Source organism: Paraburkholderia sp. Tr-20389 (genome assembly GCF_017104565.1).
In the GTDB taxonomy this organism is placed as follows: Bacteria; Pseudomonadota; Gammaproteobacteria; order Burkholderiales; family Burkholderiaceae; genus Paraburkholderia.
The window spans coordinates 1-56633 of sequence record NZ_JAAGPD010000007.1 but is presented as its reverse complement, the minus strand read 5'-3'; the positions used below and the strand labels follow the sequence as shown (position 1 = coordinate 56633).

General features: G+C 63.6%; 54 protein-coding genes (1 of these 54 running past the window's edge). 12 read left to right on the top strand and 42 right to left on the bottom strand.

The window, feature by feature from the left end:
* The 9 genes from hfq to ndk form a co-directional block, all read right to left on the bottom strand.
* Positions 1-56: the 5' end (the start) of an RNA chaperone Hfq gene (hfq, locus tag G3N95_RS10545; protein ID WP_007580427.1), read on the bottom strand. 181 nt of this gene lie to the left of the window's left edge; 56 of the gene's 237 nt are visible here — the first part of the coding sequence; the start codon lies at positions 54-56; the stop codon falls past the left edge of the window.
* A gap of 190 nt (positions 57-246) precedes the next feature.
* Positions 247-1587 carry a ribosome biogenesis GTPase Der gene (gene der / locus G3N95_RS10540; RefSeq protein ID WP_012400811.1) on the bottom strand — a complete coding sequence of 447 codons (1341 nt, stop codon included), beginning with the start codon at positions 1585-1587 and terminating at the stop codon, positions 247-249.
* Positions 1588-1987: 400 nt separating this feature from the next.
* A complete protein-coding gene (gene bamB, locus G3N95_RS10535) occupies positions 1988-3133 on the bottom strand; it encodes an outer membrane protein assembly factor BamB (protein WP_205969941.1) in 1146 nt (381 codons plus the stop codon).
* 68 nt (positions 3134-3201) lie between these two features.
* Positions 3202-3828 carry a tetratricopeptide repeat protein gene (locus tag G3N95_RS10530; RefSeq protein ID WP_205969940.1) on the bottom strand — a complete coding sequence of 209 codons (627 nt, stop codon included), beginning with the start codon at positions 3826-3828 and terminating at the stop codon, positions 3202-3204.
* A gap of 86 nt (positions 3829-3914) precedes the next feature.
* Positions 3915-5255: a histidine--tRNA ligase gene (hisS, locus tag G3N95_RS10525; RefSeq protein ID WP_205969939.1), complete on the bottom strand. Its 1341-nt coding sequence runs from the start codon at positions 5253-5255 to the stop codon at positions 3915-3917.
* 33 nt (positions 5256-5288) lie between these two features.
* A complete protein-coding gene (gene ispG, locus G3N95_RS10520; protein WP_205969938.1) occupies positions 5289-6602 on the bottom strand; it encodes a flavodoxin-dependent (E)-4-hydroxy-3-methylbut-2-enyl-diphosphate synthase in 1314 nt (437 codons plus the stop codon).
* Between the two features lie 123 nt (positions 6603-6725).
* Positions 6726-7850 (bottom strand): RodZ domain-containing protein, encoded by a 1125-nt coding sequence (locus G3N95_RS10515; RefSeq protein WP_205969937.1) that lies wholly within the window; start codon positions 7848-7850, stop codon positions 6726-6728.
* 208 nt (positions 7851-8058) lie between these two features.
* On the bottom strand, positions 8059-9207 hold the full coding sequence (gene rlmN / locus G3N95_RS10510; protein WP_205969936.1) for a 23S rRNA (adenine(2503)-C(2))-methyltransferase RlmN: 1149 nt from the start codon (positions 9205-9207) through the stop codon (positions 8059-8061).
* Between the two features lie 108 nt (positions 9208-9315).
* Positions 9316-9741, bottom strand: coding sequence for a nucleoside-diphosphate kinase (gene ndk, locus G3N95_RS10505; RefSeq protein ID WP_205969935.1), 426 nt, complete (start codon positions 9739-9741; stop codon positions 9316-9318).
* Positions 9742-10066: 325 nt separating this feature from the next.
* Between ndk and G3N95_RS10500 the strand changes: the two genes are divergently transcribed.
* On the top strand, positions 10067-10765 hold the full coding sequence (locus tag G3N95_RS10500; protein ID WP_205969934.1) for a Bax inhibitor-1/YccA family protein: 699 nt from the start codon (positions 10067-10069) through the stop codon (positions 10763-10765).
* 104 nt (positions 10766-10869) lie between these two features.
* On the opposite strand, the gene G3N95_RS10495 is transcribed toward G3N95_RS10500, so the two are convergent.
* The 10 genes from G3N95_RS10495 to G3N95_RS10450 all read right to left on the bottom strand — a co-directional run bounded on the left by G3N95_RS10495 (position 10870) and on the right by G3N95_RS10450 (position 19866).
* Positions 10870-11643, bottom strand: a complete 774-nt coding sequence (locus G3N95_RS10495; protein WP_205969933.1) for an MBL fold metallo-hydrolase — start codon at positions 11641-11643, stop codon at positions 10870-10872.
* Positions 11644-11651: 8 nt separating this feature from the next.
* A complete protein-coding gene (gene bamC, locus G3N95_RS10490; protein ID WP_205969932.1) occupies positions 11652-12800 on the bottom strand; it encodes an outer membrane protein assembly factor BamC in 1149 nt (382 codons plus the stop codon).
* Positions 12801-12906: 106 nt separating this feature from the next.
* Positions 12907-13815 carry a 4-hydroxy-tetrahydrodipicolinate synthase gene (gene dapA, locus G3N95_RS10485; RefSeq protein WP_205969931.1) on the bottom strand — a complete coding sequence of 303 codons (909 nt, stop codon included), beginning with the start codon at positions 13813-13815 and terminating at the stop codon, positions 12907-12909.
* A gap of 42 nt (positions 13816-13857) precedes the next feature.
* The gene (locus G3N95_RS10480; protein WP_205969930.1) at positions 13858-14475 is read right to left on the bottom strand and encodes a class I SAM-dependent methyltransferase; all 618 of its coding nucleotides are present in this window, start codon (positions 14473-14475) and stop codon (positions 13858-13860) included.
* Positions 14475-15677 carry a tryptophan--tRNA ligase gene (locus tag G3N95_RS10475; protein WP_205969929.1) on the bottom strand — a complete coding sequence of 401 codons (1203 nt, stop codon included), beginning with the start codon at positions 15675-15677 and terminating at the stop codon, positions 14475-14477. Before G3N95_RS10475 ends, G3N95_RS10480 begins: the two co-directional genes overlap by 1 nt.
* Positions 15678-15686: 9 nt before the next feature.
* On the bottom strand, positions 15687-16349 hold the full coding sequence (locus tag G3N95_RS10470; RefSeq protein ID WP_205969928.1) for a site-2 protease family protein: 663 nt from the start codon (positions 16347-16349) through the stop codon (positions 15687-15689).
* A 58-nt stretch (positions 16350-16407) separates the two neighbouring features.
* The gene (locus tag G3N95_RS10465) at positions 16408-17043 is read right to left on the bottom strand and encodes an L-threonylcarbamoyladenylate synthase (protein WP_205969927.1); all 636 of its coding nucleotides are present in this window, start codon (positions 17041-17043) and stop codon (positions 16408-16410) included.
* Positions 17044-17118: 75 nt separating this feature from the next.
* Positions 17119-17949: a 3',5'-nucleoside bisphosphate phosphatase gene (locus G3N95_RS10460; RefSeq protein ID WP_205970106.1), complete on the bottom strand. Its 831-nt coding sequence runs from the start codon at positions 17947-17949 to the stop codon at positions 17119-17121.
* Between the two features lie 87 nt (positions 17950-18036).
* Entirely contained in the window at positions 18037-18933 is an 897-nt protein-coding gene (locus tag G3N95_RS10455) for an alpha/beta hydrolase (protein WP_205969926.1), read from the bottom strand.
* Positions 18934-19011: 78 nt separating this feature from the next.
* Complete coding sequence (locus G3N95_RS10450; protein WP_205969925.1) at positions 19012-19866, bottom strand: ferritin-like domain-containing protein; 855 nt, start codon at positions 19864-19866, stop codon at positions 19012-19014.
* 201 nt (positions 19867-20067) lie between these two features.
* On the opposite strand from G3N95_RS10450, the gene G3N95_RS10445 reads away from it, so the two are divergent.
* From G3N95_RS10445 to G3N95_RS10435, 3 genes are all read left to right on the top strand, one after another.
* On the top strand, positions 20068-20592 hold the full coding sequence (locus G3N95_RS10445) for a gamma carbonic anhydrase family protein (RefSeq protein WP_012400830.1): 525 nt from the start codon (positions 20068-20070) through the stop codon (positions 20590-20592).
* Between the two features lie 63 nt (positions 20593-20655).
* Positions 20656-21606 (top strand): Hsp33 family molecular chaperone HslO, encoded by a 951-nt coding sequence (gene hslO, locus G3N95_RS10440; RefSeq protein WP_205969924.1) that lies wholly within the window; start codon positions 20656-20658, stop codon positions 21604-21606.
* A gap of 121 nt (positions 21607-21727) precedes the next feature.
* On the top strand, positions 21728-22108 hold the full coding sequence (locus G3N95_RS10435; RefSeq protein ID WP_205969923.1) for a hypothetical protein: 381 nt from the start codon (positions 21728-21730) through the stop codon (positions 22106-22108).
* A gap of 110 nt (positions 22109-22218) precedes the next feature.
* On the opposite strand, the gene ftsB is transcribed toward G3N95_RS10435, so the two are convergent.
* The 9 genes from ftsB to G3N95_RS10390 all read right to left on the bottom strand — a co-directional run bounded on the left by ftsB (position 22219) and on the right by G3N95_RS10390 (position 33193).
* Positions 22219-22647 carry a cell division protein FtsB gene (ftsB, locus tag G3N95_RS10430; protein ID WP_205969922.1) on the bottom strand — a complete coding sequence of 143 codons (429 nt, stop codon included), beginning with the start codon at positions 22645-22647 and terminating at the stop codon, positions 22219-22221.
* Between the two features lie 165 nt (positions 22648-22812).
* Positions 22813-24096, bottom strand: a complete 1284-nt coding sequence (gene eno / locus G3N95_RS10425) for a phosphopyruvate hydratase (protein WP_205969921.1) — start codon at positions 24094-24096, stop codon at positions 22813-22815.
* 139 nt (positions 24097-24235) lie between these two features.
* Complete coding sequence (kdsA, locus tag G3N95_RS10420; protein WP_205969920.1) at positions 24236-25090, bottom strand: 3-deoxy-8-phosphooctulonate synthase; 855 nt, start codon at positions 25088-25090, stop codon at positions 24236-24238.
* On the bottom strand, positions 25087-26748 hold the full coding sequence (locus tag G3N95_RS10415; RefSeq protein ID WP_205969919.1) for a CTP synthase: 1662 nt from the start codon (positions 26746-26748) through the stop codon (positions 25087-25089). The genes kdsA and G3N95_RS10415 overlap by 4 nt, the downstream gene beginning before the upstream one ends.
* A 160-nt stretch (positions 26749-26908) precedes the next feature.
* On the bottom strand, positions 26909-27703 hold the full coding sequence (locus G3N95_RS10410) for an alpha/beta hydrolase (RefSeq protein WP_205969918.1): 795 nt from the start codon (positions 27701-27703) through the stop codon (positions 26909-26911).
* Positions 27704-27754: 51 nt separating this feature from the next.
* Positions 27755-30280 (bottom strand): DNA internalization-related competence protein ComEC/Rec2, encoded by a 2526-nt coding sequence (locus G3N95_RS10405; protein ID WP_205969917.1) that lies wholly within the window; start codon positions 30278-30280, stop codon positions 27755-27757.
* Positions 30281-30378: 98 nt separating this feature from the next.
* A complete protein-coding gene (locus G3N95_RS10400; RefSeq protein WP_205969916.1) occupies positions 30379-31167 on the bottom strand; it encodes a TatD family hydrolase in 789 nt (262 codons plus the stop codon).
* Positions 31168-31203: 36 nt separating this feature from the next.
* Complete coding sequence (gene lolD, locus G3N95_RS10395; RefSeq protein WP_205969915.1) at positions 31204-31947, bottom strand: lipoprotein-releasing ABC transporter ATP-binding protein LolD; 744 nt, start codon at positions 31945-31947, stop codon at positions 31204-31206.
* Positions 31940-33193 carry a lipoprotein-releasing ABC transporter permease subunit gene (locus G3N95_RS10390; RefSeq protein WP_205969914.1) on the bottom strand — a complete coding sequence of 418 codons (1254 nt, stop codon included), beginning with the start codon at positions 33191-33193 and terminating at the stop codon, positions 31940-31942. Before G3N95_RS10390 ends, lolD begins: the two co-directional genes overlap by 8 nt.
* A gap of 305 nt (positions 33194-33498) precedes the next feature.
* Between G3N95_RS10390 and G3N95_RS10385 the strand changes: the two genes are divergently transcribed.
* The 5 genes from G3N95_RS10385 to G3N95_RS10365 all read left to right on the top strand — a co-directional run bounded on the left by G3N95_RS10385 (position 33499) and on the right by G3N95_RS10365 (position 41031).
* Positions 33499-34593 carry a regulator gene (locus tag G3N95_RS10385; RefSeq protein WP_205969913.1) on the top strand — a complete coding sequence of 365 codons (1095 nt, stop codon included), beginning with the start codon at positions 33499-33501 and terminating at the stop codon, positions 34591-34593.
* A 28-nt stretch (positions 34594-34621) separates the two neighbouring features.
* Positions 34622-36328, top strand: a complete 1707-nt coding sequence (gene recJ / locus G3N95_RS10380) for a single-stranded-DNA-specific exonuclease RecJ (RefSeq protein ID WP_205969912.1) — start codon at positions 34622-34624, stop codon at positions 36326-36328.
* An 841-nt stretch (positions 36329-37169) separates the two neighbouring features.
* Positions 37170-38274 (top strand): peptide chain release factor 2 gene (gene prfB, locus G3N95_RS10375; protein WP_205969911.1). Its coding sequence is split into 2 segments (ribosomal slippage): positions 37170-37250 and positions 37252-38274, totalling 1104 coding nucleotides; the frame shifts between segments, so codons are not numbered across the junction.
* Between the two features lie 102 nt (positions 38275-38376).
* Entirely contained in the window at positions 38377-39915 is a 1539-nt protein-coding gene (gene lysS, locus G3N95_RS10370; RefSeq protein WP_205969910.1) for a lysine--tRNA ligase, read from the top strand.
* Between the two features lie 360 nt (positions 39916-40275).
* Positions 40276-41031 (top strand): glycine zipper 2TM domain-containing protein, encoded by a 756-nt coding sequence (locus tag G3N95_RS10365; protein ID WP_205969909.1) that lies wholly within the window; start codon positions 40276-40278, stop codon positions 41029-41031.
* 79 nt (positions 41032-41110) lie between these two features.
* On the opposite strand, the gene iscX is transcribed toward G3N95_RS10365, so the two are convergent.
* From iscX to G3N95_RS10315, 10 genes are all read right to left on the bottom strand, one after another.
* Positions 41111-41308: a Fe-S cluster assembly protein IscX gene (gene iscX / locus G3N95_RS10360; protein ID WP_205969908.1), complete on the bottom strand. Its 198-nt coding sequence runs from the start codon at positions 41306-41308 to the stop codon at positions 41111-41113.
* Positions 41309-41323: 15 nt separating this feature from the next.
* The gene (fdx, locus tag G3N95_RS10355; RefSeq protein ID WP_205969907.1) at positions 41324-41665 is read right to left on the bottom strand and encodes an ISC system 2Fe-2S type ferredoxin; all 342 of its coding nucleotides are present in this window, start codon (positions 41663-41665) and stop codon (positions 41324-41326) included.
* Positions 41666-41762: 97 nt separating this feature from the next.
* Positions 41763-43634, bottom strand: a complete 1872-nt coding sequence (gene hscA, locus G3N95_RS10350; RefSeq protein WP_205969906.1) for a Fe-S protein assembly chaperone HscA — start codon at positions 43632-43634, stop codon at positions 41763-41765.
* A gap of 91 nt (positions 43635-43725) precedes the next feature.
* Positions 43726-44253, bottom strand: a complete 528-nt coding sequence (gene hscB / locus G3N95_RS10345; protein WP_205969905.1) for a Fe-S protein assembly co-chaperone HscB — start codon at positions 44251-44253, stop codon at positions 43726-43728.
* 118 nt (positions 44254-44371) lie between these two features.
* A complete protein-coding gene (iscA, locus tag G3N95_RS10340) occupies positions 44372-44695 on the bottom strand; it encodes an iron-sulfur cluster assembly protein IscA (RefSeq protein WP_205969904.1) in 324 nt (107 codons plus the stop codon).
* Between the two features lie 147 nt (positions 44696-44842).
* The gene (gene iscU / locus G3N95_RS10335; protein WP_205969903.1) at positions 44843-45250 is read right to left on the bottom strand and encodes a Fe-S cluster assembly scaffold IscU; all 408 of its coding nucleotides are present in this window, start codon (positions 45248-45250) and stop codon (positions 44843-44845) included.
* 59 nt (positions 45251-45309) lie between these two features.
* Positions 45310-46533 (bottom strand): IscS subfamily cysteine desulfurase, encoded by a 1224-nt coding sequence (locus G3N95_RS10330; protein ID WP_205969902.1) that lies wholly within the window; start codon positions 46531-46533, stop codon positions 45310-45312.
* Between the two features lie 69 nt (positions 46534-46602).
* Positions 46603-47127 (bottom strand): Fe-S cluster assembly transcriptional regulator IscR, encoded by a 525-nt coding sequence (gene iscR / locus G3N95_RS10325; RefSeq protein ID WP_012400853.1) that lies wholly within the window; start codon positions 47125-47127, stop codon positions 46603-46605.
* A gap of 111 nt (positions 47128-47238) precedes the next feature.
* Positions 47239-47766: a low molecular weight protein-tyrosine-phosphatase gene (locus G3N95_RS10320; RefSeq protein WP_205969901.1), complete on the bottom strand. Its 528-nt coding sequence runs from the start codon at positions 47764-47766 to the stop codon at positions 47239-47241.
* 111 nt (positions 47767-47877) lie between these two features.
* Complete coding sequence (locus tag G3N95_RS10315) at positions 47878-48114, bottom strand: hypothetical protein (RefSeq protein WP_205969900.1); 237 nt, start codon at positions 48112-48114, stop codon at positions 47878-47880.
* Positions 48115-48387: 273 nt separating this feature from the next.
* Here G3N95_RS10315 and G3N95_RS10310 point away from each other — a divergent pair, with 273 nt between their 5' ends.
* The gene (locus G3N95_RS10310; RefSeq protein WP_205969899.1) at positions 48388-48879 is read left to right on the top strand and encodes a hypothetical protein; all 492 of its coding nucleotides are present in this window, start codon (positions 48388-48390) and stop codon (positions 48877-48879) included.
* Between the two features lie 120 nt (positions 48880-48999).
* On the opposite strand, the gene G3N95_RS10305 is transcribed toward G3N95_RS10310, so the two are convergent.
* Together G3N95_RS10305 and G3N95_RS10300 are read right to left on the bottom strand one after the other, a co-directional pair.
* Entirely contained in the window at positions 49000-50412 is a 1413-nt protein-coding gene (locus G3N95_RS10305; protein WP_205969898.1) for a lactate utilization protein B, read from the bottom strand.
* Positions 50413-50469: 57 nt separating this feature from the next.
* The gene (locus tag G3N95_RS10300) at positions 50470-51192 is read right to left on the bottom strand and encodes a (Fe-S)-binding protein (protein WP_205969897.1); all 723 of its coding nucleotides are present in this window, start codon (positions 51190-51192) and stop codon (positions 50470-50472) included.
* 189 nt (positions 51193-51381) lie between these two features.
* On the opposite strand from G3N95_RS10300, the gene G3N95_RS10295 reads away from it, so the two are divergent.
* The gene (locus tag G3N95_RS10295) at positions 51382-52188 is read left to right on the top strand and encodes an IclR family transcriptional regulator (RefSeq protein ID WP_205969896.1); all 807 of its coding nucleotides are present in this window, start codon (positions 51382-51384) and stop codon (positions 52186-52188) included.
* 79 nt (positions 52189-52267) lie between these two features.
* Here G3N95_RS10295 and pbpG read toward each other — a convergent pair whose 3' ends face one another.
* Positions 52268-53431: a D-alanyl-D-alanine endopeptidase gene (pbpG, locus tag G3N95_RS10290; RefSeq protein ID WP_205969895.1), complete on the bottom strand. Its 1164-nt coding sequence runs from the start codon at positions 53429-53431 to the stop codon at positions 52268-52270.
* Between the two features lie 773 nt (positions 53432-54204).
* Here pbpG and G3N95_RS10285 point away from each other — a divergent pair.
* A complete protein-coding gene (locus tag G3N95_RS10285; RefSeq protein WP_012400861.1) occupies positions 54205-54789 on the top strand; it encodes a phasin family protein in 585 nt (194 codons plus the stop codon).
* Between the two features lie 362 nt (positions 54790-55151).
* Here G3N95_RS10285 and lpdA read toward each other — a convergent pair.
* Positions 55152-56633 (bottom strand): dihydrolipoyl dehydrogenase (lpdA, locus tag G3N95_RS10280; protein ID WP_205969894.1); only part of this gene is annotated, 1482 nt, incomplete at its 5' end.

Below are 56633 nucleotides of genomic sequence, written 5' to 3'. Positions count from 1 at the left end.
TCTTTACGCAGTGCGTTCAAAAACGGGTCTTGTAACAATTGCCCTTTGTTGCTCATAGCAAACTCCGTGTTTTTTTGCAGGTTGACTTTATTGCCGGCGAAGAAAAAGAAATCCGCCGTCAATCGCTACACTATAGCCGATTTTTATTGACCAGCGCTGTGCCTGGCCGTTCGGCCAGGACCCAATGTACATGCGGGTTTCAGCCCGGATTTCAAGCCGGGAATCAGCCTGCGTGACCGCCCTCTGTCAGTCCTTGTCCGCGTAAGGATTCGTCGAAGACCGGAACTCTATCCGCAATGGAGTGCCCGTCAGCGCGAAAGTTTCCCGGAAGCGGTTTTCGAGGTAACGCTTGTACGTATCGGTGACGGCATCGAGCGCATTGCCGTGAATCACGATGATCGGCGGATTCTGCCCCCCTTGGTGCGCGTAGCGCAGCTTCGGACGCACGGGGCCCCGGCGGCGCGGCTGCTGGAACTCGACGGCTTCGATCAGCGCGCGCGTGAGCTTCGGCGTCGGCAGCTTGGACATCGCGGCCTTGTAGGCGTCGTCGACGGAGCGCATCAGCGGGCCGATCCCCGTCTTTTCCGCTGCGGAAATGAAGTGGAATTTCGCGAATTCGAGGAATTTTAGCTTGCGCTGAAGATCCGATTTGGTGCGCTCACGCACATGCGGATCGAGCCCGTCCCATTTGTTTACGCCGACCACCAGCGCCCGGCCCTGCTCGACCACGAAGCCCGCGATGTGCGCGTCCTGCTCCGAAATGTCCTGGCGCGCGTCCAGCAGCAGGATCACGACATTGGCGTCGGAAATCGACTGCAGTGTCTTCACCACCGAGAACTTCTCGATCGCCTCGAACACCTTGCCGCGCTTGCGCAGACCGGCCGTGTCGATCAACGTGTATTTTTTGCCTTGCCGCTCGAAGTCGACGTAGATCGAGTCGCGCGTCGTGCCGGGCATATCGAACGCGATGACGCGGTCTTCGCCGATCAGCGTATTGACCAGCGTGGATTTGCCGACGTTCGGCCGTCCGACGATGGCGATCTTGATGCCGTGCTGCGCCTTTTCTTCGTCGCTTTCTTCCGGCTGGCCGGCGTACGCGACGTCGAGCGCCTCGTTGATCATCTCCGTCACACCGTCGCCGTGCGCCGCGGAAATCGCGCGCGGGTCGCCGAGGCCCAGTTCGTAGAAGTCGGCGGCGACGTTCGTGTACTTCATCCCCTCGGCCTTGTTGACGACGAGGAAAATCGGCCGGCCCGTCTTGCGCAGATAGTCGGCGATCGACTTGTCTTGCGGCGCGAGACCGTTGCGGCCGTCGACGATGAACACGATGACATCGGATTCCTCGACGGCCTGGCGCGTCTGACGCGCCATCTCGAACAGGATGCCGTCCTTCGCGACGGGCTCGAAGCCGCCCGTATCGACGACCAGATACGGACGCTCGCCGCCCACCCGCCCTTCGCCGTAGTGGCGATCGCGCGTGAGGCCGGGCAAATCGGCGACGAGTGCATCGCGCGAACGCGTGAGCCGGTTGAACAGCGTGGATTTCCCCACATTGGGGCGCCCGACGAGGGCAATAACGGGTTTCATCAGATCTTGTTCACAGTGAGGCGCGGGATCGAACGGTCGATCTGCCGCGCTGGCAACGCCATGCGGCCGTTGCACGGCTGCGTTTGACGAAAATTATCACGAATTTGACCCATTTCGAACGCGCGGAGCTTGCGCGTGCGAACGGATGTCAGGTTGGCTGCCTGGGTAGGGCCGCGGGTAACGTGTGCGACCCGACCGGCGCGACATGAATGGCGCGACGCCTGATAGATGACCGCCAGTGCAGCCCGACTGGCGGTTCCGGCGATAGAACGGCTTGTTTCTGTTCGCGCCCGCGCCCGATCACTATCGGGACGCCATCAAAACAGCTGCGGCCGGCAAAGCCGGCCTGCAATCACCGCACGACGCGCCTTCAGGCGCGCGCCGCACAGCCCAACGACGATTAACGCGGACGGAATCCGTACAGATCGCCGTCGTGCGTCTGCACGATCAGCGTGTCGCCTGCCAGCACGGGTGCTGCGGTGATCGCACTGCCGTCAGTCTTGGCTCGGGCGACGAACGTACCGTCGTCGCGCGACAGGAAGTGCACGAAGCCCTTGTAGTCGCCGACCACGGCGGCATGGCCGAGCAGCAGCGGCACGCTGACGTCGCGGCTCTTCAGCTGGTCGTTGCGCCACAGTTGCTTGCCCGTTGCCGCGTCATACGCCGACACGACCGCCCAGTCGTCGCCTGCGACCACGACGCGCTCGTCCTGCGCAAGACCGCTCGTGCTCGAAAACGCCTTTTCCCACAGCGCACGGCCCGAGTTCGCATCGAAGCAGCCCAGTTGACCCTGGAACGTCACCGCGCAGGTTTCGGCGCCGACCAGCGTGGGCGGGCCGGTCACGTCGTTGATACGTTCGACTTCCGTCACGCCCTTCGGATACGACACAGGCGTCGTCCAGTAAGCGTCGCCCGTTTGCAGGTTGATCGCTGCGAACTGGCCGCCCGGGAAGCCGGCCAGCACGGCAGCGTCGCCCGCGAACGTCATGCCCGACGACACGCGCAGGTTGAGCGGCACCGCGCGATTGCGGTAGTTCCACTTCTGCTCGCCCGTTTGCGCGTTGAACGCGGTGATCTGACCGTCGACCGTGCGCACGACCACGAGGCCATTGCCGACGAGCGGCGGCGACAGGATTTCGCCCGGCGCCGTGCCCTTCCACGACAGCTTGCCGTTCTGGTCGAGCACGAACACTTCACCCTTCAGCCCGCCGACAGCCGTCAACGTACCGTCCGTGCCGACACCCGCCGACAGGTCGCCGTCGACCTTCGTGCGCCACACGTCCTTGCCCGTCTTTGCATCGATTTTCGCGACCGAGCCGTTCGCGCCCGCAGCGTACACGGTGTCGCCGACCGCGACGGGCGAGAACATGTAGCGCCCGGCCTTGCCGACGCTGGCCGTCCAGGTCTGCTGCACGTCGAGTACGGGTTTGAACTCGGTGAGCGGCGTGGGCACGCGGCGCTCGTCTTTCGACGACGAGCAGGCCGACAGAGCGAGCACGGTCATCGCACAGGCAACGGGCACGGCGTAACGTTTCAGCAGATTCATCGGTGAACGAAGCATGTATGTTGTATTGATCAAAAGGTAACGGCGGACGTCGCAGCAGCGCGCAACGTTCAGCCGCCCAGCGCGTCGAGCTTGAACTGGATCAGTTGACGGGCCGAGGCATCGTTCTTCGGCAGCGAGTCGAGCGCGAGCTTGTAGGCAGTGCGCGCATCGTCGCGCTTGCCTTGCGCCGCCAGCAGATCGCCGCGACGGTCGGCGACCACGCCCTTGAACGCATCCGAAGGATCGTTAAGCAGTGCGAGACCGGCGTCGTAGGCTTTTTCGTCGAGCAGCAGCGACGCGAGGCGCAGCTTCGCGATCTGCTTGAATTCGTCTTCCTTCGCGTGGTCGATCGCCCATTGCAGTTGCGCCTTCGCGCCCGGCTCGTCGCCGGCGGCGTATAGCGCCTTCGCTGCTGCCAGCGCCGTCATCTGCGCATACGCGGTGCCGCTGAACTTGTCTTCCATGTCGGTCGAGACACGCGTGATGGTCGCCTTGTCCGTGCCCGCCGTGGCTTGCTGAACCTGGTCATACAGCACGGCCGCTTCCGCCGCCTGATGACGTTGCCAGTAGTTCCAGCCGTTCCAGCCCGCCGCAGCGACGAGCGCGACCAGCACGATCCACGTGACGCCGTTCCCCCACTGCGCCCACCAGGCCTTCAGGCTTTCAATCGATTCTTGTTCGTCGTGGTAACTCATCGCGACGCGGTTTCCTTTCGTGGTGCCTTATCTGATTGGGGCCGCAAACATTGCGGCCCGCAGAACGTCGATGCGCGTGGCCGCGCTCAATCGTCGCCGTCTTCGGTGGACGCAACCATCGCATTGATTAGATATTCGGTCAAGTCTTCGAGCGGCACCGTTTGTTGCTCGCTCTTTCCATTGCTTTGCGACGTATCGCGCAATGCCTTGACGCCTGCCGTGCCGTTCGCGATTTCGTCTTCGCCGAGGATCACGGCGAACGCGGCGCCGCTTGCATCGGCGCGTTTCATCTGCGACTTGAAGCTGGACGCCTGACCGTCAGGACTGCAATGCAGAATCACGTCGAGGCCCGTGTCGCGCAGACGCTCCGCGACGATGAACGCCTGCTCGCGCGCTGCGTCGCCCTGATGCGCGACATACACGTCGCAGCCTTCGTCTTCAGGCACGAGGTTCTCTTCCTTCAGCAGTTCGAGAATGCGCTCGATGCCCATCGCCCAGCCGCATGCCGCCGTCGGCTTGCCGCCGAGCTGCTCGATCAGCGGATCGTAACGACCGCCCGCCGCCACCGTGCCTTGCGCGCCGAGCTTGTCGGTCACCCATTCGAACACGGTCAGGTTGTAATAATCCAGACCGCGCACGAGACGCGGATTGATCGTGAACGGAATGTTGTTCGCCTTCAGGATCCGCTGCAGGCCTTCGAAGTGTGCACGGGATTCTTCGCCGAGGAAATCGATCAGCTTCGGCGCATTCTGCGCGACGGCCTGCAGGGCCGGATTTTTCGTGTCCAGCACGCGCAGCGGGTTCGTGTAGAGACGGCGCTTCGCGTCTTCGTCGAGCACGTTCATGTGCTTCTCGAGATACGCGATCAGTTCGACGCGATGCTTCGCGCGCTCTTCAGCGAGACCCAGCGAGTTGATTTCGAGCTTGATGCCCGTCAGCCCGAGGTCGTCCCACAGACGCTGGCACATCAGGATGATTTCGGCGTCCGTGTCCGGACCTGCGAAACCGAGCGCTTCGACGCCCACCTGATGGAACTGGCGATAACGCCCGCGCTGCGGACGCTCGTGGCGGAACATAGGGCCGATGTACCACAGACGCTTCGGGCCGTCGTACAGCATGTTGTGCTCGATCGACGCACGCACGACGGCAGCCGTGTTCTCCGGGCGCATCGTCAGGTTTTCGCCGTTCAGCGCGTCGGTGAAGCTGTACATCTCTTTTTCGACGATGTCGGTCACTTCGCCGATACCGCGCGTGAACAACTGCGTGTGCTCGACGATCGGCGTGCGGATATTCTGGTATCCGTACGAACGCAACATCGACTTGACGGTCGATTCGAAAAATTCCCACAAGCCGGCGTCCTGCGGAAGGATGTCGTTCATGCCCTTCACGCCGGACAACTTTTCAAGCCGTTTCTTCTGTTCAGTCATCTGTCTTTGATTGACGATTGGAGATGGGGCGAATCAGTTCGTCGCTTCGGCGCGGACCGCATTCGGCCCATAGCTGCGCTCGACGTAGTCGCTCACGATCTGCTGGAATTCCTGCGCGATGTTTTCGCCGCGCAGCGTCTTGACCTTCACGCCGTCGATGAACACGGGCGCGGCCGGGTTCTCGCCCGAGCCCGGCAGGCTGATGCCGATGTTCGCGTGCTTCGATTCGCCAGGACCGTTGACGATGCAACCCATCACGGCCACGTGCATCTTTTCGACGCCCGGATACGTGTCGCGCCACAGCGGCATCTGCGTGCGCAGATACGTCTGGATCTGCGACGCCAGTTCCTGGAACAGCGTGCTCGTCGTGCGGCCGCAGCCCGGACAGGCGATGACCATCGGCGTGAACGAACGCAGGCCCATCGTCTGCAGGATTTCCTGGCCGACGATCACCTCGCCCGTACGCGACGCGCCCGGTTCCGGCGTCAGCGAAATACGGATCGTGTCGCCGATGCCTTGTTGCAGCAGCACGGACAGCGCAGCCGTCGACGCGACGATGCCCTTCGAGCCCATACCCGCCTCGGTGAGGCCCAGGTGCAGCGCGAAGTCGCAACGGCGCGCGAGCTCCTGGTAGACGGCGATCAGATCCTGCACGCCGCTCACCTTGCACGACAGGATGATCTTGTCGCGGCCGAGCCCCAGTTCGACAGCGCGTTCCGCCGAGCCGATCGCCGACTGGATCAGTGCTTCGTACATCACGCTTTGCGCTTCCCACGGTTCGGCGCGCGCGGCGTTCTCGTCCATCATCTTCGCGAGCAGGTCCTGATCGAGGCTGCCCCAGTTCACGCCGATACGCACCGGCTTGTCGTACTTCGCGGCGGCTTCGATCATCTGCGCGAACTGCGTGTCGCGCTTCGCGCCCTGCCCGACGTTGCCCGGGTTGATCCGGTACTTCGACAGCGCTTCCGCACAGCCCGGATAGTCGCGCAGCAACAGATGGCCGTTGTAGTGGAAGTCGCCGACGAGCGGCACCGTCACGCCCATGCGGTCGAGCTGCTCGCGGATCGCGGGCACGGCGGCCGCCGCTTCCGGCGTGTTCACTGTGATACGCACGAGTTCCGAACCGGCCTGCGCGAGCTCCTTGATCTGGATCGCAGTGCCGATTGCGTCGGCCGTATCCGTGTTGGTCATCGACTGTACGCGCACGGGCGCGTCGCCGCCGATCGTCACGAGCTGGCCGCCCCAACGCACGTCGACCGCATTCGAGCGGCGACGCGGCGCATGACCGCCGAACACCGGCACGGTCGAAACAATCTGACTGCTGGATTTCACTTGATCGGAGTGCATCGATAAACCCGCTTGCGTCGTCCGCTCATGGCCTGGAAAGTACCCGGCCATGTTGCAAAAAACGGCGCATGAATTGAAAAAGCGCCGCGGCCTCAAAGCCGCGACGCACACGATTGAATTGCGTCAGGGCAACGCGAAGCGTGCCACATTGCCCTTGGCCGACGCATATTTGGCCGGGTCGACCGGCTGGCCGTCCAGCGTGATCGTATCCAGACCCGCCTTGTTGCCGACCGTCACCTTGAGCGGAGCCTGTCCGCTGATTTCCTTCTTCTCGCCCGCGTGCACGAGGCCGGAGAACACTTCCTTGCCGTCCTTCTGACGCACACTGAACCAGCTGTCCTGCTTGACCGTCAGCGCCACTGTCGACGCACCTTCCGGTGCGGCCGTCGGCTCGCTGGCGGGAGCAGCCGATGCAGCCGCCGCGACAGCGGGAGCCGCGCTCGCGGCCTTCGGTGCGGCGGCGGCCGGCGCGGACGCCGATGCTGCATTTGATGCCGGAGCAGCGCCTGCCATCGGCAGCGGCGTGGGCATCGGTGTTGCCGACGACGCGCCTTCAGCGTCCGCCGCCTGCGTATCTGCGGGTGCGTCTGCTTGAGTCGCCGATTGAGTCGCCGATGCCGAACCTGTCACCGCGCCCGTTACCGACGCGCCGCTCGCCGGCTGACCCGTAACCGACGACGCGGCCCCCGTGCTCGCCGAACCGCCCGCAATACCTTTCAGACGCGCAAGCCACGCGTTCGAATCGCCGTTGTTCGTGTGCCACATGGCGAGCGCGATCAGCACGACCACGGACAGCGCGACGCCCCACAACCACGAGCGACGACGCGGCGCGCCACCGCCGCCGAGCGACAGCGACACCTTCCCGCGTGGCAAATCCGTTCCAGCCGATGCCGGCATGGTCAGCGCGGGCTCCGGCACCCCTTTCTCGCGACGCAGCGCCTGCGTCATCGGTGCCGGATCGGCACCGACCATCTTCGCGTAGCTACGTACCACGCCCAGCGCGAACGTCGTGTCCGGCAACTGGCTGAGATCGCCCGCTTCGAGCCCGCGCAACTTGCCCGGCGAAACTTTCAGGCGCGCCGACACGTCTTCGACCGACCAACCCTTCGATTCGCGCAACTGTGCGAGCCGCGCGCCGACGGCAGCCAGCGAGTCGAACCCGGTCGGCACGGCCGTCGGCGCCGCCGATAGCGGTCGATCCGAATGCGTATCCATGTCGTGCGGTTGCGGGTGCTGCGGCTCACTCATCCCAAATCCTTTCGCGTCGATTCTTTTATCACTCATGCGAACGGGCGGCTCGTGCCTTGCCCGGTTTCGCAGACCGTTTATAACAAAATGTGCGGCTGTGCGTGCCGCTTCCGATCGCTTTTACACACATTCTTTTCACTTCACGCGACATGGCGCGCCCGCAGAAGCAGCTGACTGACTTCCCGCCCTGTTTCGCCTGTCGCGGGTCTTACACGGCGCGGACTTCGATGACCTTGCCCTTACCGGTGCGCTCGGCGAGGCGCGTGCGGTCCTTGACGGCGCCTGCCAACTGACCGCAGGCCGCATCGATGTCGTCGCCGCGCGTTTTGCGCACGGTCGTGACGACCCCTGCGTCCATCAATACCTGCGCAAAACGCTTGATCTGTTCGTTCTTCGAACGCAGCAAACCCGACTCCGGGAACGGATTGAACGGAATCAGATTGAACTTGCACGGCACGTCACGTGTGACAGCGAGCAACTCGCGTGCATGCGCCTCGGTGTCGTTCACGCCGTCGAGCATGCAGTATTCGAATGTGATGAAGTCGCGCGGCGCGACTTTCAGATAACGCTGGCAAGCCGCCATCAGCTCGCGCAGCGGATACTTCTTGTTGAGCGGCACGAGTTCGTCGCGCAGCGCATCGTTCGGCGCGTGCAGCGAGACCGCGAGTGCCACGGGGAGATCGGCGCCGAGCCGGTCCATCATCGGCACCACGCCCGAGGTGGACAGCGTCACGCGCCGGCGCGACAGGCCGTACGCGTTGTCGTCGAGCATCAGGCGCATGGCGGGCACGACCGCGTCGTAATTGAGCAGCGGCTCGCCCATGCCCATCATCACGACGTTCGTGACGACGCGCTCACCCTTGCCGTCACCGCCCGTCGCGCGACCGCCGGCCGTGCCGCGGGACGCACGCAGCGCGAACTCGGCCATGCGCAGCTGGCCGATGATTTCGCCGGTGCTGAGATTGCGGGAGAAACCCTGCTTGCCCGTCGAACAGAACCGGCAGTTGACGGCGCACCCCGCCTGCGACGACACACACAGCGTGCCGCGCGTTTCTTCGGGGATGTACACGGTTTCGACGGCGTTGCCGTTGCCGACGTCGACGAGCCACTTGCGTGTGCCGTCGGAAGAAATATGGTCGCTGACTACAGGCGGCATCGTGATCGATGCACGGCCTTTCAGCTTTTCGCGCAAGGACTTCGCGAGATCGGTCATCCCGTCGAAGTCGGCAGCGTTGTACTGGTGAATCCAGCGCTGCAATTGTTTGGCGCGAAACGGCTTCTCGCCGAGGCCGTCGCAATACGCGACAAGGCCCGCGGCGTCGAGATCGAGAAGGTTGACGGTTGGACTGCTCGTCATATCGAATCCTGCCATTCAGTGCGAGACTGCGTTCATGCAACAAGCTGCATGAACGCGTATGCCGTTCGCGCCCGCTCCTGCTGCTGTTACTGCTGTCTTACGAAGCGCTTAGCGCGAGTAGACGTTGACTTCCGGGAAGAAGAACGCGACTTCGACGGCTGCCGTTTCCGCAGCGTCCGAACCGTGGACTGCATTGGCGTCGATGCTGTCAGCGAAGTCAGCACGGATCGTGCCCTTGTCGGCCTTCTTCGGATCCGTTGCGCCCATCAGGTCGCGGTTCTTCAGGATGGCGCCTTCGCCTTCCAGAACCTGAACCTGCACCGGACCCGAGATCATGAATTCGACCAGATCCTTGAAGAACGGGCGTGCTGCGTGCACAGCGTAGAACTTCTCCGCGTCGGCGCGCGACAGGTGAACCATGCGCGATGCCACGACCTTCAGGCCAGCGTTTTCGAAGCGGCTGTAGATCTGGCCGATCACATTCTTGGCCACTGCGTCCGGCTTGATAATCGACAGGGTGCGTTCGATCGCCATAAAAACTCCAAAAAATTAAGAGGTTACAGATTTAAATGAATCCGCTATTGTAGCATGTTCCCGTGTATGATTGCGATTGAACCCTTACGATACTGTAAGGTCGAACAAAAGTGCCGTAGTTCCTCCCAACATTCCTTTTAAGACAGGGCTAAGAAAGGGGTAACACAATGAAATCGCACGCTGTTGTGCGCCGCATTGAAACTCCCCGATCCAGCGTTAATCTTAGGGTTGTGGGTTCGCGTGACGGATGGCAACCGCCCGCCGGCACCGTACGAAAACCGTTGCAAGCCACGTCGCAACACTGCGTCTGACGCAAGGAGAGACCATGAACGAATATCCCTATAACTTTGGCCGCGGCGGCTCCGTCACCACGGCCGAGACCCGCAACCGGGTACTGCGCAACACATACTGGCTGCTCGCGCTGTCGATGGTGCCGACCGTGCTCGGCGCGTGGGTGGGCGTCGCGACCGGCTTCTCGCTGTTCGCCGCCACCAGCCCGGCCATGAGCATGCTCGCGTTCTTCGCGATCGCGTTCGGCTTCATGTTCGCGATCCAGAAGACGAAGGACAGCGCCGCCGGCGTGTTCGTACTGCTTGGCTTCACGTTCTTCATGGGCCTGATGCTGTCGCGCCTGCTGAGTTTCATCCTCGGCTTCTCGAACGGACCGTCGCTGATCATGCTCGCCTTCGGTGGCACTGGTGTGATCTTCGCGGCAATGGCGACGATCGCCACGGTCAGCAAGCGCGATTTTTCTGGCCTCGGCAAGTGGCTGTTCATGGGCGTGATCGTGCTTCTGCTGGCCATGGTCGCGAACGTGTTCCTGCAACTGCCCGCGCTGATGCTGACGGTGTCCGTGCTCGCCATCGTGATCTTCTCGGCCTACATGCTGTTCGACGTACAGCGCGTCGTGAACGGCGGCGAGACGAACTACATCACGGCGACGCTCGCGATCTATCTCGACCTGTATAACGTGTTCGTGAATCTGCTGTCGATCCTCGGCATCTTCGGCGGCAACCGCAACTGATCGACGTCGGTCGTTAGCTGGTAGCTAGCGGCCGGCCAAAAAGCAAGACGCCCGTGACGAGTCATCGTCACGGGCGTTTTCGCTTCTGCTCCAAAGCCTCCAGCTCAAAGGCTCAACCAGTCGAACCCTTCGCTTTGCGTTGCGACCACCACTTCCGTCGCCGCCGCGCCAAGCACGGCAGCCATCGCCGCCTGTGCCAGCTCGGGCAGATTATTCTGCTGACTCAGATGCGCCGCGACCAGATGCCGCAACTTCGAGCGATCGAGCGACGCAAGGATGTCCGCCGCCGCGTCATTGTTCAGATGCCCGTGATTGCCGCCGATCCGCGCCTTCAACGACGGCGGATAGCGCGACGCAGCCAGCATCTGGACGTCATGATTACATTCGAGGACGAGGGCATCGCAACCGCTCAACACCTCGGCGATATGCGGCGTCGACGTACCGACATCGGTCAATACGCCCAGCCGCGCTGCGCCATCGGAAAACACATATTGCAGCGGCTCGCGCGCGTCGTGCGGCACGGTGTACGGCAGCACGCTCAGATCGCCGATCGCAACAGCTTCGTCGCCCCATAGGACATGCAGATCGACCGCGGCCTCGTCGGCGCCGACGGCGCGCGCCGTGCCCCAGCTCATATACAGGGGAATCGACAATTTGCGCGCAAGCGTCATCGCGCTGCCGATGTGATCGCTGTGCTCGTGGGTGATGAGAATGGCGTCGAGTTCGTCGACGCCCGCGCCCAGCCGCTCCAGCCGCCGGGCAATTTCTTTGCCCGAGAAGCCGCAGTCCAGCAAAACCCGCGTGGTCGTCGCACCGCTTTGGGCCTCGACCAGCAATGCATTGCCTTCACTGCCGCTTCCCAGACTGGCGAATCGCACGACCCGCCTTAGTTGAGTTGCGCATGCAGCAGCGACACGATGCGCTGCGCGTCCGACGACGTATCCACCTGACCATTCGAATCGACAACGGCAACCTGCGTCATCGCGTCGCCCTTGGAGCGCACGTTGACGAGGAACTCGTGGCCGTCCTTCTTCGCGCTCTTGTCACTGTAGAACAGCTTGCCGAACAGACCGTCGCGCTTGAGTTCCTGCATGGAATCCGCGTAACGGACATAGTAGATGCCCTTTTCGCGATCACGGTTGTCGACGGTGAAGTTCGTGCGGTCGAGTGCGAGGCCGACGCGCAGCCACGCGCGATCGAACGACTCAGGCAGATCCAGCGTCGCGCCGCCCGCGCTCTTGTCGAGCTGCGCCGAAGCCGTCGCCGGACGTGCGTCCGTCAGCAACTGCTTTGATTGCGCGTCGGTGAGGCCGAACTTCTGCATCAGCTTGGCGAGGAATTCAGCTTCGAGTGCCGGATCGCGCGGCCGCTCGACCCAACGCGACGACGTCTTGTCCTGCCCCGTCATCACTTCTTCCATTGCTGCGTGGGTGATGGAAATGTCGGTGCCGCCGCTGGTGTCGCGCGACACCAGCGTGCGGAAGCTGTCGCGCGTGCCCGACGAGTACGCGAAATCGATCACCTTGCCGACCGTGCGGCGGAACCAGTCGTCCGGAATATTCGCGCGGTTTTCAGCCCAGTCGGTGGACATGATGCCCGTCGACGGAGCGTCCGTCTTCAGCGAGAAGCCGTTCTCCGTCCAGAATTCCTGCAATTGCGGCCACAGTTGTTCCGGGGTGCGGCCGTTCACGACCAGCCAGCGGCGGTCGCCGTCGCGCTCGACGTGCATGCCCATCGGATCCTGCGCGTTCGGGACGCCTTCCGTCAGATTGCCGGCTGACGTCTTTGCGCGCTCCGGCGCGCCGCCAAGTGCGGTGCCCGCGGGGGGCGCGACATAGCGCTGGTCGACCTGCGCAGCCGTCAGGTCGCTCGGCACGGCCAGCGGCGGCGCGCTCGCCGTCGCCTTGTAGTTCACCTTGTCCGACGCGAGCATGTCGTTCAGCGACTCGCAGCCAGAAAGCGACACAACCGTGCCAGCCGCAAGCATCAGCGCCGCCAGGCGCGTTGCGTGGAGGGAAAGTGCGGAACGTTTCATGGGGTCCTTCGTGAAGCTAGAACGCGCTGCCGGATTCGGTGCAGGACCGTGGGCGATATCGACGTCAGTTGAAAAAATGCCGGGAGGCGCCTGAAAAATCAGGCGCTCAGCCGAGCAGCCCTGCCTCGCGCAGCGCAGCGCGGACCACGTCGTGGTAGCGCGCGTCGAGCGGCGTGAGAGGCAGACGGATGCCGCCCTTGACGCGGCCCATTTGCTGCAACGCCCACTTCGCGGGAATCGGGTTCGATTCGATGAAGAGGTTCTTGTGCAGCGAGAGAAGTTTCAGGTGGATTTCGCGCGCCGTCTTCGCGTCGGCTGCGAGCGCCGCCTTGCACAGCTCGCTCATCAGACGCGGTGCGACGTTTGCCGTCACCGAAATATTGCCGTGGCCGCCCAGCAGCATCAGCGCGATAGCCGTCGGATCGTCGCCGCTGTAAATGCCGAAGTGCGCGGGCGCCGACTTGATCAGATGCGCGGCACGGTCGATGTTGCCCGTCGCTTCCTTCACGCCGATGATGCCCGGCACGTTTGCGAGGCGCAGGATCGTCTCGTTCGACATGTCCGCGACGGTGCGGCCCGGCACGTTGTACAGAATCACGGGAAGGTCGACGGTTTCGGCGATCTTCGCGAAATGGCGATAAATGCCTTCCTGGGTCGGCTTGTTGTAGTACGGCACGACCTGCAGCGTGGCATCGGCACCCACTTTCTTCGCCTGCTCGGTCAATTCGATCGCTTCCGTGGTCGAGTTGGCGCCTGCGCCCGCGATCACGGGGATGCGGCCCGCGGCGTGCTCGACGGCAGTCTTGACCATCAGGACGTGTTCATCGACCGACAGCGTCGCCGACTCGCCGCTCGTTCCGACCACGACCAGCGCGTTCGTACCCTCTTCAATGTGCCAGTCGACCAGTTTGCGGAACGCCGGCAGATCGAGACTGCCGTCTTCGAGCATCGGGGTGATGATGGCGGGAATGCTGCCGCGAATCGCGACGCCGTCTTGCTGAGTGCCGTTAGCCATGAAACGTCATGAATTTGTTCGATAAACTTCGATTGTAGCGGATTAACCGGCCAAATCGTAACGCGGGGGAACCCCCTTATCTTTCGTTTTGACCGACCCGTCCGCCTCGCGCACCGCGCAGATGCGCTGCACGTAGGCGGGGCGCGGTTCTGCGAGGAAACCGTCCTGAAATGCAACGACACGTAACGGACCCCGCACCGCGTCGAGCAGCTCGCCCGGTGCGAGCAGAAACGCGGGATTCGATGGCTTGCCGACCGTTTCGTTCCCCTGCGCGAAGGTTTCGTAGATCAGCACGCCGCCGGGCACGAGTGCCGCCAGCAATTGGGGAAAGAGCGGCCGGTGCAGGTAGTTCGTGACGACGACGGCCGAGTATTGCGCGCTCGCAGGAAGCGGCCATGGGCCGTTTTCGATATCGGCGGCGACGGGTTCGATGCCCGGCACACCGCTCATCGACGCGAGCGCGGCGGCATCGCGGTCGATGGCCGTGACGGCATGACCGCGCGACGCAAAGAACCGCGCGTGCCGCCCCGCCCCCGATGCAACGTCGAGCACGGCGCCGCCGGCGTCGACCAGATGCGCCCAGCGCTTCACCCAGCGCGACGGCTCGCCGATCGCCGCATGGCCGGCACCCGGCGAGCACGGGTTCAGGCTGTCCGTCATCAGGTGTACGACAGGCCCATCGCCTCGCGCACGTCGCGCATCGTCTCGGTCGCGAAACGGCGCGCCTTGTCGCAGCCATCGGCGACGATCGCACGCAGCAGCGACGGATCGTCCATGTACTTCTGCGCGCGCTCGAGCATCGGCTGCTGCTCGCGCAGAATGCCTTCGATCACCGGCTGCTTGCACTCGAGGCAACCGATGCCCGCCGAGCGGCAACCCTTCTGCACCCACTCGTGCGTCTCGCTGTCGGTATAGACCTGATGCAGTTGCCACACGGGGCACTTGTCCGGGTCGCCCGGATCGGTGCGGCGCACGCGCGCCGGGTCGGTCGGCATCGTGCGGACTTTCTTCGTGATCGTTTCCGCGTCTTCACGCAGGCCAATCGTGTTGCCGTACGACTTCGACATCTTCTGGCCGTCGAGGCCGGGCATGCGCGACGCTTCCGTCAGCAGCACCTGCGGCTCGGGCAGGATGATCTTGCGCGAGCCTTCGAGGTAGCCGAACAGGCGCTCGCGATCGCTCATCGACAGGCTTTGCGACTCCGACAGCATCGCACGCGCCTTTTCGAGCGCCTCTTCGTTGCCTTCCTGCTGATACGCGTTGCGCAGTTCGTGATACAGCTTCGAGCGCTTGCCGCCGAGCTTCTTCGCGGCCTCGTTGGCCTTCTCTTCGAATCCCGGCTCGCGGCCGTACATGTAGTTGAAGCGCCGCGCCATTTCGCGCGCCATTTCGACGTGCGGCACCTGGTCCTCGCCCACGGGCACGAGCGACGCGCGGTACAGCAGGATGTCGGCCGCCATCAGCACGGGATAGCCGAGAAAGCCGTAGGTGCCGAGATCCTTGTCGCGCAGCTTTTCGATCTGCTCCTTGTAGGTCGGCACGCGTTCGAGCCAACTGAGCGGCGTGCTCATGCCGAGCAGCAGCGCGAGTTCGGCGTGCTCGGGCACGCGGCTCTGAATGAACAGCGTTGCCTGCGCCGGATCGATGCCCGAAGCGAGCCAGTCGATCAGTACGTCCCAGACGTTCTTCTCGATGACTTCCGGCGTTTCGTAGTGCGTCGTCAGCGCGTGCCAGTCGACCACACAGAAAAAGCACGGATACTCGGACTGCAGACGCACCCAGTTTTTCAGCACGCCGTGATAGTGGCCGAGGTGCAGCGAGCCGGTAGGCCGCATGCCGGAGAAGATACGGTCGGGATACATGGTTTTGATTTATAGAAGCGAAATGAGGGGAGTCAGGATAGCCGTCACTGCCGCGTAGCCGATATTCACGAGCGGACTCAGCCAGAAACGCGTCAGCGTGCCCGTCATCACGAGCGCCATCACGATGAAAAAGCCATACGGTTCGAGGCGTGCGAGCATCATCGCGGGACGCACGGGCAACAGCGCCGTGAGCACGCGACCGCCGTCGAGCGGGGGCAACGGAAACAGATTCAACACGCCGAGCACCAGATTCACGAACACGCCGGCGCGCGCCATGCGCGTGAAGAACGGCTCGTCGACGTTCAGCGCGGCGAGCGCCACACCGAACACACCCCAGAGGAGCGCCTGCACGAAGTTGCACAGCGGTCCCGCGAGCGCGACCCAGAGCGAGCCCCAGCGGGGATTGCGCAGATTGCCGAAGGCGACGGGCACCGGCTTCGCGTAGCCGAACATGAACGCGCCGCTGGTCGCGAAGTAAAGCACCAGCGGGATCACGATGGTACCGATCGGGTCGATGTGCCGCATCGGATTGAACGACACGCGGCCGAGCACGTACGCGGTGTTGTCGCCGAGCATGCGCGCGACGTAGCCATGAGCCGCCTCGTGCAGCGTGATCGAGAAAATGACGGGCAACGCGTAGACGACGATGGTCTGTATCAGGGAGGAATCCATATCGCTCTATTGTAACAACGGCGCCTTGCGGCTCTGTCGGCTTTCGTTCGTGTCGCGTCTAGGCCGTCTCTTCGAGACCGAACGGCGCGAGCGAGCCGCGCCCCGGCCTCACCAGCACGGGCTCCTCGCCCGTCAGGTCGATCACCGTCGACGGCTCGCACGGACACGCGCCGCCGTCGATCACCAGATCGAGCTGCTTTTCCAGCTTTTCGCGGATTTCCTCCGGGTCGTTCAGCGGCTCTGTCTCGCCCGGCAGGATCAGCGTCGAACCGAGCAGCGGCTGGCCGAATTCTTCGAGAATGGCGAGCGTGATCGCGTGATCGGGCACGCGCAGGCCGATCGTCTTGCGCGACGGATGCGACAGGCGGCGCGGCACTTCCTTGGTCGCCTGCAGCACGAACACATAGGGGCCGGGCGTCACGGATTTGATCAGACGGTACTGACGGTTGTCGACCAGCGCAAAATTCGCCAGCTCGGACAGATCGCGCACGAGCAGCGAAAGCAGTTGCCGCTCGTCAATGCCGCGAATGCGCCGCACGCGATCGACGGCATTCTTGTTGTCCAGCTGGCATGCGAGCGCGTAGCTCGAATCGGTCGGCAGCGCGACCACACCGCCGCTCTCGATGATCTGCACGGCCTGCTTGATGAGGCGCGGCTGTGGATTGTCGGGATGAAGCCGAAAGTATTGGGACATGATGTCGGTCAGGAAGTCGTTGAACAGCGACGGCTCATGCAGCGCGCGTGCCCATGCACGGCGGACAACGAGAGCTTACAGCCAACGTTCCCAGACTGGCTTCAGATCGGACGGCAACGGCGGCAGACTGCCGAGTTCGACACGGCCTTCCCCCGCCGCATGAAAATCGGACCCGCGCGATGCCTCGAAGCCGAAGCGCCGCGCGACGTCCGCGTATTCGCGGTACTGATCGGGCGTGTGGCTGCCCGTCACGACTTCGATTGCCTTGCCGCCGAGATCGATGAACTCGCCGAACAGCGCGTCGAATTGGGTCTGCGTGTACGCGTAGCGGCCCGGATGCGCAATCACCGCTTCACCGCCCGCAAGCTGGATCCATTTGACGGCGTCGGCGAGCTTCGACCAGCGATGCGCGACGCAACACGGTTTGCCGTCGCCGAGAAAGCGGTTGAACACGTCCTGGGTGTTTTCCGCGTAGCCGTTTTCGACCATGAAGCGCGCGAAGTGCGTGCGCGAAATCATGTCGGGATTCGACACGAACTTCAGTGCGCCTTCGTACGCGTCGGGAATCCCGAACGCTTCCAGCTGTTCGCCGATGGCTTCCGCGCGCGCCGCGCGGCCGTTGCGCGTGCGCTCGAGCCCTTCGACGAGCGCCTGGCAGGCAGGATCGACATGCAGGCCGACGATGTGGATCGTGCGCGACGCCCACGTGACAGAAATTTCGACGCCGCTCAGATACTGCATGCCGAGCGCCTCGGCTGCTTCGCGCGCTTCGACCTGACCGCCGATTTCATCGTGGTCGGTAAGCGCCCACAGCGTCACGCCGCCGGCTTGCGCGCGGCGCGCGACTTCGGCTGGCGCGAACGCGCCGTCGGACACGGTGGAATGGCAATGCAGGTCGGCGTTCATCATGTTCTTGATAGCGGAATCAGCCCATTTTACTGCAACGCAGTAAGCGTACGCAGAGGATTCGTCGGCACAAAACCGCGACAGATGCTAGGCGCAAAACGCCTCGATGAGCGCCGCGACCCGCTCCGGCTGATCGTGATGAACCATGTGGCCCGCATCCTCGATGAATTCCTCGCGCCAGTCGGCAAACGCCTGAAACCGCGCCTTGAATTCGTCGAGCGGCATGTTGCCGGCGAGCGCCGCGAGCGTCGGAGACGCCTTGGCTTCGACGTGCAGCACGCTGGCCTGCACGTTGGCCCAGACCGCCGTTATTTCATCGAGCCGGTACAGCAGCGGGCCGAGAATCTTGTGCGCAGGATCGGCGAGCAGCACGTAACCGCCCGCCCCGTCCGGCTTCGACCAGTGCTGCGCGAGAAAACGGGCGCGCTGCGGCGCGAGCCGGGCGTTGGTCTTGATGAGACGCGCGGCGACGTCGTCGAGCGACGCGTACGGACGCAGCGTCGGCGGCTCGCGCAACTCATCGAGCCACGACGCGATACGGCGCGGCAACTGCGCCGCCTTCGCCGGCGCGAGCCCGAAGCCTTCCAGATCGACCACGCGCCGCACGCGCTCCGGCCGCACGCCCGCGTACAGGCACACGACGTTCGCGCCCATGCTGTGCCCGACGAGGTTCACCTGACCCGTGGGCGCATAGTGATCGAGCAGCGCGTCGAGGTCGGCCAGATATTCCTGGAACCAGTAGTGACCGCCGCCGTGTTGCGCCACAGGCCAGTCGGACAGCCCGAAACCCCGTGCATCGGGCGCGATCACCTGCCAGTCTCCCGCGAGTGCGTCGACGACGAACTGAAACGACGCGGCGACGTCCATCCAGCCATGCAGCATGAAGAGCGTCGGCGCATCCGGACGGCCCCAACGACGCACATGAAGCCGCACACCGCGCACGGTGACGAATTCGGAAACGGAGGGTTTGAGAGAGCGGTCCATGATTCGACCATAAAAGAATGATCGTTCGATTATATCGAGATAGCCGCGCCGCCGCTGGCGGCGACTTCAAGCCACACGTCAGCCTTCCGTGCGCTGCTGCGCTTCGAGGCCCGCCAGCGCGGCCAGCTCTGCCTCTTCGAAACCGGCGTCGCGGCGCGCCTCGAAGTTGAACGGTCCGCGTAGTTTCGGCGCGCGATATTCATCGGAAAGGCGCAGATAAGTCTGATGCGCGTCGGCGCCCATCTGGTCGCACAGGTGACGGAACCAGCGATTGCCGATCAGCACGTGGCCGATTTCATCGCGCAGGATCACGTCCAGAATTGCCGCCGACGTGTGATCACCGGCCTGCTGCAGACGCGCACGGATGGGCGGCGACGCATCGAGCCCGCGCGCCTCGAGCGTGCGCGGCACGAGCGCCATGCGCGCGAGCACGTCGCCACGGGTGCGCTCGCACATGTCCCACAGTCCGTCGTGTGCCGGGAAATCGCCGTAGGCGTGGCCGAACGCCGCCAGCCGCACGGTCAGCAACGAAAAGTGATGCGCCTCCTCGGACGCCACCTTCAGCCAATCGACGTAAAACGCTTCGGGCATATCGCTGAAACGCCAGACGGCGTCGAGCGCGAGATTGATCGCGTTGAATTCGATGTGCGCGAGCGCGTGCAACAGCACCGCGCGCCCTTCCGGCGACTGCATGCTGCGCCGTCCGAGCTTGCGCGGCTCGACCAGTTCTGGCCGCTCGGGGCGGCCTGGCAATCCCGGCGGCTCGTCCAGCACGAGCTGCGGCGACACGACAGCCGCGCCCTCCAGCACACGCGCATAAAGCGCCTGCGTGGCCGCGGCTTTCGCGGCGGGAACACGTTCCGCCAGAACGGCAAGCGCGTCGGAACGGACGCAATGCGTGGGATAGGGACGGACGGGATCGGCGGCAAGCATCGACAAGCGGAGGTAACGAAAAAGGATACAGAACCCGCGATTCTGGCACGACACGGCGCGCGCACGCGCTTCACACGGGCTTCTGGCACAACCGTTTACAATACGCGATTCGACCATGCCGCGCGCAATGCCGCCATTTCGCGCAATCCGCCGCGCCGCCCGTTGAACGGCGGCACGGCGCCCGAGACCCGAGGAGACACTGTGGCAATCTACAAGCTTGGCGACGCAGCCCCGACCATCCACGAAAGCGTGTTCGTTGCGGACACGGCGACGATCATCGGCGACGTGACGCTCGAAGAAAACGCCAGTGTGTGGTTCGGCGCGTCGATTCGCGGCGACAACGAGCCGATCACGATCGGCAAGGGCACTAACATACAGGAGAGCGCCGTCCTGCACGCCGACCCGGGCTTTCCGCTGACGCTGGAAGCGGGCGTGACGGTGGGGCACCAGGCGATGCTGCACGGCTGCACGGTCAAGGAAGGCGCGCTGATCGGCATTCAGGCCGTGGTCTTGAATGGCGCGGTAATCGGCCGCAATTGTCTGGTTGGCGCAGGAGCCGTCGTTACCGAAGGCAAGGTTTTTCCTGACAATTCCCTGATTCTCGGCTCGCCCGCAAAGGTCGTCCGGGAATTGACTGAAGCAGATATCAAAGGCCTGAAGCGCGCCGCAGACATTTACGTGGAACGCAGGGATTATTTCAAGGCGCAGCTCGTGCGCATCGGCTAGTGGCCGACCGCACGGCGCACCACGCGCGGCTTTCCCACCGCGCGGTTCGACCGAGGAAAAGTTGTGAGTGACCAGTTGCAAAAATTCATGTTCAGCGCGGCGCCCGTTCGCGGCGAGATCGTTTCGTTGCGCAATACATGGCAGGAAGTGCTGACGCGCCGGAGCTATCCGGCGCCCGTGCGTAACGTGCTCGGCGAAATGATGGCCGCGTGCGCGCTGCTGTCGGCGAATCTGAAGTTCGACGGCACGCTGATCATGCAGATTTTCGGCGACGGCCCTGTGAAGATGCTCGTCGTGCAGTGCAACTCGGATCTGTCGATGCGCGCCACGGCCAAGTTTTCGGGCGACGCCGCGAACGCGATCCCCGACGACCTCTCGCTGGTCGATCTCCTCAATGTGGGCGGCCACGGCCGCTGCGTGATCACGCTCGACCCGAAAACCAAGGTGCCGGGCCAGCAGCCGTATCAGGGCATCGTGCCGCTGTCGGGCGTGGACGGGCCGCTCAAGTCGATGGCGGAAGTGCTCGAGCACTATATGCGTCACTCGGAACAGCTCGATACGCGTCTGTGGCTCGCGGCCAACAACGATCGTGCCGTCGGCATGCTGCTGCAGAAGCTGCCGGGCGACGGCGGCATCGTCCCGCATCCCGGCGAAATCGACGCCGATACGTGGGACCGTCTGTGCACGCTGGGCAGCACGCTGTCGCACGATGAAATGCTGGCAGAAGAGCCGACCACGCTGTTCCGCCGGCTCTTCTGGCAGGAAAACGTGCAGCACTTCGAGCCGGCGCGGACGCGCTTCGAGTGCACGTGTTCGCGTGCGCGCGTCGGCAACATGCTGAAGATGCTGGGCCGCGAGGAAGTCGACAGCGTGATCGAAGAGCGCGGCCACGTCGAGATCCATTGCGAGTTTTGCAACCAGCGCTACGAATTCGACCCCGTCGACGTCGCGCAACTTTTTGTCGCCAGCGGGCTCTCACAAGGCGTGGCGCCCGCTGCCGAACAGCGGCACTGACGCAGCCCCCGCGTCGCCTCGTCTCGCTTCGGCGGAACGGCGACGCGGTATCATCGGTCAGTGGCGGCGCGCCCGTTCGATGCCGTCCAATTGCTTAGGTATCCGACCGATGGAGTTCCACATGTTCGCCCCTTCCCTGCCGCACTCCGCACATCGCCTGGCTGCCGCGCTCGCGCTCGTCGCGGGTGCCGCAGCGCTGTCCGGCTGCATGATGGACCCACCCGGTCCGTCGCCGATTTACAGCCGGCTGCCCGCCGATCAATCGGGCATCGCAGCGACAGCGCAGCCGCTGACGCCGGAAGAGCGCGCGCGCTACGACGAAATCGACAGGCAGGTCATGGCCGAACAGAATCAGGCGATGGCCGCCGACGCCGCCGCGCAGGCATACTCGCGCTACGCAGCGCCGCCTGTGTCGGTGTTCGGCAGCTATTCCAGCGGTGGCTGGGGACACGGCTGGAGCACGGGCGTCGGTTACGGCTACGCGCCGGGCTGGGGCTGGTGATGCGCGCATTGGCGTGAGTCGCGAAAGTGCCCCGCAAAACAAAAGGCGCGGTTCGTATGAACCGCGCCTTTTTCTTGAGCGTAATGCACCCGCTTCGCTATCGCCCGCAATCAACCGGGCTTCTTCTCCTTCGCATCCTTTTTCGCATGCTTGCGATCCGGCTTCGCGCGCGACTCCGGATTCGGCACGACGCGCAGCGGCGCACCCGTGATCTGACCGCGTGTCGAGGTGTTCGACTGCGGTGCGTTCGCTGCCTGCGACGGCGAATTCGGCGATACGAACTGCACGAACACCTCGCTGTCCTTGACCATGCCCATTTCGTAACGGGCGCGCTCTTCGACGGCTGCCGTGCCGTTCTGCAGATCCTGAACCTCGCCCTGGATGCGCTCGTTGCGCTCCTTTGCGTCCGCGTTCTTTTGCAACTGCTGCGCCAGTTCCTGTTGCAGCTCGTGAACACGCAACCAGCCGCCATGACCCCACCATAGCGGGTATTGGATCAGCACCAGCAGGACGAGCAGAACAACGGTGACGAGCCGCATGAAGTGAATTGCAGGGTTGAATATGCGTCGCCCTGCGCTTTACGCAGGGCGACAAGGTGAATCAGTAGCGAAGCATAACCGGTTTAACGGTTATTGAGACGAAATGTTGACAGCAAGCGTCACTCTTGCCCATCAATCCGTCTCAAAACAACGAATGGACGTCGTTCAGCGCAGGTTGTAGAACGCCGACTTGCCCGGGTAGCTAGCGATATCGCCGAGATCTTCCTCGATGCGCAGCAGCTGGTTGTACTTCGAGATGCGGTCGCTGCGCGACAGCGAACCCGTCTTGATCTGACCGGCGTTCAGGCCGACCGCGATGTCCGCGATCGTCGAGTCTTCCGTTTCGCCCGAGCGGTGCGAGATCACAGCCGTGTAGCCCGCGCGCTTCGCCATTTCGATCGCCGCGAAGGTTTCCGTCAGCGTGCCGATCTGGTTGATCTTGATCAGGATCGAATTCGCGATGCCCTTTTCGATGCCTTCCTTCAGGATGCGCGTGTTCGTCACGAACAGGTCGTCGCCGACCAGCTGGATTTTCTTGCCGAGCTTGTCGGTGAGGATCTTCCAGCCTTCCCAGTCGCTTTCGTGCATGCCGTCTTCGATCGACACGATCGGGAACTTGTCGGCGAGCGTCGCGAGGTAGTCCGCGAATTCCGACGACGACAGTTGCAGGCCTTCGCCCGCCAGTTGGTACTTGCCGTCGTGGTAGAACTCGCTTGCTGCGCAGTCGAGCGCGAGCAGCACGTCTTCGCCCGCGCGGTAGCCTGCCTTTTCAATAGCTTGCAGGATGGTCGACAGGCACTCGTCGTTGCTGCCGAAGTTCGGCGCGAAGCCGCCTTCGTCGCCCACGGCCGTGCTCATGCCGCGATCCGACAGGATCTTCTTCAGCGCGTGGAACACTTCGGCGCCGCAGCGCAGTGCTTCGCGGAAGGTCGGCTGGCTGACCGGGACGATCATGAATTCCTGGATATCCAGGCTGTTGTTCGCGTGCGCACCGCCGTTGACGATGTTCATCATCGGCACGGGCAACTGCATTGCGCCCGAGCCGCCGAAGTAGCGGTACAGCGGCAGGCCGGCTTCTTCAGCGGCGGCCTTCGCGACGGCCATCGACACGGCCAGCATCGCGTTTGCGCCGAGGCGCGACTTGTTGTCGGTGCCGTCGAGTTCCAGCAGCGTCTTGTCGAGGAAAGCCTGCTCGGAAGCGTCGAGGCCCATGATCGCTTCGGAGATCTCGGTGTTGATGTGCTCGACGGCCTTCAGCACGCCCTTGCCGCCGTAACGGCCGGCTTCGCCGTCGCGCAGTTCGATCGCTTCACGCGAGCCCGTCGATGCACCCGACGGCACAGCCGCGCGGCCCATCGTGCCCGATTCGAGCAACACGTCGCATTCGACGGTGGGGTTGCCTCGCGAATCGAGAATCTCGCGACCGATGATATCTACGATAGCACTCATGGTTTCCTCTGAAATGACGATGAATTCTTAAGATGAGACGTCCGGACCACTTCGACCGCACACGTCCGGACGCGTTCGACGACCATCGGGTTGGAGTACACGCGCAGCGCCGGATCGCGACGCCGCACGCGTGATTGCATCAGTTGAAATCGTTCTCGAGGAACGGTGTGCGCTTCACGGCCTGATCGAGCGTCATCAGCGTCTCGAGCAGATCGGCCATGCGATGCAGCGGCACGGCATTGGGACCGTCCGACTTCGCTTCGGCCGGATTCGGATGCGTTTCCATGAACAGGCCCGCGATACCCGTTGCGACGGCCGCGCGCGCCAGCACGGGGACGAATTCGCGCTGACCGCCCGAACTCGTGCCCTGCCCGCCCGGCAACTGCACCGAGTGGGTTGCGTCGAACACGACGGGCGCGCCCGTTTCGCGCATGATCGCAAGCGAACGCATGTCCGACACGAGGTTGTTATAGCCGAACGACACGCCGCGCTCGCACGCCATGAAGCGGTCTTCCGACAGACCCGCTTCACGTGCCGCGTCGCGCGCCTTGTCGATCACGTTCTTCATGTCGTGCGGCGCGAGGAACTGGCCCTTCTTGATGTTGACGGGTTTGCCCGAACGCGCGCACGCGTGGATAAAGTCCGTCTGACGGCACAGGAACGCAGGCGTTTGCAGCACGTCGACCACGGACGCGACCGCCTCGATCTCATGCTCGCTGTGCACGTCGGTCAGCACAGGCAGGCCCAACTGACGCTTCACTTCGGACAGGATGCGCAAACCCTCATCCATTCCCAGCCCACGGAACGACTTGCCGCTGCTGCGATTGGCCTTGTCGTAAGAAGACTTGTAGATGAACGGAATCTTCAGCTTCGCGCAGATTTCCTTCAGCTTGCCGGCCGTGTCGATCGTCATCTGTTCCGATTCGACGACACACGTGCCCGCGATCAGGAAAAACGGCTTGTCGAGGCCGATTTCGAAATCGCCCAGTTTCATACTTTCTCCTCGACGCTCGCTTCATGGTGAGCGCGCGCCGCTTCGACGAACGCCTTGAACAGCGGATGGCCATCGCGCGGCGTCGACGTGAATTCGGGGTGGAACTGAACGCCGACGAACCACGGGTGCATCGAACGCGGCAGTTCCATCATTTCCGGCAGATCTTCGCTCGGGGTACGGGCGCTGATGATAAGGCCGCCGCCTTCGAGCTGGGGCACGAAGCGGTTATTGACTTCATAACGGTGACGGTGACGCTCGTTCACATCTTTGCCGTAGATCTCTTCGGCCATCGTGCCCGGCTTGATCGGGCAACGCTGCGAACCGAGGCGCATCGTGCCGCCCAGATCGGATTCTTCCGTACGCTTCTCGACCTTGCCTTCGCGGTCGTACCACTCGGTGATCAGCGCGACCACGCGGTTCGGCGTTTCCTGGTCGAATTCCGTGCTGTTCGCATCCTTGAGACCGACGACGTCGCGTGCGAATTCGATCACGGCCAGCTGCATACCGAGACAGATGCCGAGATACGGCACCTTCGATTCGCGCGCATAGCGGATCGCCTTCATCTTGCCTTCCGTGCCGCGACGGCCGAAGCCGCCCGGAACCAGCACGGCATCCAGATGCTTGAGGCTGTCGACGCCGTGCTCTTCCAGCTCTTCGGAGTCGATGTATTCGATGTTGACCTTCGTCGACGTGTGGATCGACGCATGGCGCAGCGCTTCGATCAGCGATTTGTACGATTCCGTCAGTTCGACGTACTTGCCGACCATGCCGATCGTGACTTCGCTCTTCGGGTTCTCGAGCTTCTCGACCATTTCCGACCAGATCGACAGATCAGCCGGCTTGGCGGTGAGCTTCAGCTCTTCGCAGATCAGTTCGTCGAGGCCCTGATCGTGCAGCATCTGCGGAATCTTGTAGATGCTGTCGACGTCCCACACCGAGATCACGGCGTCTTCCGGCACGTTCGAGAACATCGAGATCTTCGCGCGCTCGTCGTCGGGGATGCGGCGGTCGGCACGGCACAGCAGCACGTTCGGATAGATACCGATTTCGCGCAGCTTCTGCACGCTGTGCTGCGTCGGCTTGGTCTTCAGTTCGCCTGCGGTGGCGATGAACGGAACCAGCGTGAGGTGCACGAAACACGCGCTGTTGCGACCGAGGCGCAGGCTCATCTGACGCGCGGCTTCGAGGAACGGCAGCGATTCGATGTCACCCACCGTACCGCCCACTTCGACGATCGCGACATCCGGCTCGCCGCACGTCGCGGATGCCGCGCCGCGTTCGACGAATGCCTGGATTTCGTTCGTGATGTGAGGGATGACCTGGACCGTCTTGCCGAGATAATCGCCGCGGCGTTCCTTGCGGATCACCGATTCGTAGATCTGGCCCGTGGTGAAGTTGTTGGCCTTGCGCATCTTCGTGCTGATGAAGCGCTCATAGTGGCCGAGGTCGAGGTCCGTCTCAGCGCCGTCTTCCGTTACGAACACTTCGCCGTGTTGAAACGGGCTCATCGTGCCGGGGTCGACGTTGATGTAGGGATCAAGCTTGAGGAGGGTGACTTTCAGACCGCGCGATTCGAGGATCGCGGCGAGGGAAGCGGCGGCAATACCCTTGCCGAGGGAAGAAACTACGCCGCCGGTGACGAAAACATATTTGGTCATCGCTGGATGCTCGCGGGAAAAACGGATTATACCTGAACGCGTGCTTCCAGCCCATACCTGGGGCGGCTCGTTCGCACCGATCGAACGGTCTTTTCGGCACGCCCGTGCGGCGGCTTTACCCGGCAATGCGCGGCGGATTCATGCTCGCTGCTTCGACGCCTCACTCCAGCTCGCGCAGCATTCTTTGCACCGCGCGTGCCGTGTCGATCGGCCGCTCCATCGGAAACAGATGGCTGCCTTCGATCCACTCCAGATGCTCGCCCGCCACGCGCCGCGTCGCGTGCAAGCCGGCCTGCCGCACTTCCCGCGAACGCGTTCCCGCAACGAAGCCGACGGGCACGGGCGCGCCGCGCAGCAGACGGCTGCCGAAGGTGTGCGGCAAGGTCTTGTAGATCCGGTATTCCGTCTGCCGGTCGAAGGCCAGTTCCCGCGCACCGTCGCTGCCCGCCTGCGGGATGCCGAAGTCGATGTAGTCGGACAGCACGCGCTCATCCCAGCGCGCGAACGCCGGCTTCGCGTGAAAGTGGCGCCACGCCTCGTCGCGGCTGGCCCAGTGCGTGCGGCGCGTGCGCGTTGCCGCTGCGGGCGACAGCCGCTCGTCGAGCCCCGTCCATTGCGACACGCGCAGCATGTTGCTGCGCCAGCCCGCGATCACGGGCGAATCGAGCATCACCACGCCACGCACCCACTGCGGCTTCCTGAGCGCGGCCATCAGCGACAGATAGCCACCCAGCGAATGTCCGACGAGCCACACAGGGTTTTCGTAGCTGCGCCCGATGGCATCCAGCAACTCCTCGACCAGATGCGGCCAGTCGCGCGTCACGGGATAGCGCGCGTCGTGTCCGATCCGCTCGATGAAACGCATGTCGTAGTCGTCCGCGAGTTCGGCGAAGATCGTCCGATAGATGGACGCGGGAAATCCGTTTGCATGCGAGAAATGGATGATGTTCTTCAAGCGCTCTGGCCTCCGTTCTGATTTGTTCTTGATCGCGCCGCCGGTCTTTCGTTATCGATCCATCCAGTACCGGCGATGCGTCTGCCGATAGCGTTCGAGCGACAACCCTGCTTCAATCGCTTCGATGCGTACCGCGCCGTCGTCGTCGCTGCGCGACAGCTCGATGCGGCGCGCCTGGTACCGCTCGTACACGCCCGCGTAGGGATGATGAAACCGGTTGCGATAGCCTACCTGAAATACCGCGATGGACGGCTCGATAGAGTCGAGGAACGGCTCGGTCGACGACGTCCTGCTGCCGTGATGCGGCACAAGCAGAATCTGTGCGCGCAACGCGGCGCGGCTGTGCGCGAGCAGCGTGCGTTCGACGGGTGCTTCGATGTCGGCCGCCAGCAAGGCGACGACGGGTTTTCGTTCGCTCGTGTGCGTTTGAATAGGTGTTTGAGCGTGCGTTTGACTTCGCAGCCCGCTCGCGGTGCTGATACGTAACACGCAGCAATGCGCGTTCGGCTTGCCTTGCAGCGGACCGGCGTCCGGCCAGAGGATCGCGAAGTCGACGCCGTCCCACTGCCAGCGCTGACCCGCTGCGCAGCGCACGGCCTGTGCGCCCTTGCCGCGCGCCGCCTGCCATAGGGGATGCGTGGGCGGAAGCCCCGCCAGCAGTTGCCTCACCTCGACACCCTCCAGCACCGCCGGCGCGCCGCCCGAATGATCGGAGTCGGCATGACTGATGATCAGCGTGTCGAGCGCGCCGATACCCGCCGCCTGCAGATACGGCACGACGATACGCTCGCCCGCGTACGTCGATTCGGGGCCTGGACCGGCGTCGAACAGCAACGTGTGGTGCGCGGTTTCCACGACGATCGACGAGCCCTGCCCGATATCGAGCGCCGTGAGCCTGAACGTGCCGTCGGCGGGCGCGGCCGATGGCGGCGCGAGCAACGGCAGCCACGTGAGCGGCGCGGCCCAGCGCAACGGCCAGCCGGCCGGCGCAAGGCACCATGCGACACCCACGGCCGCCGACGCCAACGCCCATGCGTTAGGTTGCGGCAATTGCCAGAGCGTCCATGCGGCACCCGACAGCCATTGCAGACCCGCCATCATGCATTCCAGCAGATGGCGTGCAATGCGAAAAGCCAACGCATCGATGGGCGCGGGCAACGCGACGCCGGCAATCACAGCAGGCGTTACGAGCACGCTCACCCACGGAATGGCGAGCGCGTTCGCGAAGGGGCCGATCAGCGGGATCTGCGAAAAGAAGCAGACCGTCAGCGGTGCAAGCGCGATCGTCACGGCGCACTGGACGCGCGCGCCGCTACGTATGCGCTCGACCAGGCCGCCGATTCGCGAACGCAACGCGTCGGCACAGCGCGTGACGAAAGCGCCCTCGCCTTCCTCACCGGAATCTCGCGACCGCGTTTGCACGATGCGCGCATGCCCCGACATCCCGAACAGAATCGCGCCCACTGCACAGAACGACAGCCAGAACCCCGCCGACACGACCGCCCACGGATCCACCAGCAGCACGAGCCCGAGCGCCCACGCGAGCACGACCGACGGCGCGACCCGCCGCCCGCCGACATAGGCCAGCGCAACGATGCCCGCCATCCACAACGCCCGTTGCGCGGGCACGTTGAAACCCGCGAGTGCGGCGTGAAACGCGGCGAACAGCGCGCCGCTCGCCATCGACACCTTCTGCGCGGGCACGAGCAACGGCCAGTTGCGTCCGACGAAAAACGAGCGCCGCCACGCCATCCCGGCCAGCCATCCGGCAAGCCCCGCGACGAAGCCGATATGCAACCCGGAAATCGCGACGAGATGACTCGTGCCCGTGCGCCGCATCAACTGCCAGTCGGCGGCACTGACGGCATCCTGCGCGCCGATCGCGAGCGCCACGACGACGCCTGTGTGCGGCGCATCGGCCAGCACGGCGACTATCCGATCGCGGATCGCCGATCGCCGGCGGTCGACGGTCACGCCGACGCCGCTCGCCTTTCCCGGCAGCCGCCGGGCCTGCAACGGCAGATTCACATAACCCGTTGCCCTGACATCGCGCGCCAGCAGCACGGCTTCGGCGTCGCGCACACCCCAGTTCGCATTGCCATGCGGACGCTTGAGCCGTACGTTCAGGCGCCAGCGCGAACCCGGTTCGAGCGCAGGCGGCGCGTCGTCCGCGATCCACGATAGCTGCAGCGTGCGCGGAAAACGTTCGACGGGCACGTCGGCCGCATCGACGGCGAACAGGAAGCGGGCACCGTCCGCGCTGCGTGCGGGCAGGCCCTTGATCCAGCCGGTCACGACGATGTCCCGTCCTTCCCACTCGCGCGGCAACTCGAACGCAAGCCGTGTCTGCGCGCGCCACGCCGCGTATCCGAAGCCGGCGCATGCCGCCGCAACCAGCACGGCAAACCAGCCGGCACGCGAGAACCACACAGCGCTGTGCGAGAAACACAGTCGCGCAACGACGACCAGCGCGCAGGCACTCGCTCCCAACGCGAGCAGCGCCGGCCATCCGGGCAATGCGGCCTGCTGCTGCAGCCACACGACGCCCAATGCAAATCCACACCACACCGCCCGCATGCCGCCTCCGCACCCGATGCACGCGAGGCATCGCCGCGACATTCATCAGGAAACCGAATTAATGTCAGCGGCACTGCACGACGCGAGCCAGAGTGTGATTATGCAGAGGAAAGCGCAAGCCGCGGCAACGCGGCATGCGCATTAGCCGTTGTGCCTAGTGCGAGTTCGTTTGGCTCTATGTTGCGCTGTTCAGCGAGGATCGCGCCGATTGCGGGAATCTGATCCGGCGTGTTGCGCTGTTTGTAGCGCCACGACGGCGCGATGTCGGGCGCATCGGTTTCTACGACCAGCGCATCGAGCGGCAGTTGCGCCGCGAGCCGCCGGATCTGCAGCGCGCGCTCGAACGTCACGTTGCCGCCGAAGCCGAGATGCATGCCGTGATCGATGAATGCTTGCGCCTGCTGGAAACTGCCGTTGAACGCATGCGCAATGCCGCGATGCACGTTGTTGCGCCGCAGGCCTTTCAAAACCTGATCCTGCGACTTGCGCACATGACAGATCACGGGCAGATCGAATTCGCGCGCGAGCTTCAGTTGCTCGTTGTAATAGAACTGCTGCGTCTCGTCGTCGAGCCCCTGCACGAAATAGTCGAGACCGATCTCGCCCAGGCCGACGAAGCGTGGATCGTCGAGACTCGCCTCGATCTCCATGCGCAACACATCGAGGTCGGCGGGCCGCGCCTGCGGCGTAAAAAGAGGATGAATACCGAGCGCATACGCCCCGCCCTGCACCCGATGCGCCAGTTCGCGCACCGTCGAGAAATTGCTGCGCGCAATGCCCGGAATCACGATCCGGCTCACGCCTGCGTCGAGCGCCGCGCTCGCGACGGCGTCCCGGTCCGCATCGAACTCAGAAGCATCGAGATGACAGTGCGTATCGATCCACATGCGCGCAGCATTCCTCCTGGTTGCAACCAAACGGACTCAGACGGGAACCGTCGGCTCCTCGTACAGCACGCCGTCACGCAGACGCATCGTCCGGTCGCAACGCGCGGCCAGGTCGGAATCGTGGGTGACGATCACGAAGCTGGTCGAGAGCGTGTTCGACAGTTCCAGCATCAGGTTGAACACGGTGTCCGCCGTACCGCCGTCGAGATTGCCCGTCGGCTCGTCGGCGAGCACGCAAGCCGGCTTCGTGACCAGCGCACGCGCAATCGCGACACGCTGACGCTCGCCACCCGACAACTCGCCCGGACGGTGCTTCGCGCGATGCGCGAGCCCGACTCGCTCCAGCATGTCGAATGCCTGCTTGCGCGAGTCTTCCGTCGTCATGCGGCGAATGCGCAGCGGCATCGCGACGTTGTCGAGCGCGGTGAACTCGGGCAGCAGATGATGGAACTGATACACGAAGCCGAGCGCGCGGTTGCGCAGGTCGTTGCGCTCGCGCTCGGAGAGCTTCGTGAAGGGCTTGCCCATCACTTCGACGTGGCCCGTGCTCGGATCGTCGAGACCGCCCAGCACGTGCAGCAGCGTGCTCTTGCCGGAGCCGGACGCGCCGACGATCGCGAGCTTCTCGCCGCGCCGCACGTTCAATTGCGTGTTGTTCAGCACCTGCACGTTCAGGCCGCCCTGAACGAATGCCTTCGAGATGCCCGTCGCTTCGAGCACATACGGGTGCAGACCAGAATCTTGAGAAGCCATCAACGTGTTGTCCGGACGATCATTCATAACGCAGCGCCTCCGCCGGACGCACCTTCGCGCCGCGCCAGCTCGGATAGAGCGTGGCGAGGCACGACAGCAGGAAGGCGATCACACCGATCTTGATCACGTCGCCGGGCACGAGTTCCGACGGCAGCTCGCTGATGAAGTACACCGACGGCGGCAGGAATTGCACGTGCAGCAGGTGCTCGATCATTGGCACGAGCCACGGGATGCTCCACGCGATCAGGCAGCCGAGCGCAACGCCGATCCCCGTACCGACGAAGCCGATCGTCATGCCCTGCACGACGAAAATCTTCATGATCGAACCGGGCTGCGCGCCGAGCGTGCGCAGAATCGCGATATCGGCCTGCTTGTTGGTCACCGTCATCACCAGTGACGAAACAAGATTGAACGCGGCCACCGCGATGATCAGCGTGAGGATGATGAACATCATCCGCTTCTCGATCTGCACCGCCGAGAACCACGTCTTGTTCTGCTGCGTCCAGTCGCGGATATACAGGTCGCCCGAGAGCGTGCGCGCAAGCTGATGCGCGACTTCCGGCGCGCGCTGCATGTCCTTCAGACGCAGGCGCACACCCGTCGGCGCGGGCAGCCGGAACAGCGCCTGCGCGTCGCGGATGTCGATCAGCGCCAGCGTGCTGTCGTACTCGTAGTGGCCGGACTCGAACACGCCGACCACGTTGAACTGCTTCAGGCGCGGCAACAGGCCCGCGGGGGTCATCGTGCCTTCGGGCGCGACGAGTGTGATCTTGTCGCCCTTCATCACGCCGAGGTTGGCCGCGAGATCCGCGCCGAGCACGATGCCGAATTCGCCCGGCTTCAGGTCGCTCAGGCTGCCCGCCTTCATTTCCTTGCCGATGTCCGACACTTCCGGCTCCAGCGACGGCTCGACGCCGCGCAGCGCGACGCCGCTCACGGCGTCCTGGCGCGTGAGCAGCGCCTGCGCTTCGACGTACGGCGCCGCGCCGATCACTTCCTTGTTCTGCTTCGCTTCCTGCGCGGTCAACTGCCAGTTCGGCATCGAGCCCGTCGGCGAAAAAATCTCGACGTGCGCGAGCACCGACAACATGCGGTCGCGCACCTCTTTCTGGAAGCCGTTCATCACCGACAGCACGACGATCAGCGCGGCGACGCCGAGCGCAATGCCCGACATCGACACGAGCGCGATGAACGAGATGAAGCCGTTCCCCGTGGTGCGTTTGCCGGCGCGCGTGTAGCGCCAGCCTATCTGCCATTCGTATGGAAGTTTCAAGCGAGTCCTTTTTCAGCGTGATTGCGCTGTGTTCTGCAGTTACCGGGCATTTACGCCGCACGGATCGAAGACCGTCCGGCGCGCGAATGCCGTGTCGATTGGGCGCGAATTGCGGCCGATGGTTCCAGAACGGCGGCTTGCGGCAGCTTTCGTCATCCGGCGCAGGTCCGATGGCCCGGCGCAATGCCGTCCTGCCGCACCGTGCGATTCGCGCGCAATCGTTGCGTGAATTGTACGCATCGGCGCACAAGTCACCGCCTCCGTTCTCCGCCAATGCGGATCGACGGGGCGAAGTTTGCCATACAATGCGCAGCATCATGAATGCCAACCGACTGCACCTTCTTCTGCCCTTCGCGCTGCCCGCCGCGGCCGACGCCTCCACCGCGCTGCATTCCCTCGACATTCCTGCCCTCGACAAGCTGGTCGCCCGCGCGACGCTCGTCGAGCGTGTGATCGGCGAAGATTTCCAGCGTACGCTGCCCCACGAGCGCTGGGTCGCGCGCAGTTTCGGCGCGGTGCCGGCGGGCACGGCGGCAGCCGACGAGGCGCCGCTCGCGCCGTACATGCTGCTCGCCGACGGCGGCAAGCCGGGCGACGCCACCTGGGCCTGCGTGGAACCGGTGCACGTGCGGATTGCGCACGATCATCTGGTGCTGATCGATCCCGCCTCGCTGGAACTCGCCGACGCCGACGCGCGCACGCTGTTCGACGTTGCGCGTCCGCTGATCGAGGAACTGGGCGTACGCATCGAGGCGCCGCAGCCGTCGCGCTGGTATCTGTCGAGCGACGCGTTCGGCACGCTTGCGGGCGCGTCGCCGTTGCGCGCGAGCGGCCGCAACATCGAGATCTGGCTGCCTCACGAAGCGCACACGGGCGAGCGCTCACGCGCGTGGATGAAGCTGCAGAACGAAGTGCAGATGGCGTGGTTCGAGCATCCCGTGAACGAGGCGCGCGAGGCGCGCGGCCTGCCCGCCGTCAATTCGATCTGGTTCCACGCGCAAGGCGCCGCGCAGCCGGTTCGCAGCGACTTCACGCGCGTGCTGTCGGATGCGGCGGCAACGCGCGGTCTCGCGCTGGCCGCGAACGCGGCAACAGGTGCGCCGCCCGCAGCCTTCGACGCCTGGCGCAAGGACGGCGCGAACAGCAATGCGACCTTGATCGAACTCGATCCATTCTCCGCACCCTTCATCGAGCAGGACTGGGGCCGCTGGAACGCGGCGTTCGCCGCGCTGGAGCGCGACTGGCTGGCGCCCGCGCTGGCCGCGCTGCAATCCGGCGAACTCGGCGAACTCGGGCTTACGCTGTGCGGCGACACCGGCTCGGTGACGCTGAACATCACGCGCGGCGATCTGCGCAAATTCTGGCGGCGGCGCCTGTTCGCGTCGCTCTTCATCGAATGAACTGCTTTTTTGCTTCTGATCTCGCCGCATGACCCAAATCGTTACGCGCCCCTGCTCTCCCGCCGACGCCGAAGCGTTGATCCGTCACGGCCTGCATCCCGTGCTCGCGCGTCTGTACGCGTCGCGCGGCGTCTGTCTGCCCGATGAAGTCGAAACCGGCCTCGCGCGTCTCACGCCGCCTGCGTCGCTCAAAGGCTGCGACACGGCAGCCGCGCTGCTCGCCGACGCGATCGAAGGCAAACGCCGCATGCTGGTCGTCGCGGACTACGACTGCGACGGCGCGACCGCCTGTGCCGTCGCCGTGCGCGGACTGCGGATGTTCGGCGCCCAGATCGACTATCTCGTGCCGAACCGCTTCGAATACGGCTACGGCCTGACGCCCGAAATCGTCGCGCTCGCCGCGCAGCGTCCGGGTGGCAAGCCGGAGTTGCTGATCACCGTCGATAACGGCATTGCGAGCGTCGACGGGGTCGAGGCGGCGAACGCGCTCGGCATCGACGTGCTCGTCACCGATCACCACCTGCCCGGCGACGAACTGCCCGCCGCGCGCGCGATCGTCAATCCGAACCAGCCGGGCTGCACGTTCCCGAGCAAGTGTCTGGCGGGCGTCGGCGTGATGTTCTATGTGCTGCTCGCGTTGCGCGCCGAACTGCGCAAACGCGGCGCGTTCGGCGAAACGCGTCCGGAGCCGCGCCTCGACGGTCTGCTCGACCTCGTCGCGCTCGGTACCGTGGCCGACGTCGTGAAGCTCGACGGCAACAACCGGGTGCTGGTCGCGCAGGGTTTGCAGCGCATTCGCAACGGACGCATGCAACCCGGCATCGCGGCTCTCTTCCGTGCCGCGGGGCGCGACGCGCGCAGCGCGTCGGGCTTCGATCTCGGTTTCGCGCTCGGGCCGCGATTGAATGCGGCAGGACGTTTGTCGGACATGTCACTGGGCATCGACTGCCTGACGACGGACGACGTCGGACGCGCGTGGGAACTCGCGCAACAGCTCGACACGATGAACCGCGAGCGGCGCGAAATCGAAGCGGGGATGCAGCAGCAGGCGCTCGATGACCTGTCGGGCGTCGATCCCGCCGGCTCGACGACGATTACGCTGTTCAATCCGACGTGGCATCAGGGCGTGATCGGCATTGTCGCCGGACGGCTGAAGGAAAAATTCCATCGTCCGTCGTTCACGTTCGCGCTTGCCGACGACAGCGGCAACACCGTCAAGGGCTCGGGACGTTCGATTCCCGGTTTCCATCTGCGCGATGCGCTCGATCTGGTGTCGAAGCGCGAGCCGGGCCTGATCGCCAAGTTCGGCGGCCACGCGATGGCGGCGGGTCTGACGATCGCGACGGCAGATCTGCCGCGTTTCACGACGGCCTTCGAGCAGATTGGCCGCGAGTGGCTGACGGCAGAAGTGCTGGCGCGCACGGTGGAGACGGACGGCGATCTCGAAGATGCGTATTTCACGCCGCAATTCGTCGAGATGCTCGAAGCGGCTGTGTGGGGACAGGGGTTTCCCGCGCCCGTTTTTTCGGGCGAATTCGACGTGATGTCGCAGGCGCTGGTGAAGGACAAGCACCTCAAGCTTCAACTGATGCGCGGGCGGCAGCGGTTCAATGCGATCTGGTTCAATCATACGGAGTCGTTGCCGGCGCGGACTACCGTTGCGTACCGACTGTCTGCCGATTCGTGGAATGGTGTGGCTCGGGTGCAGCTTATCGTTGAACACGCTGTGTCGTAGGCCGCGGTTGCGCGCGGCCCTCGCGCCGGGTGATCCGCTATAATTTTGGTTTTTGTGGTTTGGGTTTTGGTTTTGGTTTTGGTTTTGGTTTTGCCTTCGGCTTTTTGCTTTCGCCGGCATCCGCGTCGTGCTTTCGGTTTGCTAGCGTTGCCCCTGTGCGGGGCGGCACCTACTTTTCTTTGCAGCGGCAAAGAAAAGTAGGCAAAAGAAAGCCGCTAACACCGCCAGTGCCTGTTATTGCCTGCGGGCCCCCGACGGGTCCCGCACTCCACGCGGCATCGCACTGTTTCACGCGCGTTGCCAGCGTGCTAACTGCACGCATCACCCACTTCACAATCCCGCGTCATGGACCGCGCCACCAGAAAGTCCATCGCCGCCCAGGTGGCAAACTGTGTGTAGGCCGTCGCGATCGAAGTGCACCACTCCGGACGGAAAAGCAGGATCGGTGTCGTAAGAGCGTCAACACAAGTGGTGCGACACCCTACACACAGTTTGCCACCTGGGCGGCGCGGACGGGGCGCTGCCGCTGCCTGCCTGCGGGTGATTGAAGTGGGTGATGCGCCTGTTCAAGGCGCTGGCAACGGGCGGAAAAAGCTGCGTTGCCGTTTGAAGTGCGGGACCCGTTGGGGGCCCGCAGGCAACGACTAGAACTGGCGGTGTGAGCGGCTTTCTTTTGCCTACTTTTCTTTGCCGCTGCAAAGAAAAGTAGGTGCCGCCCCGCACAGGGGCAACGCATGAAGTACGAAGGCAAAACGCGGATGCCAGCGTAAAAAACCGGATGCCAGCGCAAGCAAAAAACCAAACCCCAACCGCAGACAAAACCTCATTTATACGGATCGACATGGAAGCGGAACGCCTGAACTCCATTGACTCCTCTCTGGCGGACCTGCGCACACGCGCAGGCGAGCTCCGGGGGTATCTTTGACTACGATGCAAAGTCGGTACGACTGATCGAAGTCAACAAGGAACTCGAAGACCCGAACGTCTGGAACGACTCGCAGCACGCGCAGGCGCTCGGCAAGGAAAAGAAACTGCTCGAAGGCGTCGTCGACGTGCTGTCGTCGCTCGATAACGACTTGCGCGACACGAAGGATCTCTTCGACATGGCGCGCGAGGAAAACGACGAAGACACCCTCGTCGCCTGCGAGGAAGACGCCGCGAAACTCACGGCGCGTGTCGAAGACATGGAATTCCGCCGGATGTTCTCGAATCCGGCCGACCCGAACAACGCGTTCATCGACATCCAGGCCGGCGCCGGCGGCACGGAAGCGTGCGACTGGGCGTCGATGCTGCTGCGCCAGTATCTGCGCTATTGCGAACGCAAGGGCTTCAAGACCGAAGTGCTCGAAGAGTCCGAAGGCGACGTCGCGGGTATCAAGAGCGCGACGATCAAGGTCGAAGGCGAATACGCGTATGGCTTCCTGCGCACCGAAACGGGCATTCACCGCCTCGTGCGCAAGTCGCCGTTCGACTCGTCGGGCGGCCGCCACACGTCGTTCTCGTCGGTGTTCGTGTATCCGGAAATCGACGAGTCGTTCGAGATCGAAGTCAATCCGGCCGATCTGCGCATCGACACGTACCGCGCTTCGGGCGCGGGCGGTCAGCACATCAACAAGACCGACTCCGCCGTGCGTATCACGCACGTCCCGTCGGGCATCGTCGTGCAGTGTCAGAACGACCGCTCGCAGCACCGCAACCGCGCCGAAGCGATGGCGATGCTGAAGTCGCGCCTGTACGAAGCCGAAATGCGCAAGCGTCAGTCGGAGCAGGACAAGCTCGAAGCGGGCAAGTCGGACGTGGGCTGGGGCCACCAGATCCGCTCGTACGTGCTCGACAACAGCCGTATCAAGGACCTGCGCACCAACGTCGAAATCAGCAACACGAAGAGCGTGCTCGACGGCGATCTCGACACATTCATCAGCGCGAGCCTGAAACAGGGCATCTAAGCGCAGCCGGCGCGGCATGTTCCGCCGCGCCGCATTTTTTCACCGCCCGCGCGACCGCGTCGTCGAGCGCGCACGAGGCACCGGACACCGAACATCATCACCATGACCGAACCGACCCAGCCCAACGCTGCCCAGCAAAATGCAGTCGAACTGGACGACAACCAGATCATCGCCGAGCGCCGCGAAAAGCTGCGCGCGCTGCGCGAGCAAGGCGTCGCCTATCCGAACGACTTCCGTCCGACCCACCACGCCGCCGACCTGCAAACGGAATACGCGGACGCCGACAAGGACGCGCTCGAAGCCAAAGCGCTGCAGGTCGCGCTGGCCGGCCGGATGATGCTCAAGCGCGTGATGGGCAAGGCGAGCTTCGCGACGGTGCGCGACGGCTCGGGCCAGATCCAGTTCTTCATCACGCCCGCCGACGTCGGCGAAGCCACCTACGAAGCCTTCAAGAAGTGGGACCTGGGCGACATCGTCGCCGCGAAGGGCGTGCTGTTCCGCACCAACAAGGGCGAACTCTCCGTGCGCTGCACGGAACTGCGTCTGCTGTCGAAGGCGCTGCGTCCGCTGCCGGACAAGTTCCACGGTCTCGCCGATCAGGAAATGCGCTATCGCCAGCGCTATGTCGACCTGATCGTCACGGACGAAGCGCGCAAGACTTTCGTCGCACGCACGAAGGCCGTGTCGTCGATCCGCAAGTTCATGGCCGACGCGGACTTCATGGAAGTCGAAACGCCGATGCTCCATCCCATCCCCGGCGGCGCTGCGGCCAAGCCGTTCGTCACGCATCACAACGCGCTCGACATGCAGATGTTCCTGCGTATCGCGCCGGAGCTGTACCTGAAGCGGCTGGTGGTCGGCGGCTTCGAGCGCGTGTTCGAGATCAACCGGAATTTCCGTAACGAGGGCGTGTCGCCGCGTCACAACCCGGAATTCACGATGATGGAGTTCTACGCCGCGTACACCGACTACAAGTGGCTGATGGACTTCACGGAGCAACTGATCCGTCAGGCCGCCGTCGATGCGCTCGGCAACGCGAGCATCACGTATCAGGGACGCGAGCTGGATCTGTCGAAGCCGTTCCATCGTCTGACGATCACGCAGGCAATCCAGAAATACGCGCCGCAATACACGGACGCGCAACTGGCGGACGGCGCCTTCCTGCGCACGGAACTGAAGAAGTTCGGTGTGGACACGACGCAGCCGGCGTTCCTGAACGCGGGTATCGGCGCACTGCAACTGGCGCTGTTCGAAGAAACCGCGGAATCGCAGTTGTGGGAGCCGACCTTCATCATCGACTATCCGGTCGAAGTGTCGCCGCTCGCGCGCGCGTCGGACAGCGTCGAAGGCATCACCGAGCGTTTCGAGCTGTTCATCACGGGCCGCGAGATCGCGAACGGCTTCTCGGAACTGAACGATCCCGAAGACCAGGCCGCGCGCTTCAAGAAGCAGGTTGACCAGAAGGACGCCGGCGACGAGGAAGCGATGTACTACGACGCCGACTACATCCGTGCGCTCGAGTACGGCATGCCGCCCGCGGGCGGCTGCGGTATCGGCATCGACCGTCTGGTGATGCTGCTCACCGACAGCCCGAGCATCCGCGACGTTATCCTGTTCCCGCATCTGCGTCGCGAAGACTGATCTCCGGCCGCGTTCTGCGCGGCTTTCAATCCCGTGCACGGTGCCTGTTGCTTGCGCCGTGCACGTGCTTCTCCTTCCCTCTCCCTTCCCGCCTGTTGCCGACCGTTTGTAACTATCGGTAAAAGCTGCGCTATCGCGGGATACGTTCGCGCGCTTCGATTCCGTCGAGACCCAATACCAGCGCGGCTTCGCGATTCCGGTGCAGTTTTTGCATAAATTGGAAAACTGAAGTGCCGGCGCGCAAGGTTACATTCTGAAACCCTGCCCTTTTTCGGATGTCCGACACTTGGAGCGTGCGTGTGACCCGCACGCAATGCAGTGTTCAATCCGGTCAACTCTCCCCGGACGAGGCCAAACACCATGGATAACCCGAACAACCAACGCCGTCTTCATCCGCTGATCGCAGTCGCGGCGGGCGCCGTCATCATCGCCAGTCTCGCTGCGACAGCAGCCGTGACGGGACTGTTCCCGAGAGCGTCGAGCAGCGACGCGGAGAACCCGCAGACGCAATCGGCCGCTGTGACGCAACAGCAGCAACCTGTCGTCGATACGGCGCAGCCGGCCAACCTGCCCGCGCAGCAAACGACGGCAGCTCAACAGCAAGCAGCGCAGCAAGCTGAACAGCAGGCAGCGGCGCAACAAGCCGCCGCGCAACAGCAGGCGCAGGCTGCCCAGCAAGCCCCGCGCGCGCCGGCACCAGGCCAGCAATACGCGCAGCAGCCGCAATACGCACAGCAACCGCAGCAGCAATACGCCCCCCAACAACCGGCGCAACCCGCCTACTGCTCGACGTGCGGCACCGTCGAAGCGATCTCCGCCGTACGTCAGGAAGGACACGGCACGGGGATCGGCGCAGTCGGCGGCGCGGTGGCGGGTGGTGTGGTCGGCAACCAGTTCGGTGCCGGCAACGGCCGTACCGCGATGACGCTACTGGGCGCGCTCGGCGGCGGTCTCGCCGGGAACTCGGTCGAGAAACATCTGCGCAGTACGACGAGCTACTCGGTGCGCGTGCATATGGAAAACGGCAAGACCCGCTACTTCACGTATCACGAAGCGCCGCCGTTCCAGCAAGGCCAGCGCGTGCGCGTGCAGAACGGCGCGCTCGTCGCAGGCTGAACCCGTTTTTGAGCCACAAGAAAAAAGGCGGCTTCCTCGGAAGTCGCCTTTCTTGTTTGAAGCTACTGAAGCGTCACGCTTAATAATCCGCGTCCTCGATCCATGCCGCCTGGATGGCTTCGAGAATCTTCTCGTTCGAGCGGTTCGGATCGTCATCGAACCCGTCCAGCTCCATCACCCAGCGGTGAAGATCGGTGAACCGCACGTGTTGCGGATCGATCTCCGGGTGCTTGTCGGTCAAGGCCATCGCGATGTCTTGCGTGTCGGTCCACTTCATGGCTGCGTGCTCCTGTTAGTGATTTTCCTTGGCGTGGTTGATCGAATAACGCGGAATCTCGACCACGAGATCGTCGCCCTCGGGCACGAGTGCCTGGCACGACAACCGCGACTCGCGCTCGAGACCCCATGCCTTGTCGAGCAGATCGTCCTCGTCTTCTTCCGACGGTTCCAGCGCGTTGAAGCCCTCTCGCACGATCACGTGGCAGGTCGTGCACGCGCAAGACTTCTCGCACGCGTGCTCGATTTCGATGCCGTGCTCGAGCAGGTTGTCGCAGATGCTCTTGCCCGGCACGGCGTCGATGACCGCGCCGTCCGGACACAGTTCGACGTGAGGCAGCACAACGATTTGAGGCATACAAATTCCGTTTTGGTCTGTGGGGCACGGACGCCGCCCTTCAGGCACCGTACCATTTTACTGGTGGCGCGGCCGTTTTTGGCACGCGCCGCGTGAATCAGAGTTCGTCGAGTTTCTTGCCAGCAAGCGCACGTCGAATGCTCTTGTCCATCCGGCGCGCGGCGAATTCGTCGGTGCCTTCGGCGAGCGTCTTGGTGGCCGTTTCAATTGCATCGACATCGTCGCTGGGCGCAACAGTACGCAGCGCGGCGACGAGGCTTTCGAGCGTCGTGCGCTCGTCGGCGTCGAGCAGTTCGCCGTCGACCGCGAGCGCCGCTTCCGTCGCTTCGATCAGCCGCTGCGCTTCGACTTGCGCCTCGCGCAACGCCCGCGCGCGCATATCGACTTCGGCCGTCTTGAAGCTGTCCTCGAGCATGCGCGCGACATCGTCGTCGGCGAGACCGTACGACGGCTTCACGACCACCGATGCCTCCACGCCCGAATGCTGCTCGCGCGCAAACACGGACAGCAGGCCGTCCGCATCGACCTGATAGGTGACGCGGATGCGCGCCGCGCCCGCCGCCATCGGCGGAATGCCGCGCAGCTCGAAACGTGCGAGCGACCGGCAATCGGATACCAGTTCGCGCTCGCCCTGGACGACGTGAATCGCCATCGCTGTCTGGCCGTCCTTGAACGTGGTGAATTCCTGTGCGCGCGCGATCGGAATGGTCGAGTTGCGCGGGATGATCTTCTCAGCGAGGCCGCCCATCGTTTCGACGCCGAGCGACAGCGGAATCACGTCGAGCAGCAGCCACTCGTCGCCGTCCGCGCCGCGATTGCCCGCGAGCAGATCGGCCTGGATCGCCGCGCCGAGCGCGACGACCTGATCGGGATCGAGATTGGTCAGCGGCGGCTGGCTGAAGAAGTTTTCAACCGCGCGGCGGATCACGGGCATGCGCGTCGCGCCGCCCACCAGCACGACGCCGTTGATATCGGCGGGCGACAGTTTCGCGTCGCGCAGCGCCTTCTTCGTCGGGCCGAGCGTGCGCTGCACCAGCGCCTGCGTGATCGTTTCGAACGCCGCTTCGTCGACGGTGACGTCGATCTTCGCGCCGCTCGCGAGCGTCGCCTGAACGGCTGCGCTCGACGCGGACGACAGCGCTTCCTTCGCGACGCGCACGCTGTCGAGCAGCAGACGCACGTCTTCCGGCGTCAGCGACTGCGGCGTCACATTCGCCTTGTCGAGCACGTACCGATACAGCGCATGATCGAAATCATCGCCGCCGAGCGCCGAATCGCCGCCCGCCGCGAGCACTTCGAAGACGCCTTTCGTGAGCTTCAAAATGGACAGGTCGAAAGTGCCGCCGCCGAGGTCGTACACCGCGTACAGCCCTTCAGCGCCGTTATCGAGACCGTAGGCAATCGCCGCCGCCGTCGGCTCGTTCAGCAGGCGCAGCACGTTCAGACCGGCAAGACGCGCGGCGTCTTTGGTCGCCTGGCGCTGCGCTTCGTCGAAATACGCGGGCACCGTGATCACCGCGCCGACCAGTTCGTCGCCGAGCGTGTCTTCCGCGCGGTAGCGCAGCGTCGCGAGAATTTCCGCGGACACTTCAACGGGGCTCTTCACGCCGTCGATGGTGCGGATCTGCACCATGCCAGGCGCGTCGACGAAATCGTACGGCGCGTTTTCCGCGTGCTCGACTTCGCTCTTGCCGCGTCCCATGAATCGCTTGACCGACACGATCGTGTTGCGCGGATCGGTGGCGGCCTCCGCTTTCGCGGTACGTCCGATGCGCCGGCCGCCCTTCTCCAAATACCGTACGACGGACGGCAGCAGATAGTGGCCTTCGTCGTCGGGCAACACGTCGGGCACGCCGCTGCGCACAGCCGCGACGAGCGAATTGGTGGTGCCGAGGTCGATGCCGACAGCAAGACGCCGCTGATGCGGCGCGGGCGCCATGCCGGGTTCAGAGATTTGCAGTAAAGCCATCTGGAATCTTCTTCGGGGACTGTATCGCCCCGGTCCTGATCATGTTGTTCGCGTGATGAATATGGGCCGTTGCTTCCGGCAGCGCCGCACGCTAGTTGTCGAGCCGCTCGATCTGCGTGCCGATCTCCACGGCGACGCGTTCGATGAACATCAGTTGCCGCACTGCCTCGCCCGCTGCCTGATTCGAGCCGCTATCGAGCAGCGCGGCCAGCTTCGTGAAGCGCACCTTCTCTTCGTCGCGCAGATCGGTCAGCAGCGAATCGAGTGCATCGACGTTCTTCGCCGCCGACGCATCCTCGATGTTCTCGCGCCATTCCATCTGCTGCATCAGGAAGGCCGGCTCCATCGCCGTGTTGTTCTCCGCGCCGACGTCGATGCCGCGCAGCGACAACAGATAGCGCGCGCGTTTCAGCGGATCGCGCAGCGTCTGATACGCCTCGTTCGTGCGTGTCGCCCATTGCATCGCGATGCGCTTTTGCGCGTCGCCTGCCGCGGCGAAGCGGTCGGGATGCACCTGCGCCTGCACCGTGCGATAGGCGTGATCCAGCGCGGACGCGTCCAGTGCGAACTGCTCCGGCAAGTTGAAGAGTGCGAAGTGACTGTCGTTCAGCGAGGCCATCAGGTTACTTTGTCCATCCAGGGCGCGCAGCGCAACGCCGTGAAATTGTGCGCGAATGAATACGCGGCGAAATTGAAAAAAGGCGGCACAGGCCGCCTTTTCAGCATGACTCGCGCGCTTACACGCGGAACGATTCGCCGCAGCCGCACTCGTCCTTCACGTTCGGGTTGTTGAACCTGAAGCCTTCGTTCAACCCTTCACGTGCGAAATCGAGTTCCGTGCCGTCGATATAGGCGAGGCTCTTCGGGTCCACCACGATCTTCACGCCATTGCACTCGAAGACCTCGTCTTCGGGCGCCAGTTCATCGACATACTCGAGCTTGTACGCGAGGCCCGAGCAGCCCGTCGTGCGCACACCGAGCCGCAACCCGACGCCCTTGCCGCGGCGGATCAGATATTTCTGCACGTGTTGTGCTGCCTTTTCGGTCAACGTAATTGCCATAGCGTTTCTCAATGTGCGCGACGCCGCCGTTCATCATGACGCATCGCACGACCCTGCCTGCTTCTCAAATCGTTCCAGCGGGCGTCGAATTCAGGTACTCGAACCCGACGCCGCGCCGTGCCACTCCGCGCGTTCGGAACGCGTCGCTTACGCCGACTGCTCGGCCTTTGCCGCTTCGCCGTGACGCTCTTTGTAATCGGCGACGGCTGCCTTGATCGCGTCTTCCGCGAGGATCGAGCAGTGAATCTTCACGGGGGGCAGCGCGAGTTCTTCGGCAATCTGCGTGTTCTTGATGGAAAGCGCTTCGTCGAGCGTCTTGCCCTTCACCCATTCCGTCACGAGCGAGCTCGACGCGATAGCCGAACCGCAGCCATACGTCTTGAACTTCGCGTCTTCGATCACGCCGTCCGCGCCGACGCGGATCTGCAGCTTCATCACGTCGCCGCAAGCCGGTGCGCCGACCATGCCGGTGCCGACCGTGTCGTCGTCCTTCGCGAACGAACCGACGTTGCGCGGGTTTTCGTAGTGGTCCAGGACCTTATCGCTGTATGCCATGTTGTCACTCCTTGATTCGATTCAACCTGCGTTCGTATTCGACCAGCCGGGGCGCGTGCTCAGTGCGCAGCCCACTGGATGGTCGACAGATCGATGCCGTCCTTGTGCATTTCCCACAGCGGCGACAGATCGCGCAGCTTCGCAATCTTGCTCTTCAGCAGGTTGATGACGTAATCGACGTCCTGCTCCGTCGTGAAGCGGCCGACCGTGAAGCGGATCGAGCTGTGCGCCAGCTCGTCGTTGCGGCCAAGCGCGCGCAGCACGTACGACGGCTCCAGCGAAGCCGACGTGCAGGCCGAACCCGACGACACGGCCACGTCCTTCACCGCCATGATCAGCGACTCGCCTTCCACGAAGTTGAAGCTGATGTTCAGGTTGTGCGGGACGCGCTGCTCCATGTCGCCGTTCACATACGTTTCTTCGATTTCCTGCAGGCCGCGCAACAGCTTGTCGCGCAGCATGCGGATGCGTTCGTTTTCCGTCGCCATTTCTTCACGCGCGATACGGAACGCTTCGCCCATGCCGACGATCTGGTGCGTGGCCAGCGTGCCCGAGCGCATGCCGCGCTCGTGACCGCCGCCGTGCATCTGCGCTTCGATCCGCACGCGCGGCTTGCGGCGCACGTACAGCGCACCGATGCCCTTCGGGCCATACGTCTTGTGCGCCGAGAACGACATCAGGTCAACCTTGAGCTTCTGCAGGTCGATCACGACCTTGCCCGTGGCCTGCGCCGCGTCGACGTGGAAAATGATGCCCTTTTCGCGGCAGATTTCGCCGATCGTCTCGATGTCCTGGACGACGCCGATCTCGTTGTTCACGTGCATCACGGAAACGAGGATCGTGTCCGGACGCAGCGCCGCCTTGAAGACGTCGAGATCGATCAGACCGTCGTCCTTCACGTCGAGATACGTGACTTCGTAGCCTTCGCGCTCCAGCTCACGCGTGGTGTCGAGCACAGCCTTGTGCTCGGTCTTCACGGTGATGATGTGCTTGCCCTTGCTCTTGTAGAAGTGCGCAGCGCCCTTGATGGCGAGGTTGTCCGATTCCGTCGCGCCCGACGTCCAGATGATTTCGCGCGGATCGGCGTTGACCAGCGCTGCGACGTTCTCGCGCGCTTCCTCGACGGCACGCTCCGCATCCCAGCCATACGCGTGGCTGCGCGACGCCGGATTGCCGAACTGTTCGCGCAGATACGGGATCATCTTGTCCACCACGCGCGGGTCGACCGGGGTCGTCGCGCTGTAGTCCATGTAAATGGGCAGGTGGGGAATGTCGTTATTCATCAATCGCTCCGGGGGACATCAGTGCTTATGGCTTGTCGGTTCTGGCGTTCGCGTCTCTTGCGCGCTCTTTCAGCCGGCCATGTTGAAAACGGAATTCGGCCCTTTCGGCACCGCGCGCGGCTCGACGGCGGGCGCTTCGGTGCGCCGGTCGCGCAGCACCGCCGTCGCGCCTTCGCGCGAACGCTGCTGGTCGACCAGGTCTTTCAGGGAAACGGAGTCGAGATACTCGACCATCTTCTGGTTCAGCGTCGACCACAGTTCATGCGTCATGCAGTGGCCGTCGTGATGCTTCGTGCCTTCGCACGAACCCTTGCCGCCGCACTGCGTGGCATCGAGCGGTTCGTCGACGGCGATGATGATGTCCGCCACGGTCACGTCCTCCGCGCGGCGCGCGAGGTTGTAGCCGCCACCCGGCCCGCGCACGGATTCGACGATCTCGTGCCGGCGCAGCTTGCCGAACAGCTGCTCGAGGTAGGACAAGGAGATGTGTTGGCGCTGGCTGATACCCGCAAGCGTCACCGGGCCCTGCTCCTGGCGCAGCGCCAGGTCGATCATCGCCGTGACGGCGAAACGGCCTTTCGTGGTGAGTCTCATATGTGGTGGGAACCGCAATTCTCGACAAGTTTGGTCAAGTATAAATACATGACAGATTTAGTCAAGTATCCCTATCTCGATTTGGGTCATTTACTTAACGAAAAACTCGTCTTACAGGGTCAATTGGGGTCGCAGTGCCGCAATCAGGCCACGGCAGGCGGCTTCGCACTGGTTCAGCACGATTTCGAAACCCTCGCCGCCGCCGAAGTAAGGATCGACGACCTCGCGTGAATCGAAACCCGGCGCGCTCCGCGCTGCGCCGCTCGCTTCAGACGCGCCCGCGTCCGTTGCGAATTCCATCAGCAGACGGATCTTGTCGCGTTGAGCGGGCGGACAGATCTGCCTGAGCGCGGCGACGTTCTTGTCGTCCATCGCGACGATCAGATCGAAGCGCTCGAAATCGGCGGCCGCGATCTGGCGGCCACGAAATGTCGACAAATCGTAACCGCGGTTTTTCGCGGCGCGCTGCGCACGTTCGTCCGGCGCCTCGCCGATATGCCAGTCGCCCGTGCCTGCCGAATCGACCGTCACGCGATCCGCGAGCTTCGCCTCTGCCAGTTGATGCCGCATGACGCCTTCCGCAGTCGGGGAACGGCAGATGTTCCCAAGGCACACGAAGCAGATGGCGACGGTTTTCATCGATGGCTGCGGCCCAGCCGCAAGTGTCATAAGTGGTGAAACAGTGCCGCGATTATACAAAGCCATGCAAAATCACGCCCGCGCCGCGCCAGCGCGCACCCGACGTACCGCTCACAGCGGCTGCGCGGGCATGCGGGCGGTGGCAGGCAGCGTCTCGGCGGGCATCGCCGCTTCGCCGCCGACGAACCCGTAGGACACCGTGCGCGCCAGTTCCGCGGATACGCGATCGGCAGCCAGTGGCGACGTCGACGATTGCGCGACCGCGCCGTTGTACAGATGCAGGTAAGCAACAGCCGCAAGCGGCAAGACGATGGCAAGCGGCCAGTACACCGATATTTTCTTTTTCATGATGTCGTTTCTCTCTAAGCGGGCCGAAATGCATAGACGCACTTTGCCCAGTCGAAATGGTAGACGAGGACGCAATCCGGAAAAACCCGCCCAGACAAAACACAGCGTTGCACCTGGATGAACAGTTCAAGGTCAGGCTGTCTTGCGGGCGCCGTCCAGGATAATCTTTCGGCCGCCGAAAAGAATCCTTACAAAAGCACACACAGGTAATACTCAGTCGGCGTTACAAATAGAACTGCGGACTTCGCGTCTCTCGCTTGTCTTAACACTCAAATGAAACGTCTTATTCCTTCTCTCGCTTCTGCTGTCGTTGCCGTCTGCGCGGTTGCCGCACTCGGCGGATGTGTTGCCTATCCCGCAGGCCAGCCGGCCTACGGCTACAGCGACGGCTATTACGACGGCTACGGCGCGCCCGCCTACGGTTACGCCGAGCCTCCCGTTCAATCGAGTCTGTTCCTCGGCTTCGGCGGCTATTCGGGCCGGGACTATGACCGCGGCTATTGGGGCGGCGGTCGAGGCTACGACCACGGTTACAACCACGACCGCGGCAACTGGAACGGCCACGGCGGAGGCAACGGCGGACCGCCGCGCGGCCAGCCGCCGCAGGCAGGCGGTGCTCCGATGAGCCCCGGCGGCAACTCGGGCGGCATGCATGGCAACCGCCCGCCCGTGCAGGCCGGCGCGGGCCAACAGCAAGGGGGCGGCAATCGTGGCGGCAATCGTGGCGGCGAGGCATGGAATGAAGGCGGCGGCCGGCCGCATTGACCGCCAGGACGGAACGATGCCGCCATGCTTTCGGCGGCGATCCTGAAGGCAAAGAGGCTGCATCGCTCACGCGATGCAGCCTCTTTGCTTTCGGCAGCGCCCTCCAACGGGCGGAGACGTTTATCCGATATGCGTCTTGCTCGCGGCGTACAGTTCGCGGAACGTCCGTCCGACGGGCGCCGGCATCTCGCGCGTATTCGTCCAGCCCGCACCCAACGGCAGCTTCGCGATCGACTTCCCGCTTCCACCCATGCGTTCGAGAATGCGCACCGCGAGCCTGGTGAAAAATCCGTACGCCGCCGGATGCATCGCGAGATAGCCCCAGACGGCCAGGCCGAAGCGTTCCTGCCACGGACGCAGATGCCGCTCCACCTGCCGCTCGCGCAGCTTGCGCAGCAGATCGGACAGCGGGATGCCGACGGGACATACGCTATTGCATTCGCCGCATAGCGTCGCGGCCTGCGGCAGATCGAGCGCCTTCTCGATGCCGACATAGCTCGGCGTCAGCACCGAACCCATCGGCCCGGGATACACCCAGCCATAGGTGTGTCCGCCGACCTTCTGATACACCGGGCAATGGTTCATGCACGCGCCGCAGCGGATGCAGCGCAGCATCTCCTGAAAGTCACCGCCGATCAGCCCCGTGCGCCCGCCGTCGACGAGCACCACGTACATATGCTCCGGTCCGTCTTGATCGTTCGCGCCGCGCGGTCCCGTCAGCACCGAGAAATAGTTCGAGACGTCCTGCCCCGTCGCCGAGCGCGGCAAAAGGCGCATCGCCGTCGCGAGATCTTCGAGCGTCGGCAGCACTTTCTCGATGCCCGTCACCGCGACGTGCACGCGCGGCATCACGGTGCACATGCCTTCGTTGCCCTCGTTGGTCACGAGCGCAACCGAGCCCGTTTCCGCGATCACGAAGTTGCCGCCCGTCACGCCCATATCGGCCGTCATGAAATGCGGACGCAGCATCTCGCGCGCTTCGCGCGTCATCTCGGGAATTTCCGTCAGACGCGGTTTCTGGTGCGTCTTCGCGAATAGATCCGCGATCTCTTCCTTGTCCTTGTGAACGACGGGCGCGATGATGTGGCTCGGCGGCTCGTTGTCGTTGATCTGCAGGATGTATTCGCCGAGATCGGTTTCGATCGACTGCACGCCCATCTGTCCGAGCACCTCGTTCAGGCGCATTTCCTCGGACACCATCGACTTCGTCTTGATCACCTTCTTCACGTCGTGCTTGCGCGCGATGTCGGCGACCAGCTTCGCTGCGTCCTGCGTCGTCTCCGCGAACAGCACAGTGACACCGCGCCGCGTCGCCTCGCGCTCGAAGGTTTCGAGCCACACGTCCAGATTCTCCAGCGCGCGGTTACGCCGCTCCTTCAGCGCCGCACGCGTGGCTTGGAAATCGATCGCGGTCATTGCCGACGCGCGCGCCGACACGAATTTCGTCGACAGCTTGGTGAGATTCTGCTGAAGGCGCTGGTCGGCGAGTTTCTGGCCCGCGCGCGCCTTGAACTGCATCGTTTGGACTTGCATGACGGCCTTGGGGATCGGTTGTAGGTATCCGCTACTGCCTGGCGTGCGAAGCGAGGTTTACGCGTCGCCGGCGAGCACCTGCGCGATGTGCAGCACGCGTGTGGTCGTATCGCCCGTGCGCCGCAGGCGCCCTTCTATATTCAGCATGCAGCCGAGATCGCCCAGCACGACCGCTTGCGTGCCGCTCGCCTGAATATTCGCGCACTTCTCGTCGACGATGGCCGTCGAAATATCGCCGAACTTCAGCGCAAACGTGCCGCCGAAGCCGCAGCAGTGCTCGCAGTCCTTCATCTCGGTCACGGCGACACCCGCCTGCGCGAGCAACGCGCGCGGCTGCTGCTTGACGCCCAGTTCGCGCAGCCCCGAGCAGGAATCGTGATACGTCACCGGTCCCTGGAATTCGCCCGGCGTCAGCTCGATCTTCGCGACGTTGGCAAGGAAATCGGTCAGCTCGTAGACCTTGGGACGCAGACGTGCGAAGCGGCCCATCAGCTCGGGATCGTCCGCGAACAGATCGCCGTAGTGCGTGCGGATCATGCCGCCGCACGACCCCGACGGAACGACCACGTAGTCGTACTGCTCGAATTCGCGCAGCGTCTTTTCGGCGAGATCGCGCGCGATACGCCTGTCGCCGGAGTTGTAGGCCGGCTGTCCGCAGCAGGTCTGCGCGGGCGGCACGAACACCTCGAAGCCCGCACGTTCGATCAGCTTGATCGCCGAAAAGCCGATTTCGGGGCGCATCAGATCGATCAGGCAGGTGACGAATAAACCGACTCGCATGTGTGCTCCTCCGGGGAAACGTCCCCGATTATCCGCTGTTTGGCGCGCAATACCAACGCGTAGCGGCCCCGATGCGCAATGAACCGCCAGATATTGAGATTGGAGGATCAATTCCAACGGCGTTCGCTTTTTTCACAATACGAGATACAATCGGTTTTCCGCTGTTTGACGCGTCAACCGTTTAGTCTTATGAGCGACACGAACCCGGACCCCAAAACATCGATCCAGGTGATCGAGCGCATGATGCGGCTGCTGGACGCCCTTGCCGCACATAGCGACCCGGTCAGCCTGAAGGAACTCGCGCAACGCACCGACCTGCATCCGTCGACGGCTCACCGCATCCTGAACGACATGGTGACCTGCCGGCTGGTGGACCGCTCGGACCCCGGCACCTATCGTCTCGGAATGCGGCTGCTGGAACTCGGCAATCTCGTGAAGGCGCGTCTGTCGGTGCGCGACGCGGCGCTGATGCCGATGCGCGAGCTGCACCGGCTCACGGGCCAGACAGTGAACCTGTCGGTGCGCCAGGGCGACGAGATCGTCTATATCGAACGCGCCTATTCCGAACGCTCGGGCATGCAGGTCGTGCGCGCGATCGGCGGCCGGGCGCCGCTACACCTCACTTCGGTCGGCAAGCTCTTCCTCGCCGCCGACGAGTCGACCCGCGTGCGCGCCTACGCGACGCGCACGGGCCTGTCGGGACACACGCAGAACAGCATCACCGACCTCGGCAAGCTCGAACGCGAGTTGTCGCATGTGCGCCAGCAGGCTTGTGCCCGCGACAACGAGGAACTGGAACTCGGGGTGCGCTGTATCGCCGCCGGCATTTACGACGATACCGGCAAGCTGGTCGCGGGCCTGTCGCTGTCGGCGCCCGCCGACCGTCTGCAGGATTCGTGGCTCGGCCAGTTGAGCAAGACGGCCCTCGTCATTTCCGAATCGCTCGGCTATCACCCGCAAGCCCAACCCATGAGCGCTTCGGCGCATGCTATTTGATGCGCCAGTAAGCCACGTCACAAAAGAAAAGCCCCGCAATGCGGGGCTTCTCTTTTTGCGTCATGTAACGCGTTGCAACTCAGGTTCCGGGGCCGTTGGCGTCCGCGCTCGTGATGCGCTGTTCGCCGCCGTTGTCGAGCCACGTGCGCAGACGCTGCGCATCGGCGAAACGCGAGTACTTGCCCGACGAATCAAGCAGCACCATGATCATCGGACGATCGTGGATCGTCGCCTGCATCACGAGGCACTCGCCTGCTTCGTTGATGAAGCCCGTCTTCTGCAGACCGATGTCCCACGACGGATTGCGCACCAGCGCGTTCGTGCTGTTGTACGCGATCGAGCGCTTGCCTGTGTACACCTCGTAGCTGCGATCGGTCGAGAACTTGCGGATCAGCGGGTACTGATACGCCGCGTTGACCATCTTCACCAGGTCGCGTGCGCTCGACACGTTCTGGCTCGTCAGACCCGTCGGGTTTTCGAAGTGCGTGTCGGTCATGCCGAGCGACTTTGCCTTCGCGTTCATCGCTGCCATGAAAGCAGGACGGCCGCCCGGGAAGTAGCGCGACAGCGCCGCCGCCGCGCGATTTTCCGACGCCATCAGCGCGATGTGCAGCATATCTTCACGCGAGAGCACCGAGCCGACGGACAGACGCGAGCCCGTATTCTTCTCGTAGTCGCGGTCTTCGTCCGTGACTTCGATCTGCTCCGTCATGGCTTCCTTCGAATCGAGCACGACCATCGCCGTCATCAGCTTGGTGATCGACGCGATCGGCACGACGGCGCGCGAGTTCTTGTCGAACAGCGACTCCGACGTGTTCTGGTCGACCACGTAAGCGACGCTCGAACGGAGCATCAGCGCGTCAGGCGTTTCGTGCAGGCCGAACGCCGTGCCGACGGACGGTTGACGCGGTTCGAACGCGACGCGGCGCACCACCGAATGATGGCGGCCATTCGAGGTGTACGACACGCGGCGCTTCTTCGAAACGGTGCGCGGCTCGTCGTCTTCCTTCGCGGCCGCTTTCACGGCCTTCGACGGCTGGCTGGAGACTTTCTCGGCAGCCGCCTTCTTCGACGACTTCTTGCCGGCTTTCGCGGACTTGGCGGGGGCCGTGGCGGACGCGGCGAAGGCGTCCACCGGCGCGGCAAAAGCCGCTGCGATGACCACCGAGGCAGCCACCGACAGAGCGGTGCTGAGCGCCGCGCCGTGCATCACTTTCAGTGACGAAAACATGTCGGTTTTCATTGGTGTTCTGGTTGGAGCGGCGAGAGAGTTTCCGCCAGTGTAGTAAAACAGTTAAAAATTAGCAATATTAAGCACTTATCGACAGTCCTTAAACCGAGTTGTCAGCCCCGATTGAAGAAAGGCAATAGGTTGCGGGTACACCATCGAAAATGCCAATGACGTGCCGCCAAGTCGCCACCGCCCATAGCGCTGAAAGCTCTCACTCGTTCAGCATATCGGCATATTCGACACAAACTTGATCGGGGGAAGTACGGTTGCGTACGGTGGCGATGCGAACCCACCGCAAGCGTTCCGGAACACGGCTTCCTGCTGCACCGACGCACGCCCGCAGGACGCCGCGAACCGATCGACTGTTAAGCGACTACTGCGAAGCAGCACGACGCGCATTCGACCGGGATGAAGATTTAACGTTCCGCTACGGTTTTCGGTTTACTCGGGAATTTTACCTTTTCATCCAGTATCGCGCCGTCGGAATGCGCGCAAGCCTGACAGGGCTTGGGAGACCACGTTTTTCATAGCACCACATCGGTGCAAACCCTAATGTGCACGCGCTTCACCACATTGTCATAAACGCTACATAACGTATTGTTTTATTAGTAATTTTTATGCGTTGTGCGTTGCACAAAAAAGTGCTTGACATCTATCGGAGCCGTCCTAAAATGGGAACCATTGCTGCGACGCACAATGACTGCGGACCAGCGATTCCAATTCAAGTTCTGCAGTTAACCCAACCCGGTTCGCGATAGACGAGCCGGTACTCCAGGAGCGTAAACATGACTCTGCTGACCCCTGAGCAATTCGCCGCAGCACAAAAGGCCAATCTCGAAACGCTGTTCGGCCTGACCTCGAAGGCATTCGAAGGCGTCGAAAAGCTGGTCGAGCTGAATCTGCAAGTCGTCAAGTCGACGATCGCTGAAAGCCAGGAAAACGCACAACGCGCGCTGTCGGTGAAGGACGCGCAAGAACTGCTCGCACTGCAAGCAGGCCTGACGCAACCGGTGGCAGAAAAGGTTCTGTCGTATGGCCGTCACCTGTACGAAATCGCATCGGCAACGCAAGCTGAATTCGCCCGCGTCGCTGAAGCTCAATACGAAGAGCAGAACAAGAAGGTGCAGGCGCTCGTCGAGAACGTCGCGAAGAACGCACCGGCTGGTTCGGAAACGGCTGTCGCCGTGATCAAGTCGGCCATCACGGCTGCGAACACGACGTACGAAACGGTTCACAAGGCAACGAAGCAAGCCGTCGAAATCGCTGAAAGCAACTTCAACGCGGCTGCAACGGCTGCATCGAAGGCCGCTTCGCAAGCTGCTGCTCAAGCTTCGCGTACGGCAGCGTCGGCCAAGAAGGCTGCTGTCTAAGAACGCACTGAAAACGTAACGGATTCAACGGATCGGGCTTCACCTGCGCGTTGACGGATGCCCCATCATCCATCGGCGCGCAGCCGCGAGATGCACTGTCGAAGTGACTGGCGGTACTGAACAGCGCCGCGTGGTCGAGACTTCGGCGACCAGGCGGCCAGACGCTCCGATACGTTAAACAGCGTATCGTTTCCCCGGCTCAGGCCGGGATTTTTTTGCCTGCTCGCTTTGCATCGATGCCTGTTCACCGGCTTGGACCGGCCGCAACGACGCACATGAAAAACGGCGCGCCCTTCTTTCGAAGGACGCGCCGTTTGCACATGCGCTGAACGAAACCGGCGTGAGCCCACGCCGGTCGCGCTTTACTTCTTCTTCTGCGGCGGCAGATCCGTGCAGACGCCTTCATACAACTCGGCGGCCATGCCGATCGATTCGCCGAGCGTCGGGTGCGGATGGATCGTCTTGCCGATATCCGTCGCATCCGCGCCCATCTCGACCGCGAGGCACACTTCGCTGATCAGGTCGCCCGCATTCAGGCCGACGATGCCGCCGCCGATCACGCGATGCGTCTCCTCGTCGAAGATCAGCTTCGTGAAGCCTTCGTCGCGGCCATTGGCGATCGCGCGGCCGGACGCGGCCCACGGGAACACCGCCTTGCCGTACTTGATGCCTTCGGCCTTGCACTGGTCTTCCGTCTTGCCCGCCCATGCCACTTCCGGATCGGTGTAAGCCACCGACGGAATCTGCATCGCGTCGAAGTACGCCTTCTCGCCATGCGCCGCTTCCGCCGCGACGTGGCCTTCGTGCACGGCCTTGTGCGCAAGCATCGGCTGGCCGACGACATCGCCGATCGCGAAGATGTGCGGCACGTTGGTGCGCATCTGCTTGTCGACGTCGATGAAACCGCGATCCGTCACAGCCACGCCTGCCTTGTCCGCGCCGATCTTCTTGCCGTTCGGGCTGCGGCCCACGGCGACCAGCACGAGATCGTAGCGTTGCGGCTCGGCGGGCGCCTTCTCGCCTTCGAACGTCACATAGATGCCGTCCGGCTTCGCTTCCGCGCCGGTGGTCTTGGTCTTCAGCATCACGTTGCCAAAACGCTTGCTGTTGAACTTCTCCCAGACCTTCACGAGATCGCGGTCCGCGCCCATCATCAGACCGTCGAGCATTTCGACGACGTCGATCTCCGCGCCCAGCGTCGCGTACACCGTCGCCATTTCGAGGCCGATGATGCCGCCGCCGATCACGAGCATGCGCTTTGGAATCTGGCGCAACTCGAGCGCACCCGTCGAATCGACGACGCGCGGATCTTCCGGAATGAACGGCAGCTTCACGGCCTGCGAGCCCGCAGCGATGATCGCCTGCTTGAACTTGACGACCTTCTTGCCGTTTTCGCCCTGCACTTCCATGTGATACGGATCGACGAACGCGCCGACACCCGTCACGACTTCGACCTTGCGCGCCTTCGCCATGCCGGCGAGACCGCCCGTCAGCTTCTTGACGACGCCCGACTTGAAGTCGCGCAGCTTGTCGAGATCGATCTGCGGCTTGCCGAACGAGATGCCGTGCGAGCCGAGCGCGGCCGCTTCGTCGATCACGAGCGCCGTGTGCAGCAGCGCCTTCGACGGAATGCAGCCGACGTTCAGACACACGCCGCCGAGCGTCGAATAACGTTCGACCAGCACCGTCTTCATGCCGAGGTCGGCCGAGCGGAACGCCGCCGAGTAGCCGCCGGGACCGGCGCCGAGCACGAGCATGTCGCATTCGACGTCGGCGGAACCCGAATAGCTGCCGGCTTGCGGCGCGGGCGTCGGCGCCGCTGCGGGCGCGGGCGTCGGCGCCGC

Excerpts from the sequence above, each read along its gene's own strand:
- der (WP_012400811.1), bottom strand. The coding sequence starts at position 1,587 with ATGAAACCCGTTATTGCCCTCGTCGGGCGCCCCAATGTGGGGAAATCC.
- G3N95_RS10310 (WP_205969899.1), top strand. The coding sequence starts at position 48,388 with ATGAAACGTCTTATTCCTTCTCTCGCTTCTGCTGTCGTTGCCGTCTGC.
- rlmN (WP_205969936.1), bottom strand. The coding sequence starts at position 9,207 with ATGACGAGCAGTCCAACCGTCAACCTTCTCGATCTCGACGCCGCGGGC.
- G3N95_RS10365 (WP_205969909.1), top strand. The coding sequence starts at position 40,276 with ATGGATAACCCGAACAACCAACGCCGTCTTCATCCGCTGATCGCAGTC.
- pbpG (WP_205969895.1), bottom strand. The coding sequence starts at position 53,431 with ATGAAAACCGACATGTTTTCGTCACTGAAAGTGATGCACGGCGCGGCG.
- hscB (WP_205969905.1), bottom strand. The coding sequence starts at position 44,253 with ATGGCCTCGCTGAACGACAGTCACTTCGCACTCTTCAACTTGCCGGAG.
- G3N95_RS10530 (WP_205969940.1), bottom strand. The coding sequence starts at position 3,828 with ATGAGTTACCACGACGAACAAGAATCGATTGAAAGCCTGAAGGCCTGG.
- G3N95_RS10470 (WP_205969928.1), bottom strand. The coding sequence starts at position 16,349 with ATGGATTCCTCCCTGATACAGACCATCGTCGTCTACGCGTTGCCCGTC.
- G3N95_RS10415 (WP_205969919.1), bottom strand. The coding sequence starts at position 26,748 with ATGACCAAATATGTTTTCGTCACCGGCGGCGTAGTTTCTTCCCTCGGC.
- iscA (WP_205969904.1), bottom strand. The coding sequence starts at position 44,695 with ATGGCAATTACGTTGACCGAAAAGGCAGCACAACACGTGCAGAAATAT.
- iscR (WP_012400853.1), bottom strand. The coding sequence starts at position 47,127 with ATGAGACTCACCACGAAAGGCCGTTTCGCCGTCACGGCGATGATCGAC.
- ftsB (WP_205969922.1), bottom strand. The coding sequence starts at position 22,647 with ATGCGGCTCGTCACCGTTGTTCTGCTCGTCCTGCTGGTGCTGATCCAA.
- kdsA (WP_205969920.1), bottom strand. The coding sequence starts at position 25,090 with ATGAAACTGGGCGATTTCGAAATCGGCCTCGACAAGCCGTTTTTCCTG.
- eno (WP_205969921.1), bottom strand. The coding sequence starts at position 24,096 with ATGAGTGCTATCGTAGATATCATCGGTCGCGAGATTCTCGATTCGCGA.
- lolD (WP_205969915.1), bottom strand. The coding sequence starts at position 31,947 with ATGAATGATCGTCCGGACAACACGTTGATGGCTTCTCAAGATTCTGGT.
- G3N95_RS10405 (WP_205969917.1), bottom strand. The coding sequence starts at position 30,280 with ATGCGGGCGGTGTGGTGTGGATTTGCATTGGGCGTCGTGTGGCTGCAG.
- G3N95_RS10330 (WP_205969902.1), bottom strand. The coding sequence starts at position 46,533 with ATGAATAACGACATTCCCCACCTGCCCATTTACATGGACTACAGCGCG.
- dapA (WP_205969931.1), bottom strand. The coding sequence starts at position 13,815 with ATGGCTAACGGCACTCAGCAAGACGGCGTCGCGATTCGCGGCAGCATT.
- G3N95_RS10320 (WP_205969901.1), bottom strand. The coding sequence starts at position 47,766 with ATGAAAACCGTCGCCATCTGCTTCGTGTGCCTTGGGAACATCTGCCGT.
- G3N95_RS10385 (WP_205969913.1), top strand. The coding sequence starts at position 33,499 with ATGCGCAGCATCATGAATGCCAACCGACTGCACCTTCTTCTGCCCTTC.
- G3N95_RS10435 (WP_205969923.1), top strand. The coding sequence starts at position 21,728 with ATGTTCGCCCCTTCCCTGCCGCACTCCGCACATCGCCTGGCTGCCGCG.
- G3N95_RS10480 (WP_205969930.1), bottom strand. The coding sequence starts at position 14,475 with ATGACGGACAGCCTGAACCCGTGCTCGCCGGGTGCCGGCCATGCGGCG.
- recJ (WP_205969912.1), top strand. The coding sequence starts at position 34,622 with ATGACCCAAATCGTTACGCGCCCCTGCTCTCCCGCCGACGCCGAAGCG.
- iscU (WP_205969903.1), bottom strand. The coding sequence starts at position 45,250 with ATGGCATACAGCGATAAGGTCCTGGACCACTACGAAAACCCGCGCAAC.
- G3N95_RS10295 (WP_205969896.1), top strand. The coding sequence starts at position 51,382 with ATGAGCGACACGAACCCGGACCCCAAAACATCGATCCAGGTGATCGAG.
- G3N95_RS10315 (WP_205969900.1), bottom strand. The coding sequence starts at position 48,114 with ATGAAAAAGAAAATATCGGTGTACTGGCCGCTTGCCATCGTCTTGCCG.
- ndk (WP_205969935.1), bottom strand. The coding sequence starts at position 9,741 with ATGGCGATCGAACGCACCCTGTCGATTATCAAGCCGGACGCAGTGGCC.
- hscA (WP_205969906.1), bottom strand. The coding sequence starts at position 43,634 with ATGGCTTTACTGCAAATCTCTGAACCCGGCATGGCGCCCGCGCCGCAT.
- G3N95_RS10455 (WP_205969926.1), bottom strand. The coding sequence starts at position 18,933 with ATGGACCGCTCTCTCAAACCCTCCGTTTCCGAATTCGTCACCGTGCGC.
- iscX (WP_205969908.1), bottom strand. The coding sequence starts at position 41,308 with ATGAAGTGGACCGACACGCAAGACATCGCGATGGCCTTGACCGACAAG.
- G3N95_RS10500 (WP_205969934.1), top strand. The coding sequence starts at position 10,067 with ATGAACGAATATCCCTATAACTTTGGCCGCGGCGGCTCCGTCACCACG.
- fdx (WP_205969907.1), bottom strand. The coding sequence starts at position 41,665 with ATGCCTCAAATCGTTGTGCTGCCTCACGTCGAACTGTGTCCGGACGGC.
- G3N95_RS10465 (WP_205969927.1), bottom strand. The coding sequence starts at position 17,043 with ATGTCCCAATACTTTCGGCTTCATCCCGACAATCCACAGCCGCGCCTC.
- G3N95_RS10450 (WP_205969925.1), bottom strand. The coding sequence starts at position 19,866 with ATGCTTGCCGCCGATCCCGTCCGTCCCTATCCCACGCATTGCGTCCGT.
- G3N95_RS10515 (WP_205969937.1), bottom strand. The coding sequence starts at position 7,850 with ATGAGTGAGCCGCAGCACCCGCAACCGCACGACATGGATACGCATTCG.
- bamC (WP_205969932.1), bottom strand. The coding sequence starts at position 12,800 with ATGAAACGTTCCGCACTTTCCCTCCACGCAACGCGCCTGGCGGCGCTG.
- lysS (WP_205969910.1), top strand. The coding sequence starts at position 38,377 with ATGACCGAACCGACCCAGCCCAACGCTGCCCAGCAAAATGCAGTCGAA.
- G3N95_RS10305 (WP_205969898.1), bottom strand. The coding sequence starts at position 50,412 with ATGCAAGTCCAAACGATGCAGTTCAAGGCGCGCGCGGGCCAGAAACTC.
- G3N95_RS10460 (WP_205970106.1), bottom strand. The coding sequence starts at position 17,949 with ATGAACGCCGACCTGCATTGCCATTCCACCGTGTCCGACGGCGCGTTC.
- G3N95_RS10475 (WP_205969929.1), bottom strand. The coding sequence starts at position 15,677 with ATGTATCCCGACCGTATCTTCTCCGGCATGCGGCCTACCGGCTCGCTG.
- G3N95_RS10285 (WP_012400861.1), top strand. The coding sequence starts at position 54,205 with ATGACTCTGCTGACCCCTGAGCAATTCGCCGCAGCACAAAAGGCCAAT.
- G3N95_RS10300 (WP_205969897.1), bottom strand. The coding sequence starts at position 51,192 with ATGCGAGTCGGTTTATTCGTCACCTGCCTGATCGATCTGATGCGCCCC.
- bamB (WP_205969941.1), bottom strand. The coding sequence starts at position 3,133 with ATGAATCTGCTGAAACGTTACGCCGTGCCCGTTGCCTGTGCGATGACC.
- G3N95_RS10400 (WP_205969916.1), bottom strand. The coding sequence starts at position 31,167 with ATGTGGATCGATACGCACTGTCATCTCGATGCTTCTGAGTTCGATGCG.
- hisS (WP_205969939.1), bottom strand. The coding sequence starts at position 5,255 with ATGACTGAACAGAAGAAACGGCTTGAAAAGTTGTCCGGCGTGAAGGGC.
- ispG (WP_205969938.1), bottom strand. The coding sequence starts at position 6,602 with ATGCACTCCGATCAAGTGAAATCCAGCAGTCAGATTGTTTCGACCGTG.